General features: G+C 33.4%; 44 protein-coding genes, 1 other RNA gene and 1 riboswitch (1 of these 46 running past the window's edge). Of the genes, 38 read left to right on the forward strand and 7 right to left on the reverse strand.

Features of this window, described 5'->3' with window-relative positions:
* The 12 genes from HLK68_RS08065 to HLK68_RS08115 form a co-directional block, all read left to right on the forward strand.
* Nucleotides 1-959: the 3' portion of an McrB family protein gene (locus tag HLK68_RS08065; protein WP_132942863.1), read on the forward strand. 796 nt of this gene lie to the left of the window's left edge; the window shows 959 of its 1,755 coding nt (coding positions 797-1,755); its start codon lies beyond the left edge, outside the window; it ends in the stop codon at nucleotides 957-959.
* Between the two features lie 81 nt (nucleotides 960-1,040).
* A complete protein-coding gene (locus HLK68_RS08070) occupies nucleotides 1,041-2,258 on the forward strand; it encodes an McrC family protein (RefSeq protein ID WP_238843567.1) in 1,218 nt (405 codons plus the stop codon).
* Between the two features lie 304 nt (nucleotides 2,259-2,562).
* Entirely contained in the window at nucleotides 2,563-7,281 is a 4,719-nt protein-coding gene (locus tag HLK68_RS08075; protein WP_132942861.1) for a DEAD/DEAH box helicase, read from the forward strand.
* An 84-nt stretch (nucleotides 7,282-7,365) separates the two neighbouring features.
* Nucleotides 7,366-7,815 (forward strand): JAB domain-containing protein, encoded by a 450-nt coding sequence (locus HLK68_RS08080; RefSeq protein ID WP_132942860.1) that lies wholly within the window; start codon nucleotides 7,366-7,368, stop codon nucleotides 7,813-7,815.
* Nucleotides 7,816-7,883: 68 nt separating this feature from the next.
* Nucleotides 7,884-8,111 (forward strand): DpnD/PcfM family protein, encoded by a 228-nt coding sequence (locus HLK68_RS08085; RefSeq protein ID WP_006784127.1) that lies wholly within the window; start codon nucleotides 7,884-7,886, stop codon nucleotides 8,109-8,111.
* A 304-nt stretch (nucleotides 8,112-8,415) separates the two neighbouring features.
* Entirely contained in the window at nucleotides 8,416-8,907 is a 492-nt protein-coding gene (locus HLK68_RS08090) for a hypothetical protein (protein WP_132942859.1), read from the forward strand.
* A 20-nt stretch (nucleotides 8,908-8,927) separates the two neighbouring features.
* Entirely contained in the window at nucleotides 8,928-9,065 is a 138-nt protein-coding gene (locus HLK68_RS14580; protein WP_238843568.1) for a hypothetical protein, read from the forward strand.
* Nucleotides 9,066-9,404: 339 nt separating this feature from the next.
* Nucleotides 9,405-10,703, forward strand: coding sequence for a hypothetical protein (locus HLK68_RS08095; protein WP_132942858.1), 1,299 nt, complete (start codon nucleotides 9,405-9,407; stop codon nucleotides 10,701-10,703).
* Nucleotides 10,704-10,897: 194 nt separating this feature from the next.
* A complete protein-coding gene (locus tag HLK68_RS08100; protein WP_132942857.1) occupies nucleotides 10,898-12,385 on the forward strand; it encodes a type I restriction-modification system subunit M in 1,488 nt (495 codons plus the stop codon).
* Nucleotides 12,378-13,631: a restriction endonuclease subunit S gene (locus HLK68_RS08105; protein ID WP_132942856.1), complete on the forward strand. Its 1,254-nt coding sequence runs from the start codon at nucleotides 12,378-12,380 to the stop codon at nucleotides 13,629-13,631. The genes HLK68_RS08100 and HLK68_RS08105 overlap by 8 nt, the downstream gene beginning before the upstream one ends.
* 77 nt (nucleotides 13,632-13,708) lie before the next feature.
* Nucleotides 13,709-16,639 carry a type I restriction endonuclease subunit R gene (locus HLK68_RS08110; RefSeq protein WP_132942855.1) on the forward strand — a complete coding sequence of 977 codons (2,931 nt, stop codon included), beginning with the start codon at nucleotides 13,709-13,711 and terminating at the stop codon, nucleotides 16,637-16,639.
* A gap of 53 nt (nucleotides 16,640-16,692) precedes the next feature.
* Complete coding sequence (locus HLK68_RS08115; RefSeq protein ID WP_132942854.1) at nucleotides 16,693-16,974, forward strand: hypothetical protein; 282 nt, start codon at nucleotides 16,693-16,695, stop codon at nucleotides 16,972-16,974.
* A 55-nt stretch (nucleotides 16,975-17,029) separates the two neighbouring features.
* Here the strand turns inward: HLK68_RS08115 and HLK68_RS08120 are convergent, their stop codons facing one another.
* Nucleotides 17,030-17,758: a M48 family metallopeptidase gene (locus tag HLK68_RS08120; RefSeq protein WP_132942853.1), complete on the reverse strand. Its 729-nt coding sequence runs from the start codon at nucleotides 17,756-17,758 to the stop codon at nucleotides 17,030-17,032.
* Between the two features lie 119 nt (nucleotides 17,759-17,877).
* Between HLK68_RS08120 and HLK68_RS08125 the strand changes: the two genes are divergently transcribed.
* From HLK68_RS08125 to HLK68_RS08150, 7 genes are all read left to right on the forward strand, one after another.
* On the forward strand, nucleotides 17,878-18,327 hold the full coding sequence (locus HLK68_RS08125) for a JAB domain-containing protein (protein WP_132942852.1): 450 nt from the start codon (nucleotides 17,878-17,880) through the stop codon (nucleotides 18,325-18,327).
* A 13-nt stretch (nucleotides 18,328-18,340) separates the two neighbouring features.
* Nucleotides 18,341-18,514 (forward strand): DpnD/PcfM family protein, encoded by a 174-nt coding sequence (locus HLK68_RS08130; protein WP_132942851.1) that lies wholly within the window; start codon nucleotides 18,341-18,343, stop codon nucleotides 18,512-18,514.
* Between the two features lie 210 nt (nucleotides 18,515-18,724).
* Complete coding sequence (locus HLK68_RS08135) at nucleotides 18,725-19,090, forward strand: hypothetical protein (RefSeq protein WP_055244560.1); 366 nt, start codon at nucleotides 18,725-18,727, stop codon at nucleotides 19,088-19,090.
* A gap of 21 nt (nucleotides 19,091-19,111) precedes the next feature.
* A complete protein-coding gene (locus HLK68_RS08140) occupies nucleotides 19,112-19,636 on the forward strand; it encodes a DUF1643 domain-containing protein (RefSeq protein WP_055244558.1) in 525 nt (174 codons plus the stop codon).
* Nucleotides 19,637-19,763: 127 nt separating this feature from the next.
* Nucleotides 19,764-20,126, forward strand: a complete 363-nt coding sequence (locus HLK68_RS08145; RefSeq protein ID WP_055244556.1) for a hypothetical protein — start codon at nucleotides 19,764-19,766, stop codon at nucleotides 20,124-20,126.
* Nucleotide 20,127: 1 nt separating this feature from the next.
* Nucleotides 20,128-20,259 carry a hypothetical protein gene (locus HLK68_RS14700; RefSeq protein WP_267490016.1) on the forward strand — a complete coding sequence of 44 codons (132 nt, stop codon included), beginning with the start codon at nucleotides 20,128-20,130 and terminating at the stop codon, nucleotides 20,257-20,259.
* 21 nt (nucleotides 20,260-20,280) lie between these two features.
* Nucleotides 20,281-20,553, forward strand: coding sequence for a DUF960 family protein (locus tag HLK68_RS08150; protein ID WP_132942850.1), 273 nt, complete (start codon nucleotides 20,281-20,283; stop codon nucleotides 20,551-20,553).
* 122 nt (nucleotides 20,554-20,675) lie between these two features.
* Here HLK68_RS08150 and HLK68_RS08155 read toward each other — a convergent pair whose 3' ends face one another.
* Nucleotides 20,676-21,359, reverse strand: a complete 684-nt coding sequence (locus tag HLK68_RS08155; protein WP_055244547.1) for a hypothetical protein — start codon at nucleotides 21,357-21,359, stop codon at nucleotides 20,676-20,678.
* A 465-nt stretch (nucleotides 21,360-21,824) separates the two neighbouring features.
* Between HLK68_RS08155 and HLK68_RS08160 the strand changes: the two genes are divergently transcribed.
* From HLK68_RS08160 to HLK68_RS08200, 9 genes are all read left to right on the forward strand, one after another.
* Nucleotides 21,825-24,299, forward strand: coding sequence for a hypothetical protein (locus HLK68_RS08160; protein ID WP_132942849.1), 2,475 nt, complete (start codon nucleotides 21,825-21,827; stop codon nucleotides 24,297-24,299).
* Between the two features lie 292 nt (nucleotides 24,300-24,591).
* Nucleotides 24,592-25,269 carry a hypothetical protein gene (locus tag HLK68_RS08165; RefSeq protein ID WP_055244545.1) on the forward strand — a complete coding sequence of 226 codons (678 nt, stop codon included), beginning with the start codon at nucleotides 24,592-24,594 and terminating at the stop codon, nucleotides 25,267-25,269.
* Between the two features lie 106 nt (nucleotides 25,270-25,375).
* On the forward strand, nucleotides 25,376-25,888 hold the full coding sequence (locus HLK68_RS08170) for a hypothetical protein (RefSeq protein ID WP_132942848.1): 513 nt from the start codon (nucleotides 25,376-25,378) through the stop codon (nucleotides 25,886-25,888).
* A 271-nt stretch (nucleotides 25,889-26,159) separates the two neighbouring features.
* Nucleotides 26,160-27,764 carry a recombinase family protein gene (locus HLK68_RS08175; RefSeq protein WP_132942847.1) on the forward strand — a complete coding sequence of 535 codons (1,605 nt, stop codon included), beginning with the start codon at nucleotides 26,160-26,162 and terminating at the stop codon, nucleotides 27,762-27,764.
* 340 nt (nucleotides 27,765-28,104) lie between these two features.
* Complete coding sequence (locus HLK68_RS08180; protein ID WP_132942846.1) at nucleotides 28,105-28,716, forward strand: hypothetical protein; 612 nt, start codon at nucleotides 28,105-28,107, stop codon at nucleotides 28,714-28,716.
* A gap of 1,721 nt (nucleotides 28,717-30,437) precedes the next feature.
* Entirely contained in the window at nucleotides 30,438-31,004 is a 567-nt protein-coding gene (locus HLK68_RS08185) for a TetR/AcrR family transcriptional regulator (protein WP_132942845.1), read from the forward strand.
* Nucleotides 30,982-31,494, forward strand: coding sequence for a flavodoxin family protein (locus HLK68_RS08190; RefSeq protein ID WP_132942844.1), 513 nt, complete (start codon nucleotides 30,982-30,984; stop codon nucleotides 31,492-31,494). Before HLK68_RS08185 ends, HLK68_RS08190 begins: the two co-directional genes overlap by 23 nt.
* Entirely contained in the window at nucleotides 31,482-32,084 is a 603-nt protein-coding gene (locus HLK68_RS08195; RefSeq protein ID WP_132942843.1) for a hypothetical protein, read from the forward strand. The genes HLK68_RS08190 and HLK68_RS08195 overlap by 13 nt, the downstream gene beginning before the upstream one ends.
* 1,256 nt (nucleotides 32,085-33,340) lie before the next feature.
* The gene (locus HLK68_RS08200) at nucleotides 33,341-33,835 is read left to right on the forward strand and encodes a hypothetical protein (RefSeq protein ID WP_132942842.1); all 495 of its coding nucleotides are present in this window, start codon (nucleotides 33,341-33,343) and stop codon (nucleotides 33,833-33,835) included.
* Nucleotides 33,836-33,973: 138 nt separating this feature from the next.
* On the opposite strand, the gene ssrA is transcribed toward HLK68_RS08200, so the two are convergent.
* Nucleotides 33,974-34,322, reverse strand: a transfer-messenger RNA (tmRNA) gene (gene ssrA, locus HLK68_RS08205).
* Between the two features lie 224 nt (nucleotides 34,323-34,546).
* Between ssrA and HLK68_RS08210 the strand changes: the two genes are divergently transcribed.
* Nucleotides 34,547-35,422: a hypothetical protein gene (locus HLK68_RS08210; RefSeq protein ID WP_229059776.1), complete on the forward strand. Its 876-nt coding sequence runs from the start codon at nucleotides 34,547-34,549 to the stop codon at nucleotides 35,420-35,422.
* Nucleotides 35,406-35,537: a hypothetical protein gene (locus HLK68_RS14705; protein WP_009607026.1), complete on the forward strand. Its 132-nt coding sequence runs from the start codon at nucleotides 35,406-35,408 to the stop codon at nucleotides 35,535-35,537. The genes HLK68_RS08210 and HLK68_RS14705 overlap by 17 nt, the downstream gene beginning before the upstream one ends.
* Nucleotides 35,538-35,566: 29 nt before the next feature.
* Here the strand turns inward: HLK68_RS14705 and HLK68_RS08215 are convergent, their stop codons facing one another.
* Nucleotides 35,567-36,463 carry a LysR family transcriptional regulator gene (locus HLK68_RS08215; RefSeq protein WP_006784114.1) on the reverse strand — a complete coding sequence of 299 codons (897 nt, stop codon included), beginning with the start codon at nucleotides 36,461-36,463 and terminating at the stop codon, nucleotides 35,567-35,569.
* A gap of 351 nt (nucleotides 36,464-36,814) precedes the next feature.
* Between HLK68_RS08215 and HLK68_RS08220 the strand changes: the two genes are divergently transcribed.
* The 4 genes from HLK68_RS08220 to HLK68_RS08235 all read left to right on the forward strand — a co-directional run bounded on the left by HLK68_RS08220 (nucleotide 36,815) and on the right by HLK68_RS08235 (nucleotide 43,439).
* Nucleotides 36,815-37,975, forward strand: a complete 1,161-nt coding sequence (locus HLK68_RS08220; RefSeq protein WP_132942841.1) for an MFS transporter — start codon at nucleotides 36,815-36,817, stop codon at nucleotides 37,973-37,975.
* Between the two features lie 175 nt (nucleotides 37,976-38,150).
* Entirely contained in the window at nucleotides 38,151-38,516 is a 366-nt protein-coding gene (locus HLK68_RS08225; RefSeq protein ID WP_006784111.1) for a hypothetical protein, read from the forward strand.
* 151 nt (nucleotides 38,517-38,667) lie between these two features.
* The gene (gene gltB / locus HLK68_RS08230; RefSeq protein ID WP_238843569.1) at nucleotides 38,668-42,801 is read left to right on the forward strand and encodes a glutamate synthase large subunit; all 4,134 of its coding nucleotides are present in this window, start codon (nucleotides 38,668-38,670) and stop codon (nucleotides 42,799-42,801) included.
* 239 nt (nucleotides 42,802-43,040) lie between these two features.
* Nucleotides 43,041-43,439 (forward strand): hypothetical protein, encoded by a 399-nt coding sequence (locus HLK68_RS08235; RefSeq protein ID WP_006784109.1) that lies wholly within the window; start codon nucleotides 43,041-43,043, stop codon nucleotides 43,437-43,439.
* 204 nt (nucleotides 43,440-43,643) lie between these two features.
* Here HLK68_RS08235 and HLK68_RS14710 read toward each other — a convergent pair whose 3' ends face one another.
* The gene (locus HLK68_RS14710; RefSeq protein WP_006784108.1) at nucleotides 43,644-43,769 is read right to left on the reverse strand and encodes a hypothetical protein; all 126 of its coding nucleotides are present in this window, start codon (nucleotides 43,767-43,769) and stop codon (nucleotides 43,644-43,646) included.
* A gap of 226 nt (nucleotides 43,770-43,995) precedes the next feature.
* A riboswitch (cyclic di-GMP riboswitch) is annotated at nucleotides 43,996-44,082 on the forward strand.
* A 212-nt stretch (nucleotides 44,083-44,294) separates the two neighbouring features.
* Between HLK68_RS14710 and HLK68_RS08240 the strand changes: the two genes are divergently transcribed.
* The 3 genes from HLK68_RS08240 to splB all read left to right on the forward strand — a co-directional run bounded on the left by HLK68_RS08240 (nucleotide 44,295) and on the right by splB (nucleotide 53,615).
* Nucleotides 44,295-51,164 (forward strand): NPCBM/NEW2 domain-containing protein, encoded by a 6,870-nt coding sequence (locus tag HLK68_RS08240; protein WP_132942839.1) that lies wholly within the window; start codon nucleotides 44,295-44,297, stop codon nucleotides 51,162-51,164.
* Between the two features lie 155 nt (nucleotides 51,165-51,319).
* On the forward strand, nucleotides 51,320-52,468 hold the full coding sequence (locus HLK68_RS08245) for an AI-2E family transporter (protein WP_129821763.1): 1,149 nt from the start codon (nucleotides 51,320-51,322) through the stop codon (nucleotides 52,466-52,468).
* 127 nt (nucleotides 52,469-52,595) lie between these two features.
* On the forward strand, nucleotides 52,596-53,615 hold the full coding sequence (gene splB / locus HLK68_RS08250) for a spore photoproduct lyase (RefSeq protein WP_006785019.1): 1,020 nt from the start codon (nucleotides 52,596-52,598) through the stop codon (nucleotides 53,613-53,615).
* Nucleotides 53,616-53,650: 35 nt separating this feature from the next.
* Here splB and HLK68_RS08255 read toward each other — a convergent pair whose 3' ends face one another.
* Together HLK68_RS08255 and HLK68_RS08260 are read right to left on the reverse strand one after the other, a co-directional pair.
* Entirely contained in the window at nucleotides 53,651-53,818 is a 168-nt protein-coding gene (locus HLK68_RS08255) for a hypothetical protein (protein WP_006785018.1), read from the reverse strand.
* A 109-nt stretch (nucleotides 53,819-53,927) separates the two neighbouring features.
* A complete protein-coding gene (locus tag HLK68_RS08260; protein WP_006785017.1) occupies nucleotides 53,928-54,983 on the reverse strand; it encodes an LCP family protein in 1,056 nt (351 codons plus the stop codon).
* Nucleotides 54,984-55,205: 222 nt separating this feature from the next.
* Between HLK68_RS08260 and HLK68_RS08265 the strand changes: the two genes are divergently transcribed.
* A complete protein-coding gene (locus HLK68_RS08265; protein WP_132942838.1) occupies nucleotides 55,206-57,611 on the forward strand; it encodes a DUF3656 domain-containing U32 family peptidase in 2,406 nt (801 codons plus the stop codon).
* Nucleotides 57,612-57,671 lie beyond the last annotated feature (60 nt).

Consider the following 57,671-nt stretch of genomic DNA (forward strand, 5'->3'; position numbering starts at 1 on the left):
AAGGGAAATCTTATGATGTTATTGTACAAGAGCCATATGAAGATGTTTTACAACGATATACTTATTATAATCAAAATGGTCAGGTCATGTTTACTACTTTCCATCAATCTTATGGATATGAAGAATTTATCGAAGGAATCAAACCAAAGTTAATAAATTCTAATTTAGGGAGTAAAGGTCAAGATACGAAAGATGATAATTTATTGTACACATTAGAACCAGGAAAATTTAAGATGTTTTGTAAACGTGCACTAGGTTATATGGATAATGAACAAGATGAAACTAAAAATTTTGTTTTTATTATTGATGAAATTAACCGCGGGAATATTTCTAAAATATTTGGTGAATTAATTACACTAATTGAAGCAAGTAAACGATTAGGTGAAAAGGAAGAAATGACATTGCAACTTCCATATTCAGAAGAAGCGTTTGGAGTTCCGAATAATGTGTATATAATAGGAACAATGAATACAGCAGATCGATCTATCGCACTAATGGATACAGCACTTCGAAGACGATTCAATTTTATAGAGATGATGCCTACCCCACAAGTACTTGAGAAAATAGATCAGGATATAATGCAGGGAATTAGTGTTTCTAAGATATTGGAGGTAATGAATCACCGAATTGCAGTATTGTATGATAGAGAACATACAATCGGACATGCATATTTTGCTAGTTTAATTGAAGAACCATCAGTAAAGAAATTAGCCGAAATTTTTAAAAATTCAATCATCCCATTATTACAAGAATATTTTTATGAGGATTATGAGAAGATTCAATTAGTTTTAGGAGATAATGCAAAATCTGATAATCAATATAAGTTTATAGTTGATAGAAAGTTAAATGTAAGTGAAATTTTTAAAGGTCATATCGATGTAGACATAGCTGAAAAAGATTATAAAATTCAGAGTCAAGCTTTTTCATTAGCCCAAAGCTATATTGAAATTTATAGGTAACAGGTGATGATTGTGAGTAAAGTTATAGAGGTAAAGGAATTTGATATTATAACCTGTAACCCTGTATATAGAGATAGTTCAGTGATCTATGTAGATAAATCGATTTTTGATGATTTAGAAAACTTTATTCTAACTCTTTATCAACAGGAACAGGAGAATACTAATTTTTTTAATATAATGATGAAGAAAAATATTGGGAAAGTTATTCAGGTTAAGAATTATGTAGGATTAATTCAATTAGATTGTGGATATCAAATTCAGGTACTTCCAAAAGTAATAACTCATGATACTGAGCTAATCAAAAAAACATTTATTCGGATGTTACAATCGTTAAAGAATTTTCCTTGTCAACATTTTAATGCAGCTAATTTACGAGTTGAACAAATGAGTATTTATGAAATCTTTATTACTATGTATATCCAAGAGTTAAACTTACTGTTAAAAAAAGGTCTTAAATCATCTTATTTAAATATAGAGAATAATCAAAATTATTATAAAGGTAAATTGTTGATAAATGAACATATTAAAAATAATTTAGTAAGTAAGCATCAGTTCTATGTGTCCTATGATGAATTTGAGATTAATCGACCAGAGAATAGACTGATTAAGTCTACTCTAATGAAATTAGGTAAAGAATCTACTAGTCATAAAAATAAAAAGGAATTAATGCAGTTATTGCTTCAATTTGATGCAGTTTCACCATCTAAATGTTATAGTAGTGATTTTTCAAATATTAAGCTAGATAGAACAACAAAGCTATATTCTAATTTAATGGAATGGTCTAAAGTATTTTTAATGAATAAAAGTTTTTCAACATTTTCAGGGGAAAATAACATGCAATCTTTATTGTTTCCTATGGAAAAACTATTTGAATCCTATGTAGCTCAACAGTTGAAAAAAGTACTGTGGGATTTACCATGGGACATCGATGTTCAAGCAAATGGATATTATTTATTTGATCGCCCTAAGAAATTTGCTTTAAGGCCTGATATTGTGATTACTAAAAAGTGCGGTCAAAAAATAATATTAGACACTAAGTGGAAAATATTAACGAATGATTCAAGACGAAATTACGGAATTTCACAATCAGATATGTATCAGATGTATGCTTACTCCAAAAAGTATGAAGCACTTAATATGAATCCTGAAATATGGTTACTGTATCCATTGACTGAAGAGGGTAAAGAATTAACAAATATTGAGTATATAAGTAATGATGGTGTAAGTGTTCATGTGTTCTTTGTGGATATAGTTAATATCGTTCAATCCCTGAATGCTCTTAGGGAATTATTGTTGTAAATATCAGAAGGTTATGTAAACTCAACATAATAGATCATTATATTGAGAAAAGTTAGATAAATTTCAAGAAATTAGGATAAATCCTAGTTTCTTTTTTTGTTAAAAGGAAGTAGTAGATAGAAGTCATTGTTAGATGTACGAGCCTGTATAAAGTTCTTATATTTCTATTAGGATTTGTAGAATTTAGAGAAATAAATAAGGTATAATTATTGAGTAAAATCTTAATTTGATCAAGGTAACAAAATCAGTTTTATTTAATTTTATATAAGAGTTTATTTTATTAAATAGTGAGGTTATAAGTGTTATGGAAACGCAAGTAGATTATAAAGTAAGAAGTAGCTTTGATAGTATTATTCAAAGTTTAGAAACAGAAAATATGACACAACGTGATCGAGGAACCTTATTTGAAGCAGTAGTTACTGGATATTTAAAAAATGAGCCAATGTATTCACGTTTATTTGATGAGGTTTGGATGTTAAAGGATGTTCCCGAAGCATATCAAATTCCTAAAAAAGATACGGGTGTCGATTTAGTAGCAAGAAATCGTGATACTGGTGATTTGGTTGCGATTCAATGTAAGTATTATTCAAAAGATACAACGATTCAAAAATCGCATATTGATTCGTTTTTAAATGAGATAGGAAAGAGTTATTATGCTGAGGGGATTGTTGTTTCATCTACGGATAAATGGAGTAATAATGCAGAAGAGGCATTGTTGAATCGTGATAAAAATATTGCCCGTATTGGATTATCACAGCTAAGGGATAGTGAGATTGATTGGACAATGTTTTCTTTAAAATCCCCTAAAAAGATTCAGTTGAAGTCACCAAAGAAACCACGTTTTCATCAAGTGCCTGCCATTGAAGCGGTGGTTAATGGATTTAAGGAAGCTGATCGTGGGAAGTTGATTATGGCACCAGGTACGGGGAAAACATATACGTCTATGGTAATTGCAGAAAAGATGGCTGAGGAAAAAGAGGGGTCATTTAGAGTTTTATATTTAGTACCAAGTATTCAATTATTATCTCAATCATTACGTGGTTGGACAGCTGATTCTAAATATCGTCAGGATATGAATACATTTGCCGTTTGTTCAGACCGTAAGGTAACAAAACAAAACGGAGAAAATGAATTTGGAGATATTGCTGCTACTGACTTAGGGTATCCAGCGACAACGGATTACCATAAATTGTTAGAACGTAAGAAAGAGATTGATTCACAAGAGAATCCAAGTAAATTCCTTGTTGTTTTTTCAACGTACCAATCGATTGATGTTATTATTGCAGCACAAAAAAATGGATTTTATGAATTTGATTTAGTGATTTGTGATGAAGCACATCGTACAACAGGGGTAACGGCACCAGGAAATGAGGAAAGCCCATTTGTTAAGGTGCATTATGATTATAATATTAAGACTGCTAAGCGTTTATATCAAACGGCAACGCCGCGAGTTTATGGAGATGATGCACGTTCAAGAGCGGATGAAATGTCAGTCGTTGTTGCGGATATGAATGATACAGGTATTTATGGTGAGGAATTTTACCGTATTGGATTTGGTGATGCTGTAAATAAAGGGATTTTAACGGATTATCGAGTGATGGTGCTTGCGGTTGATGAAGAGTCGATTGCTAAGCAATTTCAAGAAATGTTAGCAGATGAAAAGACATCGGAACTTAAATTTAATGATGTAACTAAGATTGTCGGATGTTGGAATGGACTTGTTAAACGTAGGAGTAATTCTAATGTTATTTCTAATAATCCTATGAAACGTGCGATTGCCTTTACTGGAACAATCAAAGAATCAAAGTTAATGAAAGAAATGTTTAGCACAGTGGTTGAACAGTATCTTTATGAATCAAGAGATTATACCAATCCCATGCAAATTGAAATTGACCATGCGGATGGGTCAATGAATGCTTTACAAAAGAATGAAAAAATCGCCTGGTTAAAGTCGCCTGTTCCTGATAATACGTGTCGTATTTTAACGAATGCGAGGTTTTTAACAGAAGGGGTTGATGTTCCTGATTTGGATGCAGTTATGTTTTTAAAACCTCGTAAATCGAAGATTGATATTGCCCAAGCCGTTGGACGTGTGATGAGAAAAGCTGAGGGAAAACAGTACGGTTATGTAATTTTACCGATCGGGGTACCTGCAGGTGTTGAACCCGAAAATGTTTTAAGTCAAAATGATAATTATCAAGTCGTGTGGGAAGTTTTAAATGCCCTACGTTCATTAGATGAACGCTTTGACTCAATGATTAATAAATTAGAATTAAATAAAAAAAAGCCTCCACAATTAGGAGTTGTAGGGGTAGGTTCTGCTCCAACGGATGAAGAGGGTGGATTTGAGGCAAGAGGTGAAACAGCCACTCAGTTGGCACTGGATATAGAGAATGAAAATATTTCTGATTTAGAACGAGCCATATATGGGAAAATCGTTAAAAAGGTTGGAAATGTTCGCTATTGGGAACAGTGGTCAGCAGATGTTGCCGATATAGCAAGACAACACATGATGCGAATTAGAGTCATGTTAGAGGATAAAACGAGCGCAGCTTATCATGCATTTTCACAGTTTTTAATTGGATTACATCAGAATATCAATGATTCTATCTCAGAAGAACAAGCCATTGAAATGTTAGCTCAACACTTGATTACAAAGCCCGTTTTTGAAGCCCTATTTGATTCATACAGTTTTGTTAATAATAACCCCGTTTCTCAATCAATGGATGCCGTATTAACAGTTATGGATGAAAAAGGGCTTATGAAAGAGCAAGAACGCCTTGAAAAGTTCTATGAGAGTGTCCGACTACGTGCAGAGGGAATTGATAATCTGAAAGCAAAACAAGACATTATCATTCAATTATACGATAAATTTTTTAAAGTCGGATTCAGAGAAACGACAGAGCGCTTAGGAATTGTTTTTACGCCCGTTGAGGTCGTTGATTTTATCATCCATTCGGTTGAAGATGTCTTACAAAAACATTTTGGGAAATCAATTAGTGATGAAGGAGTGCATGTTTTAGATCCGTTTACAGGAACAGGAACGTTTATCGTGCGCTTACTTCAAAGTGGATTGATTAAAAAGGAAGATTTACTAAGAAAGTACACACAAGAATTACACGCTAATGAAATGATTCTATTAAGTTATTACATCGCCGCTATTAATATCGAAGAAACCTACCACGCTATAACCAGTGGAGAATATGTGCCATTTGAGGGAATCGTTTTAACAGATACCTTTGAAAGTACTGAACGAGAAAATTCATTCGAAAGCGAACTCTTTAACGAAAACAACGCTCGTTTAAAACGCCAACAACAAGAACCAATATTTGCGATTATCGGAAACCCACCGTATTCTACCGGTCAAAATAATGAAAATGAAAATAATCAAAATAAACATTATCCTATTTTAGAACAGGAGATTACAAATACATATGCAAGAAATTCTAGGGCAAAATTAAAGCAAAGTTTGTATGATTCATATGTTAAATCATTTAAATGGGCATCCCAGCGGATTGAAGAAAAAGGAGTCATTGGTTTTGTGACGAATGGTTCTTTTATTGATAGTCAAAGTACAGATGGATTAAGAAAATGTTGGCATGAGGAATTTAATTATATTTATTTATTTAATTTAAGAGGAGATGCGAGAACATCGGGAGAACAAAGAAGGGCAGAGGCAGGAAATGTTTTTGGTGAGGGAACTCGAACAACTGTTGCGATTACCTTGCTTGTAAAGGATGGGTCTGATAATCATGAAATTTATTATCATGATATTGGGGATTATTTAAGTAGAGACGAAAAATTGGATATAATCTCTGATTATAAATCGATTAATAGAATACTCTGGAGTAATATAATTCCTGATAATAATAATGATTGGATTAATCAGCGAGATGAAAAATACGAAAATTATATTCCAATGGATAATGAATTAGAGAATTCTATTTTTAAGGACAGATCTATTGGAATAAGTACTAATAGAGATATGTGGGTATATGGATTTTCTAGAAATAAAGTAAAAGAAAATACGGAATATATGGTAGAGAATTATAATAGCGAAGTTAGACGCTTAGAAGGAAAAACAGATACTCAAAAGTTAAATGAAATGAATACAGCTGATAATTTTATTAAATGGACAGATGGATTAAAAAAAGCATTGATAGCTGAAAGGATAATTAGCGTTGATGAAAAATACCTTCAACTTAGTTATTATCGGCCTTTTACGAAAAAATGGTTATATTTCGATAAAGCTGTTATACATAGACCACGAAAATATCACGACATTATGAGTATAAATAATGAGATTATATTTACTTCAGGAGCAGGGGCAAAACGTGATTTTTCTGCTATAATGGTAGATTTAATTCCAAATCAGGATATGAATGAGAAAGGGCAAGGATTTTATTTGAATTCACCTCAAGAGGTAGGAATATCATTTGAAAATGAGAAATTAAATGTTAATGAGAAAATTGCTCAACAATTCCAATTAAATCAAAAAGATCTATTTTACTATACTTATGGTGTTTTACATTCATCAGCATATAGAGAAAAATACGCTAATGATTTAAGAAAAGCTTTACCTCGCATTCCCATCTTGAAAAATAAAGAGAAATATATTGAAGTGGGGCGACAGTTAGCTAATTTACATTTGAACTATGAATCAGTTCCACCATATGAAGGGGTAGAGGTTATTTATAAAACATCTAATCCATCTTATAAAGTGACAAAAATGAAACATCCGAAAAAAGGTGTCCTCGATACAATTATCTTTAATAGTGAGATTACCATTAAAAATATTCCTGAAAAAGCCTATGAATACCTCGTTAATGGTCGATCTGCTATTGGATGGATTATGGATCAATATCAATTGAAAATCGATAAAAAATCGGGTATCACGGATGATCCTAACTTATACTCAGAAGATGAAAAATACATTTTTAATTTACTACTAAGTATCATCAATGTTTCCGTTCAAACAGTAGAGTTAGTTAATAGCTTACCTCCTTTAGAAATTGAAGAGTAAAATCATAGCTTGGATGAAGAATGTTTTAAACTAAATTATAAATATATATTATTCTCTTGAATAGTTACTCAGGAGGTAATATACATGTCGAATGTGGCAAAACGTATTAATATTGTATCCATTAAAATGGTAAAGGAGTCTAGCTTCCTTTACCAAACACTTACCATTTCATCACCTAAGGATGCGTATGAAATGATTCATGAGCAACTTGAAGATTTGGATAGAGAGCAATTCATCATTGCCTGTTTGAATACTAAGAATGAACCGACTAATATTTCAGTGGTATCAGTTGGTTCATTAAATAAGGCTATTGTGCATCCAAGAGAAGTGTTTAAGACAGCCACCCTATCGAATGCTGCTAGTATTATGGCATTTCATAATCATCCATCAGGTGAAACTACACCATCACAACAAGATATTCAATTAACCAAACGCTTATATGAAGCAGGTGAGTTACTTGGTATCAAGTTGTTAGATCATCTCATTATCGGAGATGGTTCTTTTACATCATTAAAAGAAAAAGGTTATTTATAAGGAGCTAAGTGATACAGAAGTCGCTTAGCTCTTTTTATATATCATGAATAAGAGAAGGAGAAGAGATAATGAGTTATAAATTAACGATTTGTATTACTGAAACATTGGAACGTCTGATTGAAGTAGAGGTTGATAACATTGACTGTGATCCGATTGAATATGTTAGACAACAATATCTTGATGAAGAAATCATCTTAGATGCTAATGATGCTTGGTTATCTCTTTTTTTGCTAATTTTAATAGTAATTGTGCTCATGGTGGAGGATACTGCCACCATGGATACAAGTTCATCATAAGATTACATTTTATAGTAGGCTATTATATCGATGAAATGTTTTATCAAAATACTTGAAACCATTGATAATAAACAAAAAAACATATCTAAACTCAGAATCACCTTCTGTACTTAGATATGTTTTTTTACTGTAAATATTGCGGACGAGAATTTTTTGGTGGAGATGGGGCGTTCCGGTTAGTATCCACGTCCTGAGAGTATGTTAATATTAGTAGTTTTGTATTTTATCCTTAAGCTTTTAATAGCATTGTTTTCTTAGATAAAAACACATATAATTTATATTGGCTATAGAAGGAGGGGATTCGATGCAGAGTAAATATTGGAATTTAATGGTCCATACTAAATTTAGGGAGATATACATTGATGAGTTAGTAAAGAAATACCAAAGAAAAGAGAGTAGAGTTAAAATAATCTCTATAATTTTTTCCCTAGGAACGGTTATCTCACTAAGTACGCAACTTGGATTTGCTAGTCTTATTACAGTTATAACGGCATTTATACAAGTTTATTTAATCATTGAAGATTACTTACCACATAAGAAAAATCAGAAAGAGTTAATTAGGTTGAAAGAAATATTATCTAAAAAGTTTATCGAAATTTCTCATGACTGGTATTATGTTTCAAATAGTCAATGGACAGAAGATGAGATTAATCAGAAGTGTACTGATTTTGAAATGACTTTATTAAGAGAAACACAACAAATTACTAATTCTGTAAACTTTGATGATAACAATAAGAAGCTGATTGAATTAGCGCAAATAAAAACTGATCAATATTTTAGTAGTTCTATTAATTAAAAGTTGTAAGGAGAAAATATATGAAAAGACGTAAAGGATTTAATCAAAGAGTAAGAAGGAGTGTTCAGGCTAGTATGTTACCTCTAGCACCAAGGCCAGTGCCAATGCCTGATACTGTAAAACCTCCAAAAGAAAAGCCAATACAAATAAAAGGTTGATTTCTTTCCTACGAGGGAGCATATAATATAGTTTCAGATAATGTTACTATATGGATTTTAACAAAGTATATTAATTATTAAGGAAAGAAGTAATTAAGAAATCAATAACCTTAATTGCTTCTTTTTAATTGTCTTTGTTTTGTAATCAGTCTAAATAGAGATGTTTTTTATTATCGAATTTTTATGTGGTAACAATTGTTAAAACATTAATGAATGTATTATAGTGGGGTTTAAATACTAAACTAAACGCCTGTTTTAAAGGTATTTTGAGGATATTTAACAAGGGATAAATATCCAAAAGAAAAGTGAAGTCTATAGTTAAGATGGAAGGGGATTGAAATGAAAACGAATCAATTTAATATAATCTTAGATTTAAGTATACTTAAAAAGCTGAGAAATAAGATAAATGAGCAATATAATATTTCGTATTCTAAACAATATGGGAAATATCGTGCATGGGATAAGATATGTTCCATAATGGATAGACTCGATGATACTGTCGCTTATTTGAATGAAATTAAATTAAATACTGGGAAGTATAGAAGAAGTGCTTTTGATTTTTATGATTTTATGAATAATGCAGCTGTAGTTGTTGATTGTATTAAAGAATTAGCAAAGATTTTTGATATTTCTGATGATAGAATTAAAAATTCAACAGATATATTTAAACAGTTAGGTAGTGATGGAACAGGGACAGATGAAAAATATTTTCAATATTTACGTTCTTTATGTTCAGTTCACCCAATAGAAACGAGCCATCATAAAATCTATCAAGCGAATGATTTTGAATGTAGCCCATATGTAATTTGGAATAATCAAACTATTTGGTTTAATGACGATTGTGATCTTTATGCTATTGTTTATACCAGTAAAGATGAAGGGAGTACTAAAAGAGTACAGATATATATTCCACAGATTTTTGAGTATGTTAAGACAAGATTAGAGTTTGTTAACGAGATAATAGATGGAATTCAACAGTATCATCAAAATATAATTTCTGATTTTAAAAATCGTCCGATAAAAAGTGAGAACGAGTTTAATACTTATGTAGAATACTTAGAAAATTTAGAAAAAGAGTTAGTCGAACGTTATGGAACTGACTTACTTTATTCATTTAATCCTATCATTGATCTATTTAAACTTAAACTTTCAAATTCTGAAAATCAAGAAAAGATGAACTTATATTTGAATGCATTAAAGTATGCTATTAAATTTGAACATAGTAGTTTGCAAAATATGACTTGTGATGGATTTGAGAATAATGGGTTATTATATCCAAAAATGAACACTGAAACATCTTTATTTAACGAGTTATATTCACCTCATAGTAACAGTGATGAAGTACGATCTTATGCATATCAACTGCAGAAAATTAATTGTTTAAGTTATGACTCTGAGAAGATTAATAAAGAATGGGCGTATAGACAATTAGAAGAGATTAGACCATTTCTTGAAAGATATGTATCATTTAATAATGTTCAGAGTGATTTTGAATATTATGCCTTAGTTCAGTTAGCATTATACTTAGACTGTTTGAAACATAATTGTTTGATAAACAAAAATATTCCGAATGATTTAAAATTTCGCATAAGGTTATTATCTGATGAAGAATATAGAAAACTAATTTCAGATGAATAAACGGAGATTAAGAATATGTCAACCATTATTTTGAATAGTTATAGTAGAAAGATAAATATAATAGTAAGTTTTTAGATTGTAAGGGGTAGGTATGAGGTGAATGATCTCAACTACTTCTTTTTTGTTTGTCTTTCTATATTAATAAGGCTAAAATAGAATTATATATTGTAAAAATGTCTTAGGAGGAAAGATTAATGGGCAGCATTACGTTACAGGAGTTAGAGTCGCATTTATGGGAATCAGCGAATATATTACGTGGATCGATTGATTCATCAGATTATAAAAATTATATTTTTGGATTACTTTTCTTAAAGCGTGTAAATGATGTGTTTGAAGAGATTTGTCATCATTTAGTGGATGATGAAGGATGGGATTTAGAAGATGCAGAAGAAGAACGTGATGAGTATCAGTTCTTTGTTCCAAAGGAAGCTCGTTGGTCTTATTTACAATCATTAACGACTGATATTGGGCCTGCTTTAAATCATGCATTTGAACGTTTAGAAGAAGAGAATGGATCATTAGAAGGTGTATTTAAGCAAATTGATTTTAATGATAAAGAAAAGTTACCAGATACATTACTAATTCAATTAATTCAACATTTCTCAAAAATTAATTTAAGTAATGAGTCATTAGAAGAACCGGATATGCTTGGTCGTGCTTATGAGTATTTAATTAAACAGTTTGCCGATGATGCAGGTAAAAAGGGTGGAGAATTCTATACGCCAACGAAAGTTGTTGAATTACTTGTTAAATTAATCAAACCAGAAGAAGGAATGCGAATCTGCGACCCAACATCGGGATCAGGTGGGATGTTAATTCAATCAGTAGATTACATTAAATCTAAAGGTGGAAATCCGAATAACTTATCGCTATACGGACAAGAGAAAAACTTAAATACATGGGCCATTTGTAAGATGAACTTATTATTACATGGATTAAGTGATCATCGTATTGAAAAAGGAGATACGATCCGTGATCCTAAGTTAACTGAAAATGGAGAATTAATGTTATTTGATCGAGTGATTGCGAATCCTCCATATAGTTTAAAGAATTGGGGGCGTGAAGAAGCAAGTGCTGATGAATTTGGACGTTTCCGTTTTGGCTTACCACCTGCGAATGCTGGGGACTATGCGTTTGTTCAACATATGTTAGCGACGTTAAATCATACAGGGAAAGCAGGAGTTGTCTTACCTCATGGGATTTTGTTCCGTGGTGGAGCTGAAGGGAAAATTCGCCAGGGATTAGTGAAGGAAGATTTAATTGAAGCGATTATTGGATTACCTGCTAACTTATTCTATGGAACTGGAATTCCAGCTACAATTATCCTATATAATAAGGATAAAGAAGAAGCACGTCAAAATAAGATCTTCTTTATTGATGCCTCACGTGATTTCCAAGAAGGGAAAAACCAAAATGTGTTACGTGATGAAGATGTAGAAAAAATCGTTTCAACCTTTGATAATTATGAAGAAATTGAAAAGTATTCACGTATTGTGACATTAGATGAAATCAAAGAAAATGACTACAACTTAAATATCTCACGCTATATAGACACAACTGAAGAAGAAGAGCAAATTGATGTTGCACAGGAAATCAAAGAACTAAAGCAACTTGAACAAGAACGTGAGAAAATAGAAGCCACGATGTACAGCTTCTTAAAGGAGTTGGGATATTGTGAGTAAAGAAAAACAAGATTTATGGCAAGAATATAATTTTTTTGATGTAATTGAAGTGTTAGATTTCCGAGGTAGAACACCTAAAAAGTTAAATCTTGATTGGGGAGGAGATATTCCCGCTTTATCTGCTAATAATGTAAAAATGGGGAAAATAGACTATTCATTAACCACTAACTTTGGAAGTGAAGAATTATATTCTAAGTGGATGACTAAAGGTGATTTAGAAATCGGTGATTTAGTTTTAACAACTGAAGCACCGGCTGGAAATGTTGTTGTTATTAATGACAATAAAAAATATATATTAAGTCAGCGGGTTATTGGTTTAAAACCTGATAAAAGAGTTATAGATAGCAATTATTTAATGTATTTTTTTATGAGCAATTACTTTAAAAATTATCTTCAAGGATATGGGACAGGAACAACGGTTACTGGAATATCTCAAAAGAATTTAGAGTTTTTAAAAATAATTGCCCCGCCATTAGAAGAACAGCAAAAAATTGCCGAGATTCTTTCATCTGTTGATGCAGCGATTGAAAAGACAGAACAAGTGATTGCTAAAACAGAAGAAGTCAAAAAAGGATTAATGCAACAAATCCTAACAAAAGGAATCGGACATACAGAATTCAAACAAACAGAGATTGGAGAAATTCCTGTTGGATGGAATGTCATAAATTTAGAAGAAATATGTTCCTTAATTACATATGGATTTACTAATCCTATGCCAACTACAGATGAAGGTCCCTACATGATAACAGCTAAAGATATTAGAGATGGAGATATCCAGTATAAAACGGCAAGAAAAACCTCTATGGAATGTTATTCTAATGATTTAACTGATAAAAGTAGACCCTCGATAGGCGATATTCTAATAACTAAAGATGGGACATTAGGAAGACTAGCGATAGTAAAACAAGAAGATATTTGTATAAATCAATCGGTTGCTCGAATTGTTTTAAAGGATATAAATTTAGTAAAGTATATTTATTATCTTTTAGATTCACCACAAGTTCAGACTAGAATATTGGCTGAATCAGGTGGATCAACAATTAAACATATTTACATTACTAAACTAGCAAAAACGTTGATTCCAATATCAACCGATGTTGAAGAAATAAAAAATATTACTAATATTTTAGATAGTTATGACTATAAGATTTCATCTGAAAAGAGAAAATGTAATTACCTAATTAATATTAAAAAAGGATTGATGCAACAATTATTAACGGGTCAAGTTCGAGTTAAAATAGATTAAATGAAAATAGTATCTCGTCACGAGATACTATTTTATAAAATGATAAATTTATGATTTAGGAGAAATGGGGTGCTTATGTGAGTCATGAGGCTTGGAATGAGAAGGGGTTAGTTGAGAACCGTTTAATTGAGCAGTTAGTTGAATTAGGATATACTCATTTGATTGGCTCTGATCTTATGAATGATCGATTAGAGTCGGATGTTTTATTAAAGGGACGTTTAGAATCGGCAATTATTCGACTGAATCCTTGGATTAACGAGAGTAATGTTGCACAAGTGATTCGTAAGGTATCGCATATTTCTGCGACGTCTTTAATGGAAGCGAACCAAGAGTTCTATAGTTATCTAGTGAATATGATTTCGGTGCAACAGGATTTAGGAAAAGGAAAGAAACATCAAACGGTTAAATTGATTGATTTTGAGAATATTGAAGCGAATGAGTTTTTAGTGGTAGAACAATTAACGATTAAGACGGCTAAAGCAACTATTCGTCCTGATTTAGTTCTTTATGTGAATGGATTACCGCTTGTTGTGATTGAATGTAAAAGTCCGATGTTAAATCCAGACGAACAAATGGGACAAGCGATTCATCAAATGTTACGTTATCAAAAGGATGTTGAGACGTTATTCCACTATAATCAACTTTGTATTGCAGCTAGTTGGTATCAAGCAAAGGTCGGAACCATTGGAGCACGTCCACAACATTACAGTGCATGGAAAGATCCTTATCCTTATCCATTAGAAGAGGGGATGGAACCACAACAAATTCTAACACTTGGGATGTTAAGTCGTCCGAATTTACTAGATTTAATTCAAACGTTTATTGTGTTTGAAGGTGAAGGCCAACGAATTATTAAAAAGGTAGCTAGATATCAACAGTTTCGTGCGGTTAATAAAGCAGTTGATCGAATTAAGAATGCAAAATATAATACTGAACGTGGTGGAGTTATATGGGCGACACAAGGTAGTGGGAAGTCTATTTCAATGGTCTTTTTAGCTGTCAAACTAAGACGATTAAAACAGTTAGAAAATCCGACGATTGTTGTCGTTACTGATAGAAAAGATTTAGATGATCAAATTACCGCTACGTTTAGAAGATGTGGCTTTCCTAATCCAAAACAAGCGACGTCTGTCTCAGATTTGCGTCAGTTGTTAAATGGAGCAGTCGGGGAAACAGTCATGACCTTAGTTCATAAATTCCAAACAAGTGAAGAAGAAACGTCATTCCCACTTCTTTCAGAAGCATCAAACATTATTGTGATGGTTGATGAGGCTCATCGTACACAGTATGGGACTTTGAGTGTGAATATGAGAACGGCTTTACCTAATGCCATTTACTTAGGATTTACTGGAACACCAATTGATAAAGATGACAAACATACGACGAAAACATTCGGGACTTATATTGATACATACACGATTGAAGAAGCCGTTAAAGATGGAGCGACTGTCCCCATTTTCTATGAGTCACGATTACCCGATGTCCAAATTCAAGGAGGATCACTTGAAGAAATGTTCAATCTAGTGACACGAGAACTTGATGATGAGGCAAGAGAACGTGCTAAGAAGAAGTATGTCAATGATCAACTCATTGTTGCGACGCCAAAACGAATTCAACATATTGCGATGGATATCGTGAAGCATTACGAAGAATATATTAAACCAAATGGATTCAAAGCACAGGTCGTCGCTATTAATCGTCGGGCAGCCGTCATGTATAAAGAATACATTGATCAGTTCACGGATTTAGAATCAGCAGTTGTCTTTTCAACATCAGCCAAAGATAAAGATAATGAACTGATTTGGAAGTATCGTTTAGAGGAAGAACAAGAAAAAGAAATCATCAAGCGATTTAAAGATCCAAATGATCCATTAAGCTTCATTATCGTGGTGGATAAATTACTAACAGGGTTTGATGCCCCGATTGAACAGGTTATGTATTTAGATAAACCAATTAAGGAACATAACTTACTTCAAGCGATTGCTCGTACGAACCGTACCTATGATAAGAAGACTTATGGTTTATTAGTCGATTATTTTGGGGTTTCTCGTTTCTTAGATGAAGCATTAGAAAAGTTCAGTAATACCGATGTTGAAGGAGCATTGAGTGATATTGATTCTGTCATTCCAAGACTTCAAATGCATCATCAAGCCGTTTTAAATGTCTTTCATACCGTTGGCCTAGATGATTTTGATGCCTGTGTGAAGGTTTTAGAGCCAGAAGATACTCGACAAATCTTTGAGGAAAAGTTTAAACGATTTGTGAAAGACATGGATATGGTGATGCCGAATCCAAAAGCGAATCCTTACATCTCAGATTTGAAGAAGTTTGGAAAGATTAGACAAGCTGCCAAAAATCTATATCGTGATTCTGGAATGGATATCTCCGATTATGGGGAAAAGGTCCGTAAAGTTGTTGAAGACTATTTAGTGGTTAATCATATTGAAGTCTTACATGAACCGATTAACTTAATGTCTGATTATTTCAATGAACGTTTAGAGGCGGCGAAAACACCAGAAACGAAAGCTGCAGAAATGGAACATGCATTGAAACACGAAATCCGTGTCAAATTAGGAAGTGATCCTATTTATCAAACGTTAATGGAACGACTAGAAGAGTTAATCCGAAGACGTCGTGAACATCAACTACAAATTGCTGAATACATGGAAGAGCTAGGTTCTTTAATTAAACAAGCCAGTCAAGTTGGAAAGCAAACAAAAGGAAACTTAGATGCAAAACAAATGCCATTTTATCGTTTCTTAGAACAAGATGAAGCCATCGAAGCGTTAGTTGAAGATAAGAAACTCATTGAGCAATTAACCATCAATGTCACAAAAGTCATTCAAAAGTATGCACAGATTGTGGAGTGGACCAAAAAGGAAGATACGAAACGAGAGATGCGATTAGCTATCCGTCGTGAAATCAATGACACACTGAATGCACGTGGACCATTCAAAAAAACAGTACAAGGCTTAGCCGAACTAGCAGAAGTACATTATGGGAATTAGGCTATTCCAAACTCATTGACTAAATAAAATTAATTAAATATGGGGGAGATTTAGTGACTGATAAATTAAAGGTTTATCATAATGAGAATGGAATTGGAGAAATAATAAAAATAGATAGACCATATTTCTGGGTTAAATATGAGAATAGTAACTATACATACAGACATCATATTAGTGAATTAACCGGAATATCTAGTAAATTTAAATCGACAGCAAAAAATAAGTCTAAAGAGGGTTTTTCTTGTTCACGTGCAGATGAGTGTGATAAAATTGATGAAAACCAAGAGTCTAGTTTGAAATACGCAGAAGATGTTGTCTTCTTAGGTCATTTTTAATACTTACTATATTAAATTTAAAACTATAAAAGAGAGCCTAAAAATTGGCTCTCTTTTATAGTTTTAAATTTGGACCATGAATTCGTAACCATTCTTTACGATCTTCATAGTCGGGGATTAAGCTGCTGATGAGATTCCAAAAGTCATCACTATGATCCATGTATTTCAAATGACAGAGTTCATGAACAAGGATATAGTCAACATATCGCATAGGAGCAGTAAAGATTCGCCAATTAATATGAATATTCCCTGATGGCGTACATGTCCCCCATGATTTTTCTTGTTCTTTGACGATTAATTGGCTAGGTGATAGATTAAGTTTGTTCTCATAAAGTTTAAGACGTTGTTTTAATTTTTTAGCCCCCATTTCAATATACCATTTCTTAAATAAATGATTGAGAGATTGTATACGCTCTGTGTCATTAAAATGATTAGGTACTTTGGCTGTAAATTTACCTTGATGGAATTGAATATGGCAATCTGTTAAAGAGTCATCTTTAATGACTTTTAATCGATACTGACGACCTAAGTATGGAATCTTTTCACCACTTTTAAATTGACGTGAACTTTCTTCTGGTTTTATTTCAGATAACTTTCTAAGTTGCTTGTAGATAGCAGGAGCTTTCTTTTTTATAATAGCAGCAATTTGTTCATCACTAGTATGTGGGGGGGCCACGACTGTGACACCTATTTGATATTCGATTAAGATTGAAATATCTTTCTTACTTTCCTTGTAAGTAATCTGGTAATCAATTAGCGTTGTTCCATATTGAATACTTGGCATCCTTAATACCGCCTTTATAAATGAATTGAATATAACCATTATAACAAACATATGATCGTTTTAAACTAAATTATAAACATATATTATTTCCTTGAATGATTACTCAGGAGGTAATATACATGTCGAATGTCGCAAAACGTATAAATATTGTATCCATTAAAATGGTAAAGGAGTCTAGCTTCCTTTACCAAACACGTACCATTTCATCACCTAAGGATGCCTATGAAATGATTAAAGAACAACTAGAAGGATTAGATCGGGAGCAGTTCATTATTGCTTGTTTGAATACAAAGAATGAACCCACTAATATCTCAGTGGTATCAGTTGGAACACTTAATAAAGCGATTGTCCATCCAAGAGAAGTGTTCAAAACAGCCATTCTATCGAATGCAGCGAGTATTATGGCATTTCATAATCATCCATCAGGAGAAACAACACCATCACAACAAGATATTCAATTAACCAACCGCTTATATGAAGCCGGTGAGCTACTCGGTATCAAGCTATTAGATCATCTCATTATCGGAGATGGAACATTTACCTCATTAAAAGAAAAAGGGTATTTATAAGGAGGATAAATTTATGAGCCATAAATTAACGATTTGTATTACTGAAACATTGGAACGTCTGATTGAAGTAGAGGTTGATGATATTAATTGTGATCCGATTGAATATATCAGACAACAATATCTTGATGAAGAAATCATCTTAGATTCATCAGATTTGGTTGATACTGAATTTAGAATATGTGAATGATTTAGTTGACATCAACCGACAATATATTCCATAATTAAGTAGCAACAAGAATTATGGAGGTATATACAATGTTTGATGTTTATTATGAAGAAGATGATGAGTGACGTAGTTACTCTATTATAAAAATGAATGAAGTAGATAGAAGAACCAAGTGAACACAGAGTTTGCTTGGTTCTTTTTTATTTACCTTGTTAATAGGAGGAGTTTGAAATGTTAAAGTGGATTAACGTGAAAGAACTGGTTCGATTAGATTTAGATGAATCAAAGTCATTAGGAATTATGAGATTAGATTGGTCAGGATCAAGGATAGATGAGGTTTGTAATCAGTGGTATCCATCACAACAGTTTGATGAAGTTATAACAAAATACGACATCTCTATTCAATCGTTACAAGAAGGGTTAAATGAATTAATCTTTAATCAATTAAATGTATTTAATCAAGTCATCGAACAATGTGGAGGTGAAGGATATAGTTATGAACAGACATTCAAAGTTCAAACAAGTGATTTCAATTTCTTCATTCGATTAAAACCTGTAAGAGGTGAATGTAGTCATATCTTTGCTTATTATCGTTAAACAAATAAAGGAGGTTTAAAGATGGCAATTGTAAATAGAATGAGTCTAAGAACAGAGGTGGTATATAGTGATGATATGAATCATCGCTATATAATAAGGAAAGAGTGGGATAAAAATAAACCTAAAGCTACCATTATCATGATTAATCCATCAAGTGCTAATGAAGTAGAAATTGATCATACCACTATGAATGTGATTAATAATCTGAATCGATTAGATTATGGAGCTGTAGATATCACTAACTTATTCTCATTGATTTGCCCTAAGATAAGTTATAGAAAATCAATTGGTGAATTAGTTGAGGATGAGAATGACATCTATATAGAAAAGTCATGTTTAAAGTCAGATATAGTCATTATTGCTTGGGGTTCTATAGGAGAAGGGAGTAAGAAAATTACAGGCCGACAAGAAGAGTTACTGGAGAAACTAAAACCATTTAGAAATAAGATGTATGTTATCTGTGATCCTTATCGGAGTATTCCGATGCATCCATTATGCCCACGAATTAAGAATCAGTGGCGTTTAGTTAAGATGTATAAGGAGTGATCATTAATTATTCAAAATTAAATTCAATTAGTATTAATTATGATTTAATACTTAACCAATCCATTAGAAGACCTAGCCAATAAGGCTAGGTCTTTTACATAGGAACAAAGAAAGGATGAAATAAGCAATGAAAATTTGGAAGTTAGAACAGTTAAAGCAAGAAATGAATGTAGATGAAATGGTCTTAGCGAAGGCAGAAGAGATTCTCAAGGTCTTAAATGTTCATTATGGGGATGACCGATTAGTGACCGATTTAGGTGGCTATATCTTGTTGGATATAGAAGAAATTCATATATTCATTAATCAACATTCAACATTAATTCCTGAATACATTGAAACCTTTGAAGGTCGAGATTCAAATCAATATGTGGAAGTCCTGTTTATGTTATCAAGTGATGATCATGTGGTGCTTTACTTGTTAAAAGAAACATTGGATCAAGATTATCCCGCATTAGTTAAACAGTATGAAGCATTAGAAGGAGATGAGTAGGATGTTGTATTGGTTAAAAGTCATTGCATTAGTTCTAGAGCTTATCATGGAAGGGTTGAGTCAAGGTGAAGCTATCCATCGAGTGGCTGATCGATTAGGACTAGATCCAGAAGAAATCAAACGTTGGATGTAATAAAAAGAAGGAGGAAGAAGAATGCAACGATACATAACAAGTGGAGTCAATGAACAAATCTCGATAGACATACAACAGTGCTATGAGGTAGTTAAAGCGACAGGTAAATACGACTACCTACAAGTGTTTGAATTGAAACAGGTAGCAGAACATACTCAACAAATTGAACATAGACAAGAAGTACCAGAATACAATCAAGTTTATCAATTAAGGTCAATCAATCCAATTGAGCAGAAGATCTTCATCATTGATGAAGGAGAATATGCCACGATGTTGTTAGCGGAAGAATACTAATCAAAAAAAGGACATAGTTTATATTAGTTTAATTGAACTAATGCCACTATGTCTTTTTTACTTAATGATATGTGTGATAAATAAAAAATAGAAAGTTACAACTTATTGTAGTACTAGAAATTCTAATAATAAGTGTTATTTTGTATTTTTGTGAAATTTAATATGCGTTCTCTATTTTTTTTGACTATTTTACACCATTCAATAGAAGTGAAAGTTGGTACATTATATTTAGAAAAATATAGAACTTGAAAAAGTGAGTGAAGTTTTTTTTGACAATGTAACTCATAAACTAGTGATGTGTCATTAATTTCTACGCTAGAGATTCCATCTAGAACTTGGGGTCTAATCCAGGAAAAGTATTCGACGACAAGATCATGAACTCGTCGAAGGTGTTCTTTATTTTCTATCCCCTGTTGATGTGTTATTACTATACGATAATACGTTATACTAGGGGCTTTTTTAAATTTATTTTCGTTATCATTAAATATAACCTCTTGAGATATTTGAATAGGTTTATAGGTGTTGAGATTGCTTAATAAATTACTTAATTGAGAACATATTTCTTTGAACTCAATCACAGGGGAAAATTGATACGTACCATCTATGTATTTAATATTAGATTTTTGTAAATCTCTCTGAATTGAGCGGTCTGTATGACTAAAATCATTTTGCTTGTAAATATCTTTAATATCATCAATTGTTAAGGGCGATTGTGAAATATAACGATCGACGGCTAGTTCTTTTAATTGTTGTTTTATTATATCTATTTGTTTATTAGTGCGACGTTTTGGTGCTGTGTTATTCATTTAAAGTAATCACCTCAAAAAAAATAATTTTTTAAAATTTATGTCGTAGTAAGTAGATTATATCCATATATGTAGGCTTTAGGATATAGTTTGGAGAGAGATTATATTTAACATTATACATTATAACATACATTACGACATAAAAATGTTTATTTTTATGTCGTTTTATGCTTCGTTCGACAGATTGATTTAAAATAATGTGTCGAATATAATGTTTTTGTGTTGAGGTGATAATCGTTTAAGTATTGAGTTGTTTCTTTTATAGAATCATTAAACATTTATAAATGTAATGTTTAAAAGTTCAAAGGAGATGCCCAAATGCTTAATCATAGTTCAATCTATGAGATTGAATAGTGAGTCATTTCATAGAGACTGAAGATTGCGAAAGTTCCGACAATGCTTTGAATCACTTTCATATTTCGCATCTTTCGCAACTTTGAGTATGAAATTTAGGAGGATACAAACATGAAAAACTTAAAAAACTTACAAACGACTATTTTAGAAAATTTGAATTTAATTCGTAAACCGCATGAGGTGGTCGAAGTTCGTATGTTAAAAACAAAAACTGGGACTGTTTCTGGATATTACGATAATTATTCTAAGCTTGTGCAGGATATTCAATCACATATAGGAAAACAGGATATTTATTTCTCATTAAACCCTGTATGTCAAGATTTAGTTGCTCGATCTGCAAATCGTCTAACAACATATGCTAAAACTACGACAAGCGATCAAGATATTAAAAAAATCTCCTACATCTTAATTGATTTAGATCCAGTTCGTCCATCTGGGATTTCATCGACAGATGAAGAAAAAGAACGTGCATTTAGTAAATTAAAAGACATCTATAAATTTCTATCAGACTATGGATGGCCCAAACCTATTGTTGCTGATAGTGGAAATGGGTATCACTTGCTATATTCTGTTGACTTTGCTAATACGAATGAGAATCGAGATTTATTAAAACAATTATTAGCGACACTAGATCAATTGTTTTCTGATGATAAGGTACATGTGGATAAAACAACATTTAATCCAGCTCGCATAGTTAAACTTTATGGGACCAAAGCTTGTAAAGGGGATTCCATTGAGGAGCGACCTCATCGTTGGTCAAGTATTATTTCTAAACCTACTAAGTTATTAGAGGTCTCAGTTGAAAAAATTATTGAGATCAATCAATTATTTATTCATCACAAGGATTCTAATAAAAAACAAGATAATCTTCAAAAAATTGATGTTGAAAAAATAATTAAGAAGTACAATCTCGGTGAATATAGGAAATCACCTTGGAATAATGGAACTCGTTATATCTTTAAAACATGTCCTTTTAATGAGAACCATAATGATTCGAATTTTTACATTATTCAGTTTGATAATGGTGCTATCTATGCAAGATGCCACCATGATTCTTGTTCAGGAAATGACTGGAATGCGTTGAAAGCTAAATTAGGTATTGTGACAAAAGGAATGAAAAAGTCAGAAAAGGATAGTAAAGATGAAGAAGTTATTAAAGAATCAGTTTCTGATATATTATTACGATTGACACATGATCTTGACTTCTTTTCCGATGATTTAGAAGAGGCACATGTGAAAATTCCTCTTGATGATGCTGTAAAAGTAGTTAAGGTAAAAGGGGAATTCTTTAAAAAATGGTTGATAAAGATTTACTACGATGAAACTGGAAAAGCGGTGACCGCTGAAGGGTTAAATCAAGCTATTAATGTATTAGATGCTAAAGGTCTCTTTTCGGAGAACGCTAATCGTAAGTTATTTCAGCGTGTGGGTAAAGTAGATAATAACTTTTACTATGATCTTTGTGATGATCTAGGGTCAGTGGTAGAGATACATAACAATGAATGTCATATTATTAACGATTCGTATGGAATCTTCAATAAAAAAGGTGTCATGTCACAGCAGGTACAACCCAACTTTAAGGTATCTTCAAGAAGACTGTTAGAATTGATTGTAAAAAGTTTTAATTTTAAATCTAGAAAAGATGCCATCTTATATTTAGTTTATCTTGCTACTTGTTATATTCCGGATATTGCACATCCTGTTTTGATTTTACATGGAGAAAAGGGAGCAGCAAAATCAACGACGATGAGATTTACACGAATGTTAGTTGATCCATCTCGAGTTCCTTTAATTTCCATGCCTACAAAAATCGATGATTTAGCTGGGGTTTTAGCAAAGACTCATATGATTTGCTTTGATAATCTAGCAACTATTAAGTCTGATGTTAGTGATTTATTATGTATGGCTTCAACGGGTGGAGGATATACCAAAAGAAAGTTATATACCGATGATGAAGAAGTGATTTATAGCTTTAAGCGTTGTATTTGTTTAAATGGTATTGATATTGTAGCTACGCAACCTGACTTGTTAGATCGCAGTCTTTTAATTGAATTAGAACGAATCCCTACAGGAGTTTATCAAACAGAAGCAACTATTAATGCTCGTTTTGAATCAGTTCGTGCAGAGATAATTGGAGGATGTTTAACTGCCATTGCTAAAGCTAAAGTCATTTATTCTGATATAACTGTTCCAGGTCTTGGACGAATGGCTGATTTTATGCACTGGGGATATGCAATAGCAGAAGTATTAGGAGTAGGTGGAGATAATTTCGTGAAGATTTATGCTGAAAACCAAAGTAAGAGTATTTTAGAAGCCATTGATTCACATCCTGTTGCTGCGGCGGTTGTTACTTTAATGAGTAATCAAACTCAGTGGCGTGGAAGTGTTTCATCGCTTTTAATGGTATTAAATCAAGTCGCTAATACCAGTGGAATGGATACAAATCATAAACTGTGGCCGAAGGCTCCTAAATCATTAAGTTCAAGACTGAAGGAAGTTAAGTCTAATCTAGAAGCAGTAGGTATTAAATATTCTATTCGAAATGTTGGAACACATAAAGAAATTACTGTTGTAGCAGAACGTTAGAAAAAAGATGCGAAAGGTGTGAAAGATCTGAAAGTTATAGATAACTGTCGCATCTTTCGCAATCTTATTCACGATAGAGAGTGGGGACATCAATATGAATGTGACATATAGTAAGTCGGAATTAAAGCAACAGATTGAAGATAGCACATTTGAGGTATCTAAAGATTTAATTAGTGAATTTAGCCTATGGTTAGCGGAGTACATACTAATGAATCTCTATGACGATAGAGAAGATTAGAAATCAATAGAGACTAGAGGTTTATCTAAAATATAATAGAAAAGGTGATTAGATATGAATTTAAATTTATTGGATTTTAAATCGGTGAGTTATTATGAAGGATATGAAGAGGGAGGCGGTAAAGCTACTTTGACTAATATAAATGAGATGCTAACTCCACAAGATTATCCGTTCATTCATCAACCGAAATCTCGATATACAACATGTTCTGATGTATTGTTTCAGAAGTTGTGGGATCAGTACCGTTTAAATGAATTAATTAATAAGCCTGTTCATCTTCAGTTTTCAGCACAAATTGAGCATTATAAGCTGTATGAGGTATTCCAGCATCATTTTACAACTAATAGCGAAATGAACATTCATGATTATTCTATTCATAATTTTAAAGCTTTATGTTCAGAAGAAGGAATGCCCTTTTCAGATATTATTTGGAAGGGAGAGTTACTATACTTTATATGGGAAGTGAAAGAACCAGTAGTATTTAAAAGTAGTTTTCAATTATTTGCGGTGTTTCTCTCATTTCTGAGAATGATTGATCAAATTGGTATTGATAATTTAGTTTTTAGTCAAAAGTACACGGAGATTAAGGCTCAACAGTTTTCTAGTGTAACGTGGAGTCCTAATCAGTATCATCAATATAATCATCCATATAAACATAGAAAACAGCAGTTATCTGAAAGTGAATTTAACTATGTTGATACAGACGGAAGTATCTTACAATATAGAGATTAAGGTTTTATTATATGATTGCATTACAGCGATGACTAAGAAAAGAAGTGGTGTTGATAATCACTTCTTTTGTAAAAAAATATATAGTTAAAGGAGATTTAAAGTGATAATGAAACATTTAACGGTGGCTGAGCAACTATTATCTGGAGTAAGTATAGAAACATTTAAGGAGCATTTGCGGTCTTTTGGAGTACCCTTTCGTAAGGCATTTAGATTAGAATATCTTCTTGTGTTACCGATTAATAGATTATTGGATTACGGGGCGGATATTAGTATAGAGGATGATCATTTACTCTCTTGTCACAGAAGTATGATTAAACTTAGAGAGCAGTTGAAGCAACATAATATAGAAGTGCTTCAATTTTCTTTAGACAATGATTTTAAACATCAATTGTGGATTAGATGCCATCATTTGAGATTTGGTTTTATTCAAGGCTATCAAAGTTATTTAGATGAATTAATTAGTTTTGCGAATGGATTAGATCAATTAAATATACCTGATATTTTTATTGAAATTTATATCCCTATATTAGAAGGAGAAGAGGGGATAAACCTATGGGGTAGCTATGATGTTGAGGAATACGAATTACAATTACAACAAATGTCTACTAATGATAATTAGTATATAAAGCAAGAAAGAGATAAAATAATAGACTAACTTAAAAAATGTTATTAATTGATAATTGCTGTAGCAAATTAGCTAGTAATCTTCGATTAATAATAAATTTAAAAAATAGGACTATTAAACGCTCGTTTAAGGCGATTAATGCTGTCTAAGTAGAATGGGTTTAGATTGATTATTATCGGATGTTATAGAGCCTTGAAATGTGTTTTAAATGGAAAATGAAATAAATATTATTATATTGATAAATGTTTATATGGAGGTAAGTATAATGGCAACAATTAGAGCAGTTAGTTATAGTAGATTTAGTAGTAATAATCAACGAACAGAATCAATAGATGCTCAGCAGCGAGCAATCTATAAATACATTGCAGAGAATAAGTATACCCCTGTTGGTGACTATGTTGATGAAGCCTTAACGGGAACTAATCTTCAACGTCCCGGATTCCAAAGTATGTTAGATGATGCTAAAAAGGGAATGTTTGATGTTGTAATTGTTCATAAAATGGATAGATTTTCCAGAGATGTGTACGATGCATTAGACGTTCAAAGAAAATTAGCATTCTACGGAGTGAGGATTGAATCGGTTATTGAACGATTTGAAGAAACACCTGAAGGTCAGCTCCAAAAGGTCATTCAGTTGGGGGTCGGACAATACTATAGTCAAAACTTAGCCCGAGAGGTCGTAAAAGGTTTGAAAGAGAATGCTTACAAAGCGATGCATAATGGAGGAATTCCACCATATGGATTTGACGTGGACCCTGAAACGAAGCGATATATTATCAATGAACATGAAGCAAGTGGAATTAGAATTATGTTTGAAAAAATCATTCAAGGATGGAGTTATCGTGAACTAGCAGAGTATCTCAATTTATTAGGTTATCGGACTAAAATAGGAAATAAATTTAGTGCAACATCATCTTTTTACGATATCTTAACGAATCCAAAGTACATGGGGGTTTATACCTATAATCGTTCTGTATCAAAGCCAAAGCAAATCGGTATGAAAAGATCTCATCGTAAAAATAAGAATGAAGAAGAAATCATTCGTATTCCTAATGGAGTTCCTGCTATTGTTGATAAAGAAACATTTGAACTTGTTCAAAAGTTGTTAAAGCAACGTCGCCGTTCTAAAGGCCAACATAAAGCCAAGGAAGTCTACCTATTAACGGGGTTAGTTGAATGTGCTGAATGTGGATCAGCTTACCATGGAAGTAGTAGAATAGGTGGAAGGAACAAAAGTAAATATGTATCGTATCGTTGCAGTAAAAGAAAGAAACTCGAAAATCCTTGTAAATGTAAAGAGATAAATAAGACCTTATTAGATGAGTTTGTGGTCAATCAATTATATACGACGTTGCTAAATCAAACGAACCTTGAACAGTTGCTTGAAGAGGTCAATGTTAAGTTGAAACAAAAATATGCGGATATGGATCAAGACTTACCACAATTACAGAAGCAGTTAGATGAAGTTAATCAAAAGATTTCAAACCTTGTTCAGGCGATTGCAATGGGAGGGCTAGGTAGCCTAGATACTATTACCCAGGAAATACAACGATTAGAACACGATAAAGTTAAACTAACAGAATTAGTCCAAGAAAACCAAGTCAAGAAAGAATCATTAACTTTAACTCTTGAACAACTGAAACAAGTTTTAGATGAATCAAAGCAGTATATGTTATCTAATCACGATGACATGGTAAAGTACATTCTATCACGTTTTATTCATAAAATTATTATTGGAAACGAAACCATCATAGTTAATTATAACTATGGTGGTTTTTATTTTGATTTTAAAAGTATTTTATTACTTGAATCTGTTACCTATCAAAGAGATGATGTTTATAGTAATTCATCTTTAAAGGAGGTGATATAAAGTTAATTAATTTAGTTAGAAAGGAGGTACAAGCTATCCATAAGGAGATTATTCTATATGAACGTGTGCAGGCAGAATACGATTGTTTTATAGAGGAATTAGTACAACTTAATCAAGCTTTGTTGTCTCAGCGAATACATGAGCTCAGATTAAAGACGATGATTTTAGAATTGATTATTGAAGAAAGGTACATAAAAGAAGAGTTAGGTTATCTAATCAAGGAAGAAAAGCCATTAGAAATACTTTATAATTTGTTAACTCACTATATATGAGGTCAAGGAAATTTTTGTTATAATTTATTTATAAAGTGATAGTTTAAGAGGTGAAGGGATGAGAGAATATGCAGTGGATTATACCCTGTGATTTTAATTATTATGATGCTAGGGGAGCATTTAAGAAACTAAATACAATTGATTGGAGACAACATAATCGTTTTAATATTGATGATATTGTATATATTTATGCTTCAGCTCCTTATCAAAGAATTATGTTTAAAACTAGAGTGGTAGATGTTGATTTATCATACGAAGAAACAATTGATGATCGAGAGTTTTGGAAGAATCCAGAAGATAAAGAGGATGCAAAGAAAAAGAGACGTTATGTCCGATTACAATTAATTGATACATCGGATTCAGAAGCATTAAGTTTAAGCCATTTGATGGAATATGGACTAAAGAAAGCACCGCAAGGAGCAGTAAAATGCATTGGTGATAAACTTCAATTGGGTGAATATATATGTGAATGCTTTGGAGGAAGTAGTTCGATATCTATAGATAGATCTGATCAAGATATTGAAGATGTCATTAACTATTTAAAAGAATACCATGGAAAAAAATATATACAGGTTGAAAAATTAACAAATGAGGACCTAAAAAATGAAATGATTGAATTTCGTAAAAGAGGTCAAAATGCACAACCGAAATTTAAAATATCCTTAAGGGGGGATAATTGATTTGCATGATTAACTAGAGGGAAAGTGCCCATTAGTATCTACATTTTAAAAGTGCATGATCTACACTTTTAGCTGACGTGAAAATTAACGTGAGTGGAGGACTACTGGAAGATTTTCTGATAGTTTACCGCTTTAAAGGGAAAACTGTGTTTAAATGTAGCTCCCTCTCTTTTGAATACGTATGACATATTTAAACAAAAACAGGTGTCAATATCTTTGACATTCGAGTTTTTATTGAAGTAAATGACTTACCACCAAGTGGGGGCGAGTGAAAATCACTACAAGTTAGCTATACCCCAAACGTATAACTAAAAAAAGTTGTTGGGGGCGATCAATGTATTCATATCACGAATATGTTATGAAACCACTAATACCAATCTCCCTATCGGCATTACGTAGCGAGTGAAAAAATGCGTCGGCTAAATAATTCTAAATCGGAATTATTAGGGATGGTTGATATAGGAAACACATATCTCTGTTGTCGTAATTGTCGACGTTATAAAACGGAAATTTCTGTTCTCTCAAGGTTACGCAAAAATGCGTAGACTTATTAGGAGATTTTTCTGAATCATCACTGTATGTCTTTTAAGATACGGATGCATTCTGAAAAAATCCCTAACACTCAATATTTGGGGGAGTTGTCTTATTTAGTTAATAGAAGGAGTTATAGAGACTGCCGATATCGTAACTCGGATGTCCGTAAAAAGGACATCTGAACTCTAAACAGCACCTCCAGTATTATGGTTTGCATTACCGACAAAATGGTGGTGGTAAGCAATGCGCGTTGTCAGCCCCTCGCGTTTCACGACCTCCTTGAACAGGTTGTTCCCATCCACCTGTTTTGGAGATATAATTGATTTACACAGAGCTTTTAGACCTACCACTAATAGGTCTTTTTTTATGTGTCGCACTTAATATTACAATCTGTCTTATATTAAAAAGTTTAAATCGGTTCTTTATTTTCTTTTGAGGTGATTAGGTTTACCCCGATAAATTTATGAATAGCATCAGATAGTTTTTCTTTTTTCTTCAAAAATACTCCTTCTATCATCTTCAGTTTGAGGTAGGATTTAATTGGAGATGTGATTTACTTGGATTGCTGAAGGAGTTGGAAGTAAAGGTCATGCTGTTCTTAGAAAATATGTATAAAAATTATATTTTAATTACTATAGGGAATTTTAATGAAAGGCTCTGTTAGATGAACATGTTGAAATAAGTAATCTATCGACTTGAAGTTAATAGAGTACTTAAAAAGGTTGTTTAGTTTTGTGTGGGCAATCCAAGTCAGTCCTTATCAGCAAAATTGTCTAATAGCGCTTAATGAAAAAGAAGTGATACATTATTTATCATAAGAATTTTTTTGAATTTATATGGAATAATAAAATCATCTAATTATTTAAATTTAGCACTATAAAATTACCTATAAAAAGATAGATGACCTAGTGAAACATTTGTATAGCTTATTTTACTTACAAGAACATTTTGTTACATTTTCAACTGTAAAAAAATTCTATCTAAAGTAGTATAAATGCATCTAAGAAGTAGTAAAAAGAGTAATTTTTTATCAATAGAGATGACTATTGTCATAACGAAGGTGTCTTTGTCACAATATGAGAGGTGTGAATTTTTTATAAAAACAGCTATAGTATATTGCGTTATATAATATCCCTTGTATAATAAATGTTATATAATAGATATTATATTATTAAGAGGAGAAAAGAATGCCACCAAAAGCAAGAATTAGTAAAGAACAAATTATAGATAAAGCGGTTGATTTGATTAGAAAGGAGAAAACATTAACAGCCTCTACATTGAGTAAAGAGCTTAAATGTTCAACACAACCTATATTTTGGTATTTCAATAATATGGAAGAAGTTAAGAGTGAAACTTTAAAGCAAGCGCATAAAAATTTTAGCGATTTTTTGCGTGTACCAATTGAAGGTATTTCATCATATAAATCTACTGGAATTAGGTATATTCAGTTTGCACGTAATGAAAAGGGATTATTTAAGCTCCTTTTTATGAGTGAACGTTCAAAAGATGAAAATATTTTTGTAGATGATTCGAACATACATTTTTTAACTAACCTAATATGTAAAACAGAGTTTGTAGACAAATCTAAAGCCGATGAAATATATAAGATTATGTGGTTATTTTGTCATGGGATTGCAACTATGATTGCAACAAAAACTGTAGAAATAAATGATTCTGAAGTAGAGTATATGCTTGAAACTGTGTGTAAAGGTATTATAGGAGGAAATAGAAATGAAACTATTATTAAGCGATAAACATGTGCATATTAACTTTATAGAAAGTGATGAAAATAAGTATATTAACCTCTCTAATCTTAAAATTTCCAACTGTGTGGGGTGCTTTGGCTGTTGGACTAGAACACCAGGTAAGTGTGTTATTCGTGATGATGCAGTGAAGGTTTATCCTATTATTGCGAAGAGTGATGAGATTATTTATGTAAGTAAAATAAAATATGGTTGCTATGACACAGTGATGAAAACTATGCTTGAGCGTGCTATTCCAATTCAACAAGCTTTTATTCGCCTTTTAGATGGAGAAGCACATCATGTGCAACGTGATGTTGCTATGAAAAATGCAGTTATTATTGCATACGGCAATATAGAGCAGGGAGAACAAGAAATATTTAAACGTTTAATAGAGCGCAATGCTCACAATATGAATTTTAAGAGTTTCAAGATTCTTTTTGTAGATGAAGAAAATTTGGAAAAAGTAGTGATGGAGGAGGTTGAAAAATGGGAAAAGTAATTATTATAAACGGTAGTCCTAGGGCGACAAAATCAAATTCTAAACGTTATGGAGATATTTTTAGATGTTTCTATAAAGGCGATACAGATACTTTTAATATTACGAAGAATAATCATAACGATATTTGTAGCAAAATAGAAGAATATAGCGATATTTTATTTATTTTTCCATTATATGCAGATGGGATTCCTGTGACATTACTTAATTTTTTAAAGTTTTTGGAACAGAATCCTCCTAAAAATAAACCTAATATAAATATAATGATAAATTGTGGTTTTATAGAGCCTTCACAAAATGAAGTTTGTATTGATATGATTAGATTATTTTGTAAACAAAATAGATATACTTTTGGATCGGTATTATCAATAGGTAGTGGGGAAGCAATTTTAGATACACCATTTAGATTTCTTGTTAGATGGAAAATAAAAAGGTTATCAAAATCTATTTATAATAATAGATTTGAAAGTTTAAATATTACTATGCCAATATCAAAGAAGTTGTTTATTAAGGCATCTACAAATTATTGGGTTGATTATGGAAAGCGAAATGGTATTACAAAATCGGAGATGGAAACCATGAAGATAGAGTAGCGGTGATTATTATTATAACTGGATTCTAAATGAAACGAATGGAGCGGTTACAGTAGTACGTGGATAGCCGACACTAGCAAAATTATCATATTGAATAGTCTTCTAGTGTCGTATTAATCATTGGTTGAGCGACTGTTACTGGGAACAAGTGTCTATGTGAATGGAAAGTCAACTGTAGTAACTAAAATTAATCAGGCATATACTGTATACGAATCTAAGATTAATTCTTATAGGCTAAGCGGAGCTGGGACTAGTATCGTTATTTTACCATTCTAACTGTTTATAACGATATGGTATATCTATGGGAGTAGTTAATCAATGAATACAGCTCTACGATCTCAATGATTTCCTTTCATTAGACATTGTATTTGGTGTTGAATTCCTGTTTAATATGTTGATAACAATTCGTTTATAATATCATTATCTATCTCTTTATTTTTTTATTGACTACGAATATCTAAAATAGAGCATGAATAAATCTATATTCTGATATGTAACGAAAAAAAGTTTTATTGGAATGGCAACACTAAACTAAACAACTTTTTAAGGGGGGGGCACGATGCTCAACCAGAGATAAGTATCCTATTGAAGAATGGATTTTATGGTTATGATACTAGTTAACGTAGTCTGCAATTTCATAGCCTAATTGTTCTTGTGTTTGAAATACATGTTGATTGACAATTCACTTAAAGCGTTAGAAAATTCAAATTTTGATTATTTAGAGGTATAACAAAAAACAACAGATGGAGAGAATATGATGAACTATTACTCACTATCTGTTGTTTAAATTTTTGTCAGGGTTTATTTAAAATGTCTCACAAACTAAGTCACTGATTTCTTTTTGAAATTCGTTATTCCCATACCATTCTAATTGATTGTAAAGGTACATTACATCTGTGGTACAATTAATCAGTAAATAAAGCTCTGTGATTTCCAGTACTTCTCCTGAGGAGACGTTGTGTTTAACTGCTAATTTTTGTAGCGGGAGTCGGTGTGTTTCTAGCCATTTGTTAATAACATCGTTATTCATAATTTTATCTCTCCATTTTCTTTACTTGCCACCATCTTGCCACTAATATATAAAACAGAGTATGATTAAGCTTATATTCCGATATGTAATGAAAAAAAATAAGTTTTACTTATGGATATCGTAATATCAAAGGTTTAGAATGATTTTTTATAAACTTTCATAGGTTTATTTTATTTTCATAGTTAGATTTAACAAGTTGGTTACAAAGTACTGTAGTGACAGAGAATTGAAGAGTCTAGATTTCTGGTGGGTATATAAACCTTCTTGTACTTATGAATTTGAAGAGTATGTGGTGTATCGAATAGAGGCTCAACATAAAAAGTATGTCAAGTTAGAACAACATCAATTTAAAATGGATACTGAAAAAGGTATACATGAATTCGTAATTGTAGAACTTACGAGTGATGCAGTTGTAAGAATGATACAAGAAGAAGGGTATGAATTAACAGAAATCGATATTGAAGAAATTAAACTTGGGCTAGATAATAGTTATTGTGAAATGTGTTACTATATGATTGAATATTATTTCAATAGTGGTGATTACTTAGATTTAGATAATGGGTATTATCATGGTGAAACTTTGTGGTTAAATGATGTTTGGATTAATCATCAGTATATTGAAACTAAATGGAATATATTTACTGATAAAAAAGAAGCTATTAATTGGATTTATGAGAATTATCTCGAAGATGAATGGGTAGTAGAGGAAATCATATCTTAAAGAATATATATTATCTTAATATTGTTAGTATTAGAAAAAAATAAAAAAACCATTATCTCAAATCAGATTTAATCTGAACTCAGATAATGGTTTTTATTTGGATTAATTTTCCTGTAACAGTTGTGGACGTGGATATTATGGTGGAGATGGGGGGAGTCGAACCCCCGTCCGAAAACACCGACCACTTAACTTTCTACAAGCTTAGTCTCCTATTGAATTTAACGGGTGACTGGTTAGGCGACAGACCTGTCAGACCGCGAGTTTGATAATCTCTTCTAGGCTATTCAAACGGCACAGACTAGCGTATCCCACTAATAGTGAGCCTAAACATTCAACATGGGCGATTGAGTGAGTAGGCAGCTACGTTATATTAAGCAGCTAATTGTAAGTTTGTTTTTCCGGTTATTATAAACCTCGACCTTTTAACGTGGGCGAACACGGCTTGCTTATTAAGCTCAAATGCCCCCGTCGAATCCGTAACATCCCCAGGTTAATTTATCACTTAACTTACAGAATTAATTATACTCGATTTTTAAATCTTTCGCAAGTTTTCAATTAGATTAGTGAAATTCAAAACACTAATTATTGTGTGAAAACGACAAAAAAATATTCAGAATTTAAAAATAAAAAAATAAAAGCGTGTTTAAAATAAAAAAATCGGTTCATACTATACCTGTGATTTCTGTTATTAAATCCAAATCGAGGTGAAATATGCTGACAGTTATAACAAATTTAATTTTAACCGTAATATTCACTTTTTCATCGGTTAGAATGCCCGTTACTAATGAAAAGCAAAATATTCAAAGCTCAACAGTTATGACAACGATGGAAAATAAAACAGAAAACAGTACTTTAAAAACCGTATCAAATTCAAATGTTTTGCAAAAACAGGAGTCACAAACAGGAGAAACTCAAACTACTTCTAAACAATTAAATAAGTCAAATTCAGAAATGATTACTTCTGATGACATAAAAAAGCAAGTGGCAAATGAAAAATTATTTTCTGCATTATCAGAGGCAGTAGAGCAGTCTGAAAATGAGGTGCTTGTGAATGAGGAAGTGGAATCTGATGAGGGAACACAGCAGGTTGCTAAATTAAACTCAGGTGAAGAAAGTGATATTGCACCAATCGCAATGACACATGATTCAGAACCAGATGCAGGTATAGAGGAAACTGAATCAGTTTATAAAGATTATAGACAAACCTTTTACAGTGTTCAGTCTGGTGAAGTTAAAGTCGGTTATGGTTTATCTTATAATGATACAGAAATTCGTAATATTAATAATGTGATGCATTTTTATGATGATGAATACCAAGAATGGTTACCGATTGTTGCAGTAAATATTAATGAAGTATTAGAAGTCGGACTTAATGAACGTGGAGTTCCTAATTATTATGGAACTATCTTAGAAATCACTTATCCATCAGGTGATGCGCAAAAAGCAATCGTATTAGATGCCTGTGGCGCTTGTAGTCGAGATAATCGTATTGATTTATGGGTATATGAAAAAGACTATAATCATGATGTGAAAGGAATTGAGTATCGAGTTATAAGGGAAGGATTTAAAGATGAAGACGAGCAATGAAGTTGAAAATCTTGAAATTTTATTAATTCAAATGATAGAAGATCAAACCTTGAGTGAGGATGATTATAACCTCATTCATAAATATTTAGTCAAAGTTAAAAATGATTTGCAATAAAAAGGCATGAAGCGCGCTTCATGCCTTTTTTATTTCAATAATTCATGTTTCGTTTGAGCAATAATGAAGTTTTTAAATGCCATTAGAGTTGGACTAATAGATTTATTCCGAACACTGGCTAAATAAATATAGCGAGTGGGATTAGGATTTGAAATCTTAATTACTTTTACATCGAATTGATTTAGTATAGTAACTCGAGGTAAAATCGCAATTCCATAATTAAAAGCGACTAATCCAGCAACCACGCTATCTTCTTCGACTTCACAAATGATATTTGGTTTTGTATTTGATTTTAAGAATAAATCATCAATCGTATGTCGAAGTTCGGTTTCTTTATTAAAAGATATAAATGGATAGTCTACTGTATCTACTAAATCAATCTCATCTTGATGAGCAAGAGGGTGATTCTTTGGTACAATGAGAACCAACTCTTGTTCAGTAATGGGAACAAACTCAATGTCAGGTTCATTGTCAACATATGAACAAAGTATTAAGTCATACTTTTCATCTTTTAACCCTTGCAATAACTGATTGGATTCTCCTTGTGCGAAAGAAAAATGGACATTCTGATAATCATCTTGCTGTAAAAATTGATTGATGAGTGTTGGGACAAATAACCCTTCAAGTGTGCAAATAAATCCTAATTCAATGGAACCCTGTGTATTACTTGCTAGTTCACGTAGTTTCTTTTCCCCAAGTTCTAATTCATTTAACGCTGTTTCAACATAAGTTAAGAAAAATCGTCCGTATTTGGTGAGGCGAACGTTACGTCCCTGTTTTTCAAATAAATAAACTCCTAATTCTTTCTCAAGTGATGAAATAGCATGACTCAAACTTGGTTGAGTAATTGATAGTTGTTCAGCAGCCTGTGTATAATGCTCAAGTTTAGCTAAAACTCGAAAATATTGTAGATGGTTCAAGTTCATGAATCTTCACCTCTTAATAATAGATTAAAATGCCTATATTATATCATATTTAGAGTTATTCTATCTTCAAACAGAATTATTTTTTTGCTTAGCAGTCTCAGTCTGTTTTAAATTTGTATGTGTTAGATAGGGATAATAAAGGACAGAATTAAGGAAATTCCTTTATTTATTTTCTTAGTATTTGAAATCTAGCTTCTACTTCAGAGTCTGAATTTTTTATTTTGATTGATAAAATCTATGCATGACTTAGTGCTTCCAACCTTTAATCTCCATAAAATATTCGGTAACGGTTTTAATACTTCAAAAAACTTAACAAAAATGAGTATAATGGATATAAAGGGGAGGAAAAATATGTTAACAATTTTGCTCATAATTATTTATATTGCTTTTATTAGTCTTGGTTTACCAGACGCCATTCTAGGTTCAGCATGGCCATTGATGCATACTGATTTAAATGTTCCTATTTCTTATGCCGGAATCGCGACCATGATTGTCAGTGGAGGAACCATTATCTCAAGTTTTTTCAGCGAAAAAATGATTCGAAAATTTGGAACAGGAAAAGTCACCACCATCAGTGTACTCTTAACAGCCACTGGCTTACTCGGGATTTATTTTGCGCCAAGCTTTATTTGGATCTGTCTTCTTGGAATTCCACTAGGAATCGGAGCTGGAGCAGTGGATGCTGCCTTAAATAACTTTGTCGCTCTTCATTATGAAGCGAAACACATGAACTGGCTTCACTGTTTTTGGGGAATTGGCGCGACCTCAGGACCATTCATCATGTCTTTATTTCTACTCAATCAAAATGGATGGCGAATCGGATACGCAGCCATCGGAATCATTCAAGCGATACTCGTTATTTGTTTGTTTATTTCGTTACCATTATGGCGTCAATTTGAAACGACTCAGAAAGTGGAGGAGGAAGACGATAATGGTATCAAAATAAAATCATTATTGAAAATTCCAGGAGCAAAACCGACACTTATCGCCTTTTTCTGTTATTGTGCAGTGGAACTTACCACCGGATTATGGGCCAGTTCTTACTTAGTTGTAAACGATGGACTAGCTGTTGAATTGGCCGCTAAATGGGCTTCATTTTACTACTTAGGGATTACAGTCGGAAGATTCATTGCTGGATTTTTAACAATGAAATTAACGAATACACAAATGATCCGAATCGGACAAACAATTTGTATCATAGGAGCTATTCTTTTAGTCTTACCTATCACTAGTGTGTTTAAATTAATAGGACTCATCTTCATTGGATTAGGATGTGCACCAATTTATCCTGCAATGCTTCACGAAACGCCGAATCGATTTGGAAAAGAATTATCTCAGCGTTTAATGGGGATTCAAATGGCAACAGCCTATGTGGGAAGCACCTTAATTCCACCACTATTTGGCGCTCTATCAAAAGTTCTAGGATTACAAATGTTACCTTACTTTTTATTAATCTTCTTAATCATTATGCTGGTTTCTTCAGAGAAAGCAGCCTATAAAAAAACAAACTAAAACTGACAAAAGGAGCCAAACATTGGCTCCTTTAAATATGTTTAGGAAAAAAATAGATAAATTTTTTGAGTCTTATTTTAGAAATTTGCTTTTTAAAAAAATGATTGATGATAGTCAAAACTTTAGTTCCCAATTCTAGGCCTTTGCATATTTTATAGGTAAAGGAGGAAATAAGATGATCAGAAAAGAAATAGGTTTTTTAAAATTAGGAACAATCTTTTTACAAATTGTTTTTATGTTACTCTTAATCCCAGCCACTCAGTTATGGACGAGTCGATTACTTGGTGGTTTTATTATTAATTCATTTAGTTTAGTCGTTTTATTATTACTTCATGCTTATACATATCGTGAATGCAGTCGAAGTCGGATGCCGAAAATTGGGCATTTAGTAGGAATAATAGCTACTGCGATACAAGTTAGCTTCCCCCTATATCTTATCGCGACACTAATTTTAGGATTTGAATCTTATGTTGTCTTAGCCAATCGATTGCCTTGGAAATTAGATCAATTAAGTAAGCCGAAAAAAGTGAAATCAAATTAAGATGAGCTAATGTCCGACTTAGCTCTCTTTTTTTATCCTTAAGTGTCAGAAAAGGTCGTATGATAGTTGACGATATGAACACTTCATATGATAATTAACATAAGTACCTAAAATTGGGAGATACTTATGTAGGAGTAAGGAGGAAAGCATGATGTTTGATCATTCAAATTGTGGGATTGGGGCCATCGCTAATCTTGACGGAACTTATAGCCATGAAATTATTCAACAGGGGATGACCCTCTTAAAAGCACTCAGCCATCGCGGGGGAAAAGCGAAGGATGGGACAGGTGATGGATGTGGGATTTTAATGCAAATTCCCCATCATTATTATGAAAAAAAATATGACATCAAAGGTTCATTTGCCCTTATGATGACTTTCTTACCAAAAGATTTAGTTGAAAGAAAAAAAGCATTAGATATTATACATGATGCAATGAAATCAAATCATGTTGAGGTCATGAAAGAAATCGTGGTGCCTGTTGATTCAACTCTTTTAAAACCAAAGGCACGTGCAACAGAACCATTTATTATGCAATTTATTTTAGATTGTGAAGACCAAGTGACATTATATAAGGTGCGTCGTCGCATTGAGCAACAATGGAAGTTTGCTAATTTAGCTGATCGTACGTGTTATATATCATCATGCTCAGCAAAAACAGTTGTTTATAAGGGATTATTGACACCTGAAGAATTACCGAATTATTACTTAGATTTACAAGATGAAGCGTTCCATTCAAACTTCTGTATCGTACATCAACGTTTCTCAACCAATACCAATCCATCTTGGAATTTAGCACAGCCATTCCGATATTTAGCACACAACGGAGAAATCAATACGGTGTCAGGTAATATTGAATGGTCAAATTCACGCGTTGGACTTGCGACTCATAAAGACGTTTATCCAATTTGTAATGAGCGCCATTCAGACAGTGCAAATCTTGATCGAACGCTTGAGTCTTGGATTTATGAAGGATTTGACCTTGAAAATATCGTGACGCGTTTATTACCTAAAGCATACGAAAAAGATGCGGGTGTGAGTGAGGAACTTAAAGCGTATTATGAATATAGTAATTTAAAACAAGAACCATGGGATGGGCCAGCTGGGGTTATTATTTGTGATGGGCATAAATTAATTGCTACTCTTGACCGCAATGGATTACGTCCATTCCGCTACGTTCAAACAGACAAACAGGTCGTTTTAGCCTCAGAAATTGGGGTCCTAAATACACCGCTTGAAAACATCAAAATGGCAAGCCGAATTCAAGCAAGCGAGCTACTTTGTATCGATTTAGACAACCAAATCATCACAAAAGACGAAGAAGTCAAAGCTATGTTAGCCGCGCAACATCCATATCATGAGTGGTTGACAAAAAAAATAATCAAACCAGCTGCAAAGTATGACTTTAACGCAGAAGTAGCAGATTACACACAAAAATTTGCCTACACTAAAGCCGAATACATGCAAGAGTTAAAATCATTAGTGGAGACGGGAAAGGAAGCCATTGGATCTTTTCCATATACGGCACAGTTGAATATTTTAAAGTCTAGTCCACAACTATTCTTCGATTACTTCAAACAAAATTTTGCACAGGTAACCAACCCACCACTGGATTCAATCCGTGAAAAAAGAGTCTTCTCATTAAAGACTTCTTTAACACCGGTTGTCTCATTAAAAGATGAGCCATTAACTTACCCAGTGTATCAATTAGAATCACCTATTTTAATGCAAAATCAATATGAAACTTTACTAAAGGAAACCACATTCAAACACATTCACCTATCGTTAAAAATTGACACCACCTTACGTGATGCTGTTGCGAAGTTCAGACAAAGCGTCATTGAGGCAACAAATGAAGGTGTTCATATCATTATTTTAGACGATGAATGTGAAGGAAAAGTCATTCCATCTTTAATGGCGACAAGTATTGCGCATGAAGTATTAGTTAAAATGGGGAAACGTCTAGAAGTTCGACTCATCTTAAAATGTGGTGATGCCCGTTTACCGATTCATTTTGCAATGTTACTTGCTTATGGAGGTGACTTCATCTATCCATATTTCTGCTATCACGTCATTACAAAAAATGTAGAAGATAAAGAAACAGTTCTTAAAAATTATTTAAATGGATGTAAAGCCGCTTTATTAAAACAAATGGCTAAAATGGGAATCTCAACGATTTCTTCGTACCGTGGATCAAAAGTGTTTGAAGTTGTTGGTCTAAATGATGAGGTGACCTCTTTATTTACAAGTAAATCATCATTATTTGGTGGGAAATCCTACGAAGACATTGAAGCGGGATTACTAGGAGAAGGGCTAGATTTAGCAAAAGTCAATGAATATCAAAACATGGACTCAATCTTCATGAATCACGCATACTCAAAAAAATTCATCAAAGACATTAAAGCTGTCGTATCCGCTAATGATTATGATGGATTCAAACGCTTAACTGAAGAAGAAAGAAATCGTCAAATTAACCTTCGTGATTGCTTAAGCTTAAACAGAACTCAATCGATAGCGATCGAAGACGTTCAACCAGTCGAAGAGATTATTCGTCATTTTGTTGCATCAGCGATGTCATACGGTGCTTTATCTATTGAAGCTCATGAAACGATTGCCCGTGCTTTTAATGAACTTGGAGCATCTTCAAATAGCGGTGAAGGTGGGGAACTTGTTGAACGTTTTGGAACGATGACCGCTTCAAAAGTGAAGCAAGTTGCTTCAGGCCGTTTTGGTGTTACCTATGATTATTTACGTAGCGCTGAAGAAATTCAAATCAAGATGGCACAAGGTGCAAAACCTGGAGAAGGTGGACATTTACCAAAATCAAAAGTTGATGAAAATATTGCCCGCGTTCGCTATGCCAAACAAGGTGTAGATTTAATTTCACCACCCCCTCACCACGATATTTATTCCATTGAAGATTTAGCGCAGTTAATTCATGATTTACAAACAACAAATCCATCTGCTCTGATCAGTGTTAAATTAGCATCACTTGCAAACGTTGGAACGATTGCAAATGGAGTGGTTAAAGCAGGAGCTGCTAAAGTGGTTATTTCAGGATTTAATGGAGGAACAGGTGCTTCACCAAAATCTTCACTAAAATACACGGGACTTCCTTGGGAATATGGGCTATATCAAGCGCACAAATCATTACTAGAAAATGATGTACGTCATGAAACGTTTATCCAAGTTGATGGACAAATTAAATCAGGGTATGACGTGGTCATGGGAGCAATCCTTGGAGCCGATGAATTCGGAATCGGAACCATGTGCCTTGTCATGGTAGACTGCATCGGATGTAAACAATGTCATACAGGTAAATGTCCCGCTGGAATTACCACTCAAGATGAAACATTGCGTGCTCGCCTCAAACAAGATCCGACGTTATTAAAAACTTATTTAACTTATGTGGCGCGCCAAACACGTGAAATTATGTCTTACCTTGGAGTGAAATCACTTGAAGAACTTCGTGGACGCACAGACCTTTTAGTTGTGCCAAATCATTTAAAATTAGATTGGTTACAACCATTGCCTGTGACTCAAGATATGAATGTGAGAAAACAGCAGATACCAGTGCCAAAGTTAGTGGCAAACGAAGTAAATACTATTGATTCTTCTTTAAGAACACTTGGGGTGCAACTCGTAAGTGATCAAATGCGTACATTTGAAACTTATGGTTATGCTGGACAAAGTTTTGGAGCCTTCATGAATGAAAGTGTTGAACTTATTCATACTGGATATGCCAATGACTATGTTGGTAAAGGATTAAGTGGCGGACGTATTACCGTTAAAGTTAATGAGACGATTCGCCAATTAGAAGAAGAAAACCCTGAATATATCAATCATCACTTAATTGCTGGAAATACGATTCTTTACGGTGCGACTTCAGGAACATGTTATCTTGAAGGGCGAGTTGGAGAACGTTTTGCCGTCCGTAACTCAGGTGCAACGGCAATCAATCACGGAATGGGAGTTCATGCCTGTGAATACATGACAGGTGGAGTTGTTATTTCCTTAGGAGATGTGGACGCGAATATTGGTGCCGGTATGACAGGTGGATTGTTATTCATTTATAAACCATCGGATCTCAACCTAAAACTTAATACGGCCTACGTCAATGTCTTTGAAATGAAAGAAGAACATCGACAAATTCTAAGTGCTGTGTTACAAGATTACGTTATCAAAACAAATAACACACTTGCCTCAAAAATTTTAGTTAACTTCGAAGAAGAGGCATTGAACTTTACACTCATTACATCATCAGATTACTATGAATTAGAACTATAACCAAAAGTGCTATCCTTGAGATAGCACTTTTTTAATACAATGATAAATAAATATTGTTAAAAAATGGTATAATCGTTTTAGTAGTAAGGGGAATAGGATGTTAAAGAAAAGGATAACCATGATTGCAATGAGGGGGAAAAATATAAGATGCGAGATATAAAGGGACATGATGTCTTGTAGGAGCTGATATTATGAAATTTAATAGCGCTTAAATGTGATGAATTAAAGGGGGGAATGAAATGTTAAAAAAAATCATGATCATGATGTTACTGTTCATCGTAGCAGGGTGTCAAAGACAAGAGAATCTACAGGAAACACCGATTCATACATCCATTCAATTATTTTCAACTTTAACAGGAAATTTAGTTCAAACAGACGACGAGTCTTATAAAGAATATGTTGAATTATTTCATGATCTATTCAAAGAAAAGGCAACGTATGAAAAGTTTCTAGGATTAAAAAATATGACAGGCTCAACAGGAGTGAGTTATTCAAACTTCGTCATGATGCAGTTAGATAATGGGGAAATGATACTTGTCTCCTTTGTTCCATGGCCAGAAGAAGACCGATATGAAATTTACGATATTTATCTTGTACCAGATTCAGTGAAGTATTATTTTGAAGATATTCAAAACTAAGCGCCAGCCATGATAAAATACTTGAAGAAGGGTTCACAGATGACGAGTAAAGCGTTTAGATATTCCATTGAAATTAAATAGGCCGCTAATGATTAGCGGCCTATTTAATTATTTGAGGTTCTGATTCGTTTATTAAAATTGATTACAATTTAAGAGAATCAGTCCATTTTCTTTGAGGTAAAAAAGGACTGATATTAAATGTCATTAATGTTTTTGTTCTTTTTTCTTAGTTGTCACTCCAGTTCCTGGAACAGGTTCACCTGCTTCATAAACTTTACCAGGTTGTTTAACTTTTTTTTCATTATATTTATGCATTTTTCCTGACATCATTTGTCACCTCCTTCATCGTTATGATTTACCAAAAAAATTAAAGTAATTCTCAATTGTGACATAAAAAAGATAATTTTTTATTGGGGAAGCGTTCGATAAAATGCTATTAAAGTTAAATGGGTGACAATCTTGACACCTAGATTCTACTTTACATTCACTGGGAATTTCTTGTATGATGGGAATGCGTAAAAGTTGTAGAAATCGCATGAAAAAATGTATAAATCCTAAATTTTATAGGCAAATTTGGAGAAATCCAAAGACGCAAAGCTAAAGGGGCTAAGGTCAATTGAGACTATGCTAGCCAGTTGCCGAAGAAAATCTATTCTTTGTTCGTCATAAATTGATTAAAACTAACATGATGTTGATTAGTTATGAACTTTTTGTGGTGCTTAAATTAGATGGTAACTACCCTTTAGGGTAGTTTTTTGTTTTCTTAGGCAGGAATAGTTTTCTTAGTCAGATAAGAGGCGAATATTCCATTGTTTTATTGAATAATCCTTAAAAATTTTCCAAGGGGGACGAAGTATGAAAAAACAACTATCAGCTATTTTAGCAGTATCATTGATAGCATCTAACTTTTCACCAATGATCGACATTTATGCTAGTGAATTAGCAAAAGAAACGGTAGTCGATTTAAATGAATCAAAAAGTATGCAAAGTGTTACAGCAACAATTACGCCATTTACCTTAACAAATTATCGTAACTTTGAATCGTATAATGAACAATTTAAAATAGCAACAAGTCAAATTAAATCGATTACGAATAACGGGGGACAGTATTCATCAAGTTCAATTGATAAAGCAATTGATGGAAATTTATCAACTCATTGGGAAACCGGAAAGCAGAATAATTCTTCCTTTAAAAATGAAGTTGTCTTTGAATTTGAAGAAGTTGAATCCATTAATCGTTTAATCTATGCGACTCGACAAGATTCAGCAAAAGGTAAAGGATTTCCAACTGAATTCGAAATTTATGGTTCTTTAAGTGGAAGCGATGAAGATTATCAATTATTAGTAACGGGAGAACATAAAACAACAGGAGATCTTTTAGAATTTAAATTTCCAACGATGACAGTAAAAAAAATTAAATTTGTTTTTAAAGAAGCTAATCAAAATTGGGCGAGTGCTTCAGAATTTTGGTTCTATAAAGAAGATGCTATTCTTGAACAAATGAATGAAATGTTTACGAATGAATCAAAAAATGAATTAAGTTCCCATGTTGATACACTTGAAAAATTAAATGAATTCGAAGCCACAGTGATGAATCATCCTTTATACGATGAGTATAAAGAAGATTTTAATAATGCACGAGTTTTACTTGAGAGTATGGAAGTTGTTTATATGAATGCGATTGTATCTAAATTCACTTCATTAGCGGATGAACGATTAGAGGCATATGACGAGTTATATAAAATTCCTTCTGAAAAAATTACAAGTATTACAACAAATGGTGGGCAATACGCATCGAATGATATTACTAAAGCAATTGATGGTAACTTCAATACTAACTGGCATTCAGGAAAACAAAATACATCAACTCATACAAATGAAGTGATTGTGACCTTGGATGAATTAACAACAGTTAACCGAATCATGTATACCAATAATCGTTCACGCGGTTTTGCTCAAGAATTTGAAATTTATATTTCAAAAACTAGCCAGGGAGAAACGTTTGAAAAGGTAACCAGTGGACAAATGTCAATTGATACGAATCATACGATGGAAATATTATTTAATCCAACAGAAGCACGTCGAATTAAATTTGTGTTTACTAAGGGATATGAAGATTGGGCAGTTGCCTCTGAGTTTGGAATTTATAAACAAGATAGCTTATCAGAAATGATGAATCGATTATTCGTTGATCCTTCAATGAGTGAAATCACTCCTGAATTTGGAACTCTTGGTGCACTTAATTCCTTGATCGAATTATCAAAAAATCATCCATTTGCGGACGAATATCTTGAAAAATTAAATTTAGCAAAAGAATTAATAGAATTTGGTGTTATTCAATCCGGAACATCAAACGTGTCAAAGTTTACACCTTTCTATACGGATTATATCAATCAGTATGATGAGCAATTTCGTGTAAACATTTCTAATATTAGTAATAATGGTGGAAGTTATGGTGGAGCAGCAATAAATTATGCGATTGATGAAGATGTAACAACTCACTGGGAGACAGGAACCCCTAATAGTGAAACATTTAAGAATGAAGTCGTATTAACTTTAGATAAAGCAACCGAAATCGATCGTTTAACCTATAAGGCGAGAACAATTAATAAAGGATTTCCAACCAAGTTTAGTATTTATATTTCACCGGTCGGATCAGGGGATAATTTCCAAAAAGTTTCAGAAGGTGGTTATACTGTTACAAATGATATGTTAGAAATCAAGTTTGATTCGACCAAAGCAAAACGTATTAAATTTGTCTTTGAAGAGGCTTATCAAGATAGACCATCTATTGGAGATATTCGCGTTTACAAAGAAGATACTGTCTTAAATCAAATGAAAAACTTATTTACGGATGGATTAATGGATACCGTATCTGAAGCGTATAATACGATTGAAAAATTAGCAGTGTTAGAAGCAGAGGTTGAAGGACATCCGTTAGCAACTGTTTACTTAGAAGAGATTCAAATTGCAAAAGATATTTTGAACGGGGAGTTACAAACTATTAAAACAGTTGTTGCCGAACAGCATGGGGATCGTAATGCTCACGCCAGTCAAAATTTAAAATTTGGATTCGGGGATAACTTCCAATCAACAGGAATTGTTGCTTTAGCAGGTAAAGAAATTACAGTTTATGTGGATGCAGAGCCTGGACAACCGCTACCACAATTAGTTTTTTCACAGCAAGAAGGAAGTTTTGCAAATTGGGGAAGAACAGTTAGCTTACATATTGGGAAAAATGTTATTACAGTACCGACAGTTTCACAAAATGATGGATGGTATAATCATAGTGTGACCCCTGGTGGTGCCGTTTATATTTTAAATCCATATACAGAGGAACAACAATCTAAAGCTCCTATTATCCGATTCGCTGAGGGGGTTGAAAAATTCCCAATGATGGATGCTAATACAAATGAACAAGAATTTTTAGACTTACTAAAAGATTATAAAACTCGTCTAGATGCAGATAAGGCCGCTAATCCAGATGTAATGGATCGTCAAATGATTGATGTCGTTGAAGTTGTTTCTGATCACCTAGTATTCACTGGGACAGCAACGGGGGCTTATACAGCGTATATCGAGCAAGAATTTGGCCCAATGAATACCGTTAATATGTACAATGATCATATGGACATGGTATTTGATTACTTAGGGTTAGACGGAAGTAGCCTGCAACATGATGTGAAGTATACACGTGAAAATATCCGTTTAGCACAACCATTTGGATATATGTATGCAGCAGGAAATCATATCGGTGTTCAAAGCGATGTGATGGTTTCAATGCTAACGAGCATTGGTGGATGGGGTGTTGACCATGAAATGGGGCACCGTTTAGATATTGGCGTTCGAACAATTGGAGAAGTGACGAATAACATGATTCCTCAGTTCTCATCATATTATTACAATAAACCAAATAAACGAATTCCATTTGAAAGCCACGTTTATAAAAATGTAATTGCAACAGATAATAACGCCTATTATGCAGGTGGATATTTTGAACAATTAGCAGTATTTTGGCAACTTGAAATGATCTATCCAGGTTATTGGGGGAAATTAAATAGCCTGTATCGTGAAAATAATGTCGTGTTAGATTCGAGTAATACAGCTAATGATAAATTAAATCAATTAGCTAAATATTCTAGTATTGCTTTAGAGTTGGACTTAACGGAACATTTTGAACGCCATGGATTCTTCGTGTCAGATGAAACAAAAGAATTCACTAGACAATATGAAAAACCAAATGTGAAGACTTGGTACGCTAATTACGATTACATCGAATACGAGGGAACGGGATTTGATGATAATGTCACCACAGCACTCAATCTATCGACATTATCAGATCAAATTAAACTCACATTCCATGTTAATCAAAGTGCCTCAAATGATGTCATGGGATATGAAATCTTTAAAAATGGCGAATTAATCGGATTTACCTCAACTAATAGCTTTATTGATACCGAGGCCGTTATTGGCGAACAAGTTGAGTATACGGTTGTTGCTTATGATAAAACATTACACACAGCAACCCCTGTTAGCATTCAATCGCTATCACCATCGCTTCATGTACAGCAAGAGACATATACCATTAAACTTCACGAATCATTCAATCCAATGGACTTAGTGAAGGCAACAAACTATCTTGGAGAGGATATGACGGATTCAATTGTTGTCAGTGGAGCCGTTAATACGGAAGAAAAAGGAACTTACTCAGTTGAGTATACAGTCGAAGATCACGGAGTAACTGCAACTAAAACGATTCTTGTAACCGTTGTAAGTGACTATGATTACTTATCAGATTTACAGTGGTCAGACTCTAAGTTAGGTTATGGAACAATTCGTAAAACAGATATTAAAGGTCGTGTGAATGGAGACATTAAAAACTTTGAAAATGGACTTCGAATTCATGCAACATCTAGTGTTACCTATGATTTATCAGACTTAGACTATGACTATTTTGAAGCCTTAGTCGGTGTGGATATGACCATCGTTGAACAAACCAATTCAAGTATTAAATTTGTGATTAAAGCCGATGGAGAAGTTGTAGCGACAACGAATACATTACGTCATGCTGATAATATGGTGGCGATTAAAGTTCCAGTTCAGGGTGTAAATGAATTAGTAATTGAAGTCAATGATGCCGGAAATGGAAATACAAGTGATCATGGGGTGATTGCTCATCCTATTTTAACAACAAACAATGCTAAACCAAGCTTAACGGTGATGGATCAAACCTATTACTTAGGAGAAGCGGTTGATTTTAGGGCAGGATTAAATGCCACTGACGCAGAAGATGGAGATTTAACAGAGGAAATTGAAATCATTTCAAATAACTTTGAAGAAAATAAAGTGGGACGCTTTGAAGTGACTTACCGAGTTAGTGACAGCGATGGTAATAAGGTGGAAAAAACGGCTTATGTTGTTGTGTATGAAGATTTTACAGTAATAAAATCAAAATACGGTCAATTTAGTCAATTAGCAGCGTATAACGAAATGTTTAAAATTCCAGTCGCATCAGTTTCTAATAATGCCGGACATTATGGAAGTAGTGTGATTGCAAATGCAATAACATCAGATTTAAATGCGCATTGGGAAACAAATTCACCAAACAGTCCAACCTTTAAAAATGAAGTCGTGTTCGATTTAGGAACAAATTCGGATGTCGCAACGATGACGTATGCGGGGCGTCGTGGTGGAAAAGGATTTGCAACAAAATTTGAAGTTTATGTTTCAAGTGAAGCAACAGGAAATGACTTTATCTATGCCGGAGCAGGAACCTATACAGGAAATACTAATGATGTCATTCAATTCACTTTAAATCGTCAAGACGTTCGTCGTGTCAAATTTGTCTTCGTTGAAGCGAATCAAGGGTGGGCATCAATAGGAAATGTTTCATTCTATAAACAAGATGAGATTGCGAAAAAACTTCAAACTCAATTATTTACAGATGAAACACAAACAGAAGTGGCTGAAGCTTATAATACGTTTGAAAAGCTAAATGCTTTCAAAGAAGAAATTCAAGCAAGTTATCCAGCCTATGAACTATTTGAAGCCTACTTTGTCAAAGCAGAACAAGTGTTACAAGCGAAACTTCCTGTTTTAACTGTTGAAAAAGATATAGCGGTTAAAGTTGGGGAAACATTAGAAAATATAGCAGGTATTTATCAAGCCATCGATCAAGAAGATGGTGATATAACACCGTCTGTCATCGTGAGTGGATTAGAAGGCATCAACTTTAATCAACCAGGAGTGTATAGCATTCATTATAAAGTTGCAGACTCTGATGGTAATACAGTTGAAAAAACGCGCCATATTTCGGTTGTCAACTTAGAAGACTTCGACTACTTAACAGATTATGATTGGACTTCAGCTAAACAAAGCTATGGAAGTACAAAAAAAGATCAATCGGCAAGCTCAAATACATTACGCTTAACAAACGAAGATGGAACGGTTGCAACTTACGAACGAGGAATTGGAGCCCACTCAACGGCAACAATTATGTATGACTTAAGTGACAAAAACTACGATATTTTCTCAGCATATGTCGGGGTAGATCGTGCCATGCATGGAAGTGTTGGAAGTGTACAATTTGAAGTCTTTGTTGATAATGAATTAGCCTTTGATAGTGGGGTCATGAATTCACGTGATGCTAAAAAATATGTTGAAGTTAGCATCGCTGGAGCAAAACAACTTAAACTAGTCGTTAAAGATGGTGGAAATGGTGATGGATCAGATCACGCCACTTGGGGAGATACAAAACTACATTTTGCCAACAGTGAAAGTGTGGGAATTGATCGAACACAACTCGATGATTTACTAACAAGCATCAGTGAGTTAAATGCAAACCATTATACAGAAGCATCTTGGAGTGAATTAATCTCGGTTGTCACAAGGGTTAATGAACAATTAGCAGCGGGTTATACGCAAGAAATTATCAATGAATTAACAACTCAATTGGCACAAGCTTTAGAACAATTAATTGTGGCAACAAATTACGAATTATTAATTGAATTAGTAGAGCAGGCGAACCTGATTGATTTAGAAGGTTATACAGAAGAAAGTATTGCCCTTTTACAAACCACTATTAATCAAGCAATGGAGATGCTTAAGGCGAATGATAGTCAACAAGCAGACGTCAATCAAATGATTGAAAAACTGCAATCCGCAATAAATGGATTAGAAGAAATAATCGATTTAACTCAAGTTATTGAGTTTGAAGATTCAATTTTAAAATCAGCTATCATTAGCCAATTAAATTTAGCAACAACAGAGATTACACTAGGGGATTTATTAAAATTAACTGAATTAAATGTGAGCTCTTCTCGTATTTCTAGCCTAAAAGGATTAGAGTATGCGAACAATCTAGAGACATTAGATATTTCATATAATGAAATTAAAGATTTGTCTCCATTATCTTCATTAACAAAATTGGTAAATGTTAAAATAGAATACCAAATCATCGAGGGTGGAATGTTAACCCCGCAAGATGGAAAAATTCAATTTAAATTCGATGTGATTAATCGAAAAGGTGAAAACCTATTGCCAATTTTATCTTTAAGAAATAATCGAACCTTCGAGGAGACGACACTTGAAACGATGATTGATGAGAATGGATTTATTACCATTGATGTTAACACATTAGACTCTGGTGTTTATACACTTTATGTTGGCTTCATTGATCACTTTGATGATTTACAACTTCAAGTTCTTTATATGTTCGAAAAGTAAAATCTAACAAATAACAAAAAAGAATCCAACTATTGGATTCTTTTTTGTTATCACTAAAGTAAATTGGATGAAATAAAAAGACAATTTAGATTTTATTTATCTTCGATTAAATGGTAAAATTGGTTTAATATTTTACGTTAGAAAAGAGGAATCACATGTTTGCACATCTAAAAAACAATAAAAAACTCCTATACAGCATCATGGCCTTTACCGTTGGATTAGCTTTGATTCTTGCCTTCAATCTCATTCAAAATCTTCAATTGATCATCGCAGCTATCAAAGAATTCATGGCTGTCATCACCCCTGTTATCATTGCATTTGCGATTGCCTACATTTTATGGAAACCAACCGTATTCGTCGAAAAAAATCTCCAAAAAATGACTAAAAAACTTATGAAAAGGGACCTTTCATCAGGTGCTTCACGAGGAATCAGTCTTTTAATTGTTGTCTCTCTCGTTGTAATGCTAATTTTATTATTATTTAATACGATTATTCCGCCTATTATCACCAACCTAAAACTACTAGTCGACTCAATTCCAGCTCTGCATCAGACCTTCAACAAATATATAGATGACATTAGTCCATATATTCAATCTTTTATAACAGAAGAACAAATTAATGAAATCACACGTGCCATTACCAACTTATTAAGCTATATCGCAACCCAAATCCTTCAATTTGGAACCGGCATGATTACAAATATGACAGGATTTATTATTAGTGTCTTAACAACCATTATCCTATCCATTTACTTCCTTAAAGATAAAGAAACACTAACAAGATCAGTCTACAAAGCCGGACAAACCTTACTCACACCAAATGGACTCAAAAGAAGCCAACAATTCCTAAAAGATTTAGATGCCGTCTTTGGTGGCTTCTTAATTGCCCAGCTTATTGCTGCCATTTTGGCAGGGATCTTCTCATCCCTTATTTTAATTGCCATCGGTCATCCCTTTGCACTACTCGTTGGACTCGTTACCGGTGTTGCTAACGTTATTCCCTATGTTGGACCAATACTTGGTGCCGTACTAGGAGGTCTTCTTGGGCTCTTCTCAAGCCTTAAGATGGCCATATTATCTCTCGTCTTACTAACTATCTACCAACAACTTGATGCCAACGTCATCCAACCTAAACTTCTAAGCAATAGCGTTGGACTCAACCCAGTCTGGGTTCTTATCGCCATCTTAATAGGTGGACACTATCTTGGAATGCTTGGAATGATCGTTTCGATTCCATCAGCCGCCCTTTTTCAAATTTATATGACACGTCGCTATAACCGCCTAAAAGCGGCCAATCGAATCTAAAAAAAGAGGATGTATCCCTAATGGATACATCTTTTTTATTAAATTGATAAAAACAAGCATCTTCCAACTAAAAAAACAAATACTTTACAAAAATCGATAAATACTAAGCATTAGGAGGTGAAGTATCTTGTTTATTCCAAAAAAAGTTTACATCGAAAAAGAAGCATTAGACTATAAACTAGGAAAAGAATTGCAAAGACAGTTCTTAGAACATGGAGTTCCAGTTGAAATATTAGAAAATAATCGGGTCAATTTTTTAAGGGGGAAAACTCCACAAGAAAAATACGAAACCGGAAAACGAGTTCTCGTCGTTGGTGTCAGACGAACACTCGAATTCCAATCATGTAAACCATCTGCTCACTATCAACTTCCACTCGTTACCGGATGCATTGGAAAATGTGAGTACTGCTATTTAAATACTAATCTAAAAGATAAGCCATTTACTCGTATTTATGTCAATGAAGAAGATATTCTCAAAAAAGCTAAACGCTATATCCAAACTGGGAAGTTTAACCCAACTATTTTTGAAGGATCTGCAACCTCAGACCCTGTTCCAGTCGAACCTTATACCCATGCTTTAGAAAGAGCCATCGAATTCTTTGCCAAAGAACCAAATGCCAGATTCCGATTCGTCACCAAATTTACCGACATCGATAACTTGCTCTTCCTAAAACATAATGGCCACACCGAAATGAGATTCTCAATTAACACGGATACGGTAATCGAAAGCTTTGAACACTCTACACCGCGTGCAAAACAAAGAATTGAAGCTGCTAGAAAAGCCATTAAAGCCGGATATCCAGTCGGTTTCTTAATCGCACCCGTTTTTATCTATCCGCACTGGAAAGAAGACTACTTAATGCTCATCAAGATGCTAAAAGACTATCTCCCAAAAGAAGAACTAAAAACCCCCATCACTTTTGAAATCATCTCCCATCGCTACACCCCAACAGCCAAAAACCACATCATGCAAATTTTTGAAGAAACGAAACTACCAATGGATGATGAAAAAAGAACCTATAAATACGGACAATTTGGATATGGAAAATACGTCTATTCAAAAGAAACCATGGCTGAAATCAAAGAACTCTTCGAATTCGGACTTAGCCATCTAGAAATTCCTTACGAAATCAAATACATCATTTAACAATAAAAGAGACTATCTCGCTTGAGTAGTCTCTTTTACTTATTTACTTTACCTTGAATGAAATTCATCTTGAACGCTTCATCTACATAATCACTTGACTTGTGATGAGTCGCTTCCTTCGTCACGCCGACCCATTTCATATATGCCCATTGAACGAGTAGGAGAGGGATTGCAACCATTGAAATCGCCAGAAGAAAATACATAGAAATTCCTCCTTCATCATTTGGCTTAAAGATATTATAGTATGATTATCTTCCAGCGTATATTCAAAAGATTCGACAAAAAAAGCGATCTCATAAGAGACCGCCACTTTTATTTGATACCCGTATTATTAATAATTTTCTGATTATAAGTTGCAACCGTACTAGATGGTTGATAGTCAGACATTTCATAGACAATATCATGCCATTCAATAACATTGTCGCTTAATGTACGAGGAACTAAATAATAAAGACCATCATTTAAAATTCCACCATAACTTAACTCCGTACTTGGAAGTTGTAATTGTTCAACATCTGTAACGCCACTCATTAAGAATTGAGTTCCAAGAGAAATAATCTCATTTGTTGTTAAATTTGTTTGAATATATGGTAAGAAATCATCCACTAAACCGAGTAGTTTAACTTTATTATAACTCATTAACTTTTGCATCGTTAACGTAATGACATGTCGTTGACGCTCCATACGTTCATAATCTCCGTTACCCACCTTACGGATACGCATATACGCAACAGCTTGACGACCATTTAATGTCTGCACTCCAGTTCCATCAATTAAGTCTGCTGGCTCACCACTAACTTCAACATTCATTTCTGCAATGACACGATTTAATTCAGTCAACTCATAATCTTGGATATCAACCTCAATCCCGCCTAATTTATTGATAATATGCTCAACGGCATTAAAGTTAACCGTCACATACTTTTGAATATCTAGGTCAAAGTTTTGATTAATCGCCTGAACAGCAAGAGTTGCCCCACCATAAGCATAAGCATGTGTTAATTTTTCAAAACCATGTTGTTCATTAATATAAGCATAAGTATCGCGAACTAATGATGTAATATAAGCTTTATTTGTTTTGTTATTAAAGGATAAAACCATCATCGCATCCGAACGTGTATTTTCATAAGCATCCTCGCGAGAATCCACTCCAAATAATGCGATATTAGTTACCCCAGAACCTTTTTTATTACTTAAAACCTCTTCAGAAATTGTTAAGTCATTTAGTTGTTGACGATCAAGCTTCGATAACATAAAATGTGCCCCGACATAACCGGCCCCAGCTAAAATTAATAATACTAATACCATTATAAGAAAGCTTTTTAAACAACCGTACTTCTTAGCACGAGCATCTTTTGCCTTACCCATTTTCTTCACCTAGTTTCTATAGTTTATATAAGTAGTCTCAGAATAACTACATAATTTTATAATAGACGACAGTAGAATACAATTAATAGTATATTAATTTTTACAAAATTTATATAAGTAAATCCTAACTTTAACTAAAAATCTATTAACAGGTCATTGGTAACTAAAACTGAATTATGTTACAATGAATGAAAATAAAAGTTGAAAAATGGAGCGGATCATATGTCTACAATTGAATTATTAGCACCAGTGGGTCACCGCGAAGGATTACTAGCCGCCGTTTCAAATGGTGCAGATGCCATCTATGTGGGAGGATCTGCATTTGGCGCGAGGAAAGAAGCAGCCTTTTCAAACGAAGAACTAATTGAAACAATCAAATACAGTCACCTACATGGTGTCAAAGTTTACGTTACTGTGAATACGACAATTTTTGATGCAGAACTCGAAGCCTTACAAGAATATATTCACTTTTTATACCTAAACGACGTTGATGCGATCATCGTTCAAGATATCGGAGTCGCTCATCTAGTCAAAGAACTATATCCAGACTTCGAATTACACTTCAGTACCCAAATGACACTTCATAATACAAAAGGAGTAGAATTTGCAAAATCATTCGGAGCAGACCGAGTTGTCGTTGCCCGTGAAAATACACTAGAAGAAATCAAAGCGATGAAACAAGCCGTTGATATCGATTTAGAAGTCTTCGTACACGGTGCCCTTTGTGTTTGTTACTCAGGACAATGTTTAATGAGTAGTATGATAGGAGCACGCAGTGGAAATCGTGGTGCCTGTGCCCAAACATGTCGTCTGCCATACGAACTAGTAGACCTTAAAAGTGGTGAAACACTGGATTCAAACGTTGGAGACTTCATCTTAAGCCCACGCGATTTAAAAACAGTTGACCATATTGGAGAACTAATTGAAGCGGGAGTAACCTCATTTAAAATTGAAGGTCGCCTCAAAAAGCCAGAATATGTTGCAACAGTTGTCAAAGCCTACCGAGAGGCGATTGACCAATACCTAGAAAACAAAAAAGTCAAACTATCAAAACAAATCCATGCCGACATGGACCAAATCTTCAGTCGCGGATTCACAAAAGGATTCCTGTTTGGTGAAAAAGGTCTCAACTGGATGAGTGCTGACCGTCCAAACCATAAAGGAATCAAAATTGGAGAAGTGGCAAACGTCAAAGGAAAACGCGTAACCCTCAAACTCACGTCAGCCTTAGAAGTAGGAGATGGACTACGATTCGTCGGACAAAAAGATCAAGGACTTCAAGTACAAAAAATGTTTGTTAAAGGCCAAGACGTCAAACTTGCCAATCCAGGTCTCGTTGATTTAGACTGCCCATTCCCTGTAACTAAAGGCATGCCAGTCTACAAAACGACATCCGTTTCCCTAGCAAAACGTGTGGAAGTCACTGAGAAAACAGTTCCTAAAATCGACATCTATGGAGAAGTTAGTGCTAAACTTGGAGAACCACTGCGTATCATGGTTTGGGATGACGCTTCAAACATGGTAACCGTTGAAACGGAAGAACTTTTCGAAGCTGCAAGTAACACCCCGCTTTCAAAAGAACGACTCAAACAACAGCTTGAAAAAACAGGTAGCACGCCATTTAAGTTTGGTTACTTGAGCGTGAATATGGATGAATCTGTGACCATGCCGATTTCTGTGATTAATAAAATCCGTCGCGAGGTGATTGGGCAACTAGAATTAAAACGTAGTCGCCACTTTGAAACACGTGAAAAAACACACGTCACTCTCACGAATCCACAACCTGCAAAACATTCAGAAACGACAACACTTAGCGTTAGTGTAAGAAACCTAAAACAGTTAAAAACAATCCTTGAACGCCAAGACATCGAAACCATTTATTATAAAGAAATTAAAACATTAAAAAAGGCAGTGGAATTAGCACAACAATACAATAAAACCATCATTCCGCAACTTCCACGCATCATTAACGATGAAGAAATTAAAGAAACAGTTGAGATTCTGGAATCATTACCATTACAAACCGTTATGTTAGGTGAATACGGAATGCTAGAGGCACTAAAGGATTCAGGATACAACCTAATGAGTGATTTTGCTTTCAATAATAATAATGTGCAAAGTATCGAAGCTTTAAAACAATTGGGAATCACACAAACGACTTTATCTTATGAAATCAACCAAAAACAAATACGTACACTGTTAAAATACGCCTCTTTACCAGTAGAAGCAATAGTCTTTGCACGAATTCCGATGATGATTACTAAACATTGTCCTGTGAAGCTTTTAAACCAGCCAAACCAAGAATTCTGTCGCTTATGTCTAACCACACCATTTGGGCTACGCGATCGCAAAAACAAAATTCTTCCACTGCTTCGCACAGGAAACTGTATCACAGAAATTTTTAATTCACAGCACTTAATCCTCATCGAATTCTTACAAGAGCTTCAAAAAATGGGAGTCTCTAAATTCCGTTTAGAATTCACAAATGAAACAGAAGCAGAAATGCATCAGGCGATTACTGCTTATCAAACAGCCTTACAAACAAAGAATATTGATGTTGACTGGCTAGAACAGTATAAACAAACACAAGATTATACAAAAGGACACTACCATCGAGGAGTAGAATAATATACAAAAAAACAGCATGATTTTTATGCTGTTTTTTTGTATATTATAAAGAATTTAATG

Origin of the sequence: Turicibacter sanguinis (assembly GCF_013046825.1) — a bacterium.
Lineage (GTDB): Bacteria > Bacillota_I > Bacilli_A > MOL361 > Turicibacteraceae > Turicibacter > Turicibacter sanguinis.

What these genes read in the sequence shown, in the direction of transcription:
- HLK68_RS08155 (WP_055244547.1), bottom strand. Translation starts at nt 21,359, where the DNA reads ATGAATAACACAGCACCAAAACGTCGCACTAATAAACAAATAGATATA.
- HLK68_RS08160 (WP_132942849.1), top strand. Translation starts at nt 21,825, where the DNA reads ATGAAAAACTTAAAAAACTTACAAACGACTATTTTAGAAAATTTGAAT.
- HLK68_RS08150 (WP_132942850.1), top strand. Translation starts at nt 20,281, where the DNA reads ATGCAACGATACATAACAAGTGGAGTCAATGAACAAATCTCGATAGAC.
- HLK68_RS08140 (WP_055244558.1), top strand. Translation starts at nt 19,112, where the DNA reads ATGGCAATTGTAAATAGAATGAGTCTAAGAACAGAGGTGGTATATAGT.
- HLK68_RS08085 (WP_006784127.1), top strand. Translation starts at nt 7,884, where the DNA reads ATGAGTTATAAATTAACGATTTGTATTACTGAAACATTGGAACGTCTG.
- gltB (WP_238843569.1), top strand. Translation starts at nt 38,668, where the DNA reads ATGTTTGATCATTCAAATTGTGGGATTGGGGCCATCGCTAATCTTGAC.
- HLK68_RS08165 (WP_055244545.1), top strand. Translation starts at nt 24,592, where the DNA reads ATGAATTTAAATTTATTGGATTTTAAATCGGTGAGTTATTATGAAGGA.
- HLK68_RS08195 (WP_132942843.1), top strand. Translation starts at nt 31,482, where the DNA reads ATGGGAAAAGTAATTATTATAAACGGTAGTCCTAGGGCGACAAAATCA.
- HLK68_RS08180 (WP_132942846.1), top strand. Translation starts at nt 28,105, where the DNA reads ATGCAGTGGATTATACCCTGTGATTTTAATTATTATGATGCTAGGGGA.
- HLK68_RS08135 (WP_055244560.1), top strand. Translation starts at nt 18,725, where the DNA reads ATGTTAAAGTGGATTAACGTGAAAGAACTGGTTCGATTAGATTTAGAT.
- HLK68_RS08120 (WP_132942853.1), bottom strand. Translation starts at nt 17,758, where the DNA reads ATGCCAAGTATTCAATATGGAACAACGCTAATTGATTACCAGATTACT.
- HLK68_RS08185 (WP_132942845.1), top strand. Translation starts at nt 30,438, where the DNA reads ATGCCACCAAAAGCAAGAATTAGTAAAGAACAAATTATAGATAAAGCG.
- HLK68_RS08145 (WP_055244556.1), top strand. Translation starts at nt 19,764, where the DNA reads ATGAAAATTTGGAAGTTAGAACAGTTAAAGCAAGAAATGAATGTAGAT.
- HLK68_RS08220 (WP_132942841.1), top strand. Translation starts at nt 36,815, where the DNA reads ATGTTAACAATTTTGCTCATAATTATTTATATTGCTTTTATTAGTCTT.
- HLK68_RS08215 (WP_006784114.1), bottom strand. Translation starts at nt 36,463, where the DNA reads ATGAACTTGAACCATCTACAATATTTTCGAGTTTTAGCTAAACTTGAG.
- HLK68_RS08075 (WP_132942861.1), top strand. Translation starts at nt 2,563, where the DNA reads ATGGAAACGCAAGTAGATTATAAAGTAAGAAGTAGCTTTGATAGTATT.
- HLK68_RS14700 (WP_267490016.1), top strand. Translation starts at nt 20,128, where the DNA reads ATGTTGTATTGGTTAAAAGTCATTGCATTAGTTCTAGAGCTTATCATG.
- HLK68_RS08245 (WP_129821763.1), top strand. Translation starts at nt 51,320, where the DNA reads ATGTTTGCACATCTAAAAAACAATAAAAAACTCCTATACAGCATCATG.
- HLK68_RS08090 (WP_132942859.1), top strand. Translation starts at nt 8,416, where the DNA reads ATGCAGAGTAAATATTGGAATTTAATGGTCCATACTAAATTTAGGGAG.
- HLK68_RS08130 (WP_132942851.1), top strand. Translation starts at nt 18,341, where the DNA reads ATGAGCCATAAATTAACGATTTGTATTACTGAAACATTGGAACGTCTG.
- HLK68_RS08260 (WP_006785017.1), bottom strand. Translation starts at nt 54,983, where the DNA reads ATGGGTAAGGCAAAAGATGCTCGTGCTAAGAAGTACGGTTGTTTAAAA.
- HLK68_RS08175 (WP_132942847.1), top strand. Translation starts at nt 26,160, where the DNA reads ATGGCAACAATTAGAGCAGTTAGTTATAGTAGATTTAGTAGTAATAAT.
- HLK68_RS08100 (WP_132942857.1), top strand. Translation starts at nt 10,898, where the DNA reads ATGGGCAGCATTACGTTACAGGAGTTAGAGTCGCATTTATGGGAATCA.
- HLK68_RS08095 (WP_132942858.1), top strand. Translation starts at nt 9,405, where the DNA reads ATGAAAACGAATCAATTTAATATAATCTTAGATTTAAGTATACTTAAA.
- HLK68_RS14710 (WP_006784108.1), bottom strand. Translation starts at nt 43,769, where the DNA reads ATGATGTCAGGAAAAATGCATAAATATAATGAAAAAAAAGTTAAACAA.
- HLK68_RS08255 (WP_006785018.1), bottom strand. Translation starts at nt 53,818, where the DNA reads ATGTATTTTCTTCTGGCGATTTCAATGGTTGCAATCCCTCTCCTACTC.
- HLK68_RS08125 (WP_132942852.1), top strand. Translation starts at nt 17,878, where the DNA reads ATGTCGAATGTCGCAAAACGTATAAATATTGTATCCATTAAAATGGTA.
- HLK68_RS08235 (WP_006784109.1), top strand. Translation starts at nt 43,041, where the DNA reads ATGTTAAAAAAAATCATGATCATGATGTTACTGTTCATCGTAGCAGGG.
- HLK68_RS14705 (WP_009607026.1), top strand. Translation starts at nt 35,406, where the DNA reads ATGAAGACGAGCAATGAAGTTGAAAATCTTGAAATTTTATTAATTCAA.
- HLK68_RS08265 (WP_132942838.1), top strand. Translation starts at nt 55,206, where the DNA reads ATGTCTACAATTGAATTATTAGCACCAGTGGGTCACCGCGAAGGATTA.
- HLK68_RS08225 (WP_006784111.1), top strand. Translation starts at nt 38,151, where the DNA reads ATGATCAGAAAAGAAATAGGTTTTTTAAAATTAGGAACAATCTTTTTA.
- HLK68_RS08170 (WP_132942848.1), top strand. Translation starts at nt 25,376, where the DNA reads ATGAAACATTTAACGGTGGCTGAGCAACTATTATCTGGAGTAAGTATA.
- HLK68_RS14580 (WP_238843568.1), top strand. Translation starts at nt 8,928, where the DNA reads ATGAAAAGACGTAAAGGATTTAATCAAAGAGTAAGAAGGAGTGTTCAG.
- HLK68_RS08210 (WP_229059776.1), top strand. Translation starts at nt 34,547, where the DNA reads ATGCTGACAGTTATAACAAATTTAATTTTAACCGTAATATTCACTTTT.
- HLK68_RS08080 (WP_132942860.1), top strand. Translation starts at nt 7,366, where the DNA reads ATGTCGAATGTGGCAAAACGTATTAATATTGTATCCATTAAAATGGTA.
- HLK68_RS08190 (WP_132942844.1), top strand. Translation starts at nt 30,982, where the DNA reads ATGAAACTATTATTAAGCGATAAACATGTGCATATTAACTTTATAGAA.
- HLK68_RS08240 (WP_132942839.1), top strand. Translation starts at nt 44,295, where the DNA reads ATGAAAAAACAACTATCAGCTATTTTAGCAGTATCATTGATAGCATCT.